Genomic DNA, 56,010 nt, shown 5'->3' with positions numbered 1-56,010 from the left:
CCGCCACGACGCCAAGGTGCTGCGCACGTCGGCCCGCTGGCTGGTCACCTCGCGGGAGCATCACAACTACACGTACGAGCTGACCAAACTGAGCCGGCACCACCTCGCCTGGTTCGTCAGCGTGGTCTGCGACGTGCCCGTCAAGCAGGTCCGCGCGTACTTCGCCGAGATCGAGTCGGACGACGTGCTGCGCCGGCACATCGAGTCCGCCACCGCCGGCGCCGCCCGCCGGGGCCTGGCCGATCGGCAGGTCCGCTACGCCCGCCGCATCGGCTGGTACGCCATCGTGCGCGCCACGAAGCCGACGCACGTGGTCGAGACCGGCGTCGACAAGGGGCTCGGCAGTTGCGTGCTCGCCGCCGCGCTGCTGCGTAACGCCGCCGACGGGCATCCCGGCCGGGTCACCTCGCTGGACATCAACCCCGAGGCCGGCTATCTCGCCCGCACCGCCCCCTGGTCCGAGGTGGTCGACCTGGTCATCGGCGACTCCATCGCCTCCATCGCCGCGCTGGACCGGCCGGTCGACCTCTTCCTGCACGACAGCGACCACAGCCGGGCCCACGAGAAGCGCGAGTTCGAGGCGGTCGAGGGCAAGCTGGCGCCAGGCGCGATTCTGCTCACCGACAACGTCACCGCCACCAACGTCCTCGCCGAGCACGCCGAGCGCACCGACCGGCGTTTCCTCGCCTACCGGGAGACCCCCGCCAACCACTGGTACCCGGGGGACGGCATCGGCGTGGCCTGGTGAGATCGCGGTCGTGCGGACCGGCTCCCGGCGGTGAGCGGGGCTTCCTACCGGGAGCGCGCCCGCGCGGGGAGCAGTCCGGGCGCGTACTCGGGGCAACGGTCGCCCGAGGGGCGTGACAGGGTGTCCGCATGCGGTTGAGCGCCATCCACACGTACCCGGTCAAGGGTTGTCACCGGCTCGACCACGACGTCGCGGGCGTCGAACCGTGGGGCCTCGCCGGCGACCGGCGCTGGATGATCGTCGATGCCGACGGCGTCGGCGTCACCCAGCGGGAGACCGCGCGCCTGGTCGGCCTGCGCGCCACGCCCCACGACGGTGGCCTGCTGCTGCGTGCCGAGGGCCACGACGACCTGGACGTGCCCGAGCCGACCGGCGGCGAGCCCGTCGCGGTGCGGACCTTCCGCAACCGCAAGCTGCCCGTCCCCGCGCTCCCCGCCGGGGCGACGGCCGACGCCTGGGTCAGCGCGTTCCTGGGCCGCGCCGTCCGGCTGGTCTGGCTCGCCCGACCGACCCGGCACATCCCGCCGGGGGACCGGGAGCACGACACCGGTGGGCAGGTCAGCTTCGCCGACGCCTACCCCCTGCTGCTGGCCACCGCCGCCTCGCTCGACGCGCTCAACGGGTGGCTCGCCGAGGCCGGCGAGGAGCCCGTGCCGATGGCGCGGTTCCGCCCCAACCTGGTGGTGGAGGGCGCTTCGGCCTGGACCGAGGACGACTGGGTCGGCCGGCCGCTGCGCATCGGCGCCGTCGGCTTCCGCGCCGCCGGGCCGTGCGTCCGCTGCGTGGTCACCACCACCGACCAGGAGACGGGGGTACGCGGGAAGGAACCGCTGCGCACCCTCGGCCGGTACCGCAACGTGGGGCAGAAGCTCCTCTTCGGACTCCACCTCGTCCCCACGGCCACGGGCAGCATCGCGCTCGGCGACGAGCTGGTGGTGGACTGAGCGGCGACCGGGCGGCCCGGCGGGGCCGCTCCGCGTGCCGGCCGGGCCGCGCTGCCCACCGGAGGGCCAGCGTCGCCGCGCGGGGCTGTGAGGGCTGAGGCCGCGCCCGGCTCAGCGCCCGGGTGCCGGCGGGGCGGTCAGGTCCAGCCACATGAGGATCTCGTCGCGGTCGTCGCCGGGGGCGACCCGCAGCGCGCCGGGCAGCCGACCGATCTCCCGGTAGCCGAGCCGCTGGTAGAACCGGTCCAGCCCCAGGCCGTCCCGGACGGTCACGTGCAGCGCCTCCCAACCCATTCCACGGCCGAGGCGCTCGGCCTCGCGCATCAGCGCGGCGCCGTACCCGTTGCCCTGGGTGTCCGGGTGGACCATCACCCGCTTCAGCACGCACCAGTGCGCCTTCAGGTCGAACCGGTTGTCGCAGAAGATCAAGGCGGCGACGGGTCGTTCGCCCGCGTACCCGACGAGGAGGCGGTCCGTGCCTTCGGCGATGCCGGCGAAGGTGGGATCCGCCGTGTGTCGGACGTCGGCGGCGGTGACCGGCGGCACGAAACCGACCGCCCCGCCGGCGTTGGTGACGTCGACCCAGAGGGTGACGATCCGGTCCCGCAACTCGGGGGTCAACTCGGGATCGAGGACGAAGCGCAGGTTCACCCGGCAATCCTGACCGCGCGGGCCCCGCGCCGACCCGCGATCGTGACGTGCGCGACAGGACGTTCGGTGCGGGAGGGGGGATTCGAACCCCCACGTCCTTTCGGACAATAGGACCTAAACCTACCGCGGCTGCCGTTACGCCACTCCCGCCGACCCGCTGAGTCTAGAGTGTCGCGCCGCGCCGGTGGTGGCCTCGGTCCCGGTGCGGCGGCGACCCTAGTCCAGCCCGAGGTCCCGGCGCAGCTTGGCGACGTGGCCGGTGGCCTTGACGTTGTAGAGCGCGCGCTCGATCCTGCCCTCGGGGTCGATCACGAAGGTCGAGCGGATGACGCCGGTCACCGTCCTGCCGTACGACTGCTTCTCGCCGTAGGCGCCGTACGCGGTCAGCACGGACTTGTCGGCGTCGGCGACCAGCGGGAAGGTGATGGCGTCGCGCTCGCGGAACTTCGCCAGCTTCTCCGGCTTGTCGGGCGAGATGCCGACGACCTCGTAGCCGGCGGCCTGGAGCGAGGCGAGCGAGTCGCGGAAGTCGCAGGCCTGCTTGGTGCAGCCGGGCGTCATGGCCGCCGGGTAGGCGTACAGCACGACCTTGCGGCCGCGCAGGTCGGTCAGCGAAAGCGTCTCGCCGGTGTCGGTGGGCAGGCTGAACTCCGGCGCGGGGTCACCGGGGGAGAGACGGTCGGGCGCGGTCATGGCCCGACCCTACCGCCGGCCCCGACCACCCCCGGGCGGCACGCCGAGCGACCGGAACGCCGCCCCGACGGGCACGCCGGATCGGCGGCGGGCGCGCAATCGGGCGTACGCCAGTTGCCAACTATTGGCAACAGCCAAGCTCGGGAAATAGGCTGCCGTCGACGGCCCGGAGGGCCGGCCGACGCGTGGGAGGTCGCGTGGAAATCCTGGCGATGCACATCTCGAACGGGATCATCGACGGTCCCGTCGCGGCGGTGTTCGCGGCGGTGGCGCTGATCGCGATGACGTTCTGCGTCCTGCGCGGCAGGCGCGACCTGGACGACCGGCTGGCCCCGATGGCCGGGCTCGTCGCGGCCTTCATCTTCGCCGTGCAGATGCTCAACTTCCCGATCTTCACCGCCGGCGTCAGCGGTCACCTGCTGGGCGGCGCGCTCGCCGCGATGCTGGTCGGCCCGTGGGTCGGCGCGCTCTGCGTGGCCGTGGTGCTGGTCGTCCAGGCGCTGGTCTTCGGTGACGGCGGCGTGGCCATGCTCGGGCTCAACATCACCAACATGGCGCTGCTCGGCACCGCCGCGGCGTACCTGCTGATCGCGCTGCTGCTGCGGGTGCTGCCGCGCAGCCCGGCCGGCCTGGGCGTGACCGCCTTCCTCTCCGCGCTGGTCAGCGTGGTGGTCGCGTCGATGGGCTTCGTGCTCCAGTACCGGCTCGGCGGCACCACCGACCTCGGCGGCAACCTGGGCGGCCTGGCCGGCACGATGGCCGGCGTGCACCTGCTGATCGGCATCGGCGAGGGCCTGATCACCGCGACCACGGTGGTCACCGTCGCGAAGGTCCGGCCCGATCTCGTCTACGCGCTGCGCGGGCTGCGTGCGGCGTCCACGCCCGCCGTCCCGGCCGTCGGAGGTGTCCGGTGAGGAAGCGTTCCTGGGGATTCGTCGTCGGCGGGCTGCTGGTGGCCCTGCTCCTCGCCGGGGTGGTGAGCAACTTCGCCTCGTCCCACCCGGACGGGCTGGACTCGTCGCTGCGCGAGGGCTGCACCTTCGACGCCGACGACAACGTCACCGGCGGCAGCTGCCCCGCCCAGCGGGAGCGGGAACACGAGGTCGGCGGGCCGCTGGCCGACTACGGGGTGGCGGGGGTCGACAACGAGTTCCTCTCCACCGGCCTGTCCGGCGTGGTCGGGGTGCTGCTCACCTTCGCCGTGGCCGGCGGGGCCTTCTGGCTGGTCCGCCGCCGCGGCCCCCGGGACGGGGACGCGGCCGACCGGGAGCGCACCCCCGCCGGCGCGGCGGGCCGGGAGTAGCGACGGGTGGGCGCCGGACACGCGCACGTGCTGTACCGGGACGTCGCGTCACCGGTGCACCGGCTCCCGCCCGAGGTCAAGATCGCGGCGATGGTGGTGTTCACCCTCGCCGTGGTCGGCACCCCGCGCGAGGCGTTCTGGGCCTTCGGCGCGTACGCCCTGCTGGTCGCGGCGGTGGCGGCGCTGGCCCGGGTGGGGCCCGGCTGGCTGCTCGGCCGGTCGCTGATCGAACTGCCGTTCGTGCTGTTCGCGGTCGCACTGCCGTTCCTCGGCGCCGGTGAGCGCGTCGACGTGCTCGGCCTGAGCCTGTCGTCCGACGGGCTCCTCGGGGCGTGGAACATCCTCGCCAAGGGCACCCTGGGCGTGCTCGCCTCGCTGCTGCTCGCCGCGACGACCACGACCCGGGACCTGATCGTGGGCCTGGACCGGCTGCGCTGCCCGCAGATCCTCACCCAGATCGCCACGTTCATGCTGCGCTACCTGGACGTGCTGGTCGGCGAGGCCCGCCGGATGCGGGTGGCGCGGGTGTCCCGGGGCGACGACCCGCGCTTCCTGTGGCAGTTGCGCGGCTTCGCGGCCGGCGTCGGCGCGCTCTTCCTGCGCGCGTTCGAACGCGGCGAGCGGGTCTACCTGGCGATGCTGTCGCGCGGTTACACCGGGCGGATGCCGGCGGTGTGGCAGGGCGCGGGCGCGGCGACCGCGGGGCAGTGGCTGGTCGCGGCCACCGTGCCGGTCCTGGCGGCCGGCATCGCCGCCACGGCCGTCGTGCTGACATGATCGGTGCCGTGCAGACCGCCCTCTCCCTGGACGTTCGTGGCGTCCGCTACGCGTACCCGGACGGGCACGTCGCCCTGCACGGGGTGGACCTGAGCGTGCCGCGCGGGGAACGGGTGGCGCTGCTCGGCCCCAACGGCGCCGGCAAGACCACGCTGGTGCTGCACCTCAACGGCATCCTCACCCCGACCGAGGGGAGCGTGAGCGTCGGCGGGCTGACGGTCAGCCAGGACCGGGCCACGCTCGCCGAGGTGCGCCGCCGGGTGGGTGTCGTCTTCCAGGACCCCGACGACCAGCTCTTCCTGCCCACGGTCGCCGAGGACGTGGCGTTCGGGCCGGCCAACCTGGGCCTGCGCGGGGCGGAGCTGGCCGCCCGGGTGGACGAAGCCCTCGCCGCCGTCGGGATGGGCGAGCACCGGGACCGCGCGCCGCACCACCTCTCCTTCGGGCAGCGGCGCCGGGTGGCGGTGGCGACCGTGCTCGCCATGCACCCGGAGATCCTCGTCCTCGACGAACCGTCGTCCAACCTCGACCCGGCGGCCCGCCGCGAGCTGGCCGGGATCCTGCGCGCCCTGCCGGTCACGCTGCTGATGGTCACCCACGACCTGCCGTACGCCCTGGAACTCTGCGACCGGTCGGTCATCCTGGACGCCGGCCGCGTCGTCGCCGACGCCCCCACGGCCGACCTCCTGGCGGACGCCGACCTGCTGGCCCGCCACCGCCTGGAACTCCCCCGGGGCTTCACCCCTCACTGACCCGCCCCCGCCCCCGGTAGGCGTCGATCATGCACTCATGGTGCCCGATCTGGCCTGTTGTGCTCGTGTTCGTCACCCACCACAACTCCATGATCGACGCGCGGAGCGGTGGGCGGGGACGGAGCGGGGGGTGGGGGAGAGGGGCGGGCGGCGTGGAGGCGGAGGGCGCCGGCCGCGGTGGCGCCGGCGCCGGCGACGAGGACCAGGGCGACCAGGATCCTCGCCGTCGTCGCCGGCCAGGGCACGGGGGCGACGGCGCGGGCGAAGACGGCGGCGTTGGCCACCCCGGCGAAGAGCGCCAGGCAGGCCCCGGCCAGCGCCAGCGCGAAGTCGGCGGCCGGCCGGCGGGCCAACGCGAAGACCCCCGCGGCGACGGCGCCGAGCCCGGTCAGCAGCGCCCAGACCTGCCCGCCGAGCAGGCCGGTCAGCACCCCGCCCACGCCCCGCGCGCCGGCGTCCACCTCGCGGCCCACGGTGAACACCACCGCGGCGACCCCGCCGAGGACCAGCAGCCCGCCGAGCCCGGCCAGCGCCCGCGCGCCCGGCCCGGAGCGGGCCGGCAACAGCCCGAGCGCCCCCACGGCCAGCAGCCCGACCGTGGCGACCACCCACCAGACGTACGCGTCCGGCGGCGGCACCCAGTCGAGGGTGCCGCGGATCTCCCCCGTCGCGGTGCCGGCGCGCAGCGGCACCGTCCAGTCCCGCACCCGGTGCTCCCGGTCGGGGGCGGCACGCACCTGCGGTGGCGGTGCCGACTCGCGCCAGAGCGCCCGCTGGTCGTGCCAGCGCACCGTGGCGGAGCCGTCGACGCGCCGCCAGTCCGGTGCGGCGGCGGGGTCCGCCTCGGCCGGCAGCCGCGTGTCCCCGGCGATGGTCCGGTTCAGGTACGTCGCGGGGGAGCGGGCGTTCTCGTACACGCCGTCGGGGCCGACCCGCAGGTAGGGCTCGCCGGAGTAGCCGAGCACCTCGACGGCGCGGTCGCCGGTGTTGGTCAGCTCCAGCCGCGCGCCCGCCTCGATCACCCGTACGCTCAGCCCGGGGCGGGCCGGGGCGACGGCGGTCACCTCGGTGCGGTAGTCGGTGCCGTCGGGGGCGTCCGCGCCGTGCGCGGCGGCCGGGGCGGCGAACGCGACCGTCGCGGCCAGCGTGCCGGCGAGCACCAGGCCGGCGCGGGTCAACAGGTCGCGGATCACCTGCCGGCCGCCTCCACCGCCGCCTTGATCCCCTCCGGGCTGCGGTCGGCGATCTCCTCGCCGTCGACCAGGATCGTCGGGGTGCCGGTGACGTTGGCCTTGCTGGCCTCCTCCGTCACGTGCTCGGTCCACGGCTTGAAGGTGCCCTCCCGCAGGCAGGAGGCGAAGCCGTCCCGGTCGAGGCCGGCCCCCGCCGCGATGTCGACCAGCTCCTCGTCGCTGAGCCCCGCGCCGCCCTCCGGCGGCTGCCGGTCGAACAGCGCCTTGGCGTACTCCCGGTACCGGCCGCCCTCCGCCGCGCAGCCGGAGGCGGCCGAGGACCGGGTCGAGTACTGGGTGCTGGAGAAGCGGTTCAGGTACGCCACCGGGTGGTAGACGACCCGGATCTTGCCTTCGCTGATCAGCTGGTCGAGGGTCGGGCCGCTGGTCTGCTCGAACTGCTTGCAGGCCGGGCAGATGAAGTCCTCGTAGACGTCCACGGTGACCGGGCCCGAGCCGGCGACGACCCCGGTGCCGGCCTCGTTCGAGCCGGTCGGCGGGGTGAAGTCGTCGGAGCGCTGGCTGGAGTAGACGCTCCAGCCGATCAGGCCGGCGACGACCAGGACGGCCACGGCGGCCACGGAGACCCAGAGCGTCCGCTTGCGTCGCCGCTCCCGGGCCAGCTGCTCGCGGACCACCCGGGCGGAGCCCTTCTGCCCCTTGCGACTACTCATCCTCGTCCTCCACGGATGTGTCCCCCGCCAGCCAGCCGTCCACGGAGACGGGGGTGCGGGGCCAGATCAGCAGGAACCCGGCCAGCGCCAGGAATCCCAGGTCCCGGAGGATCTCCGGGAGGTAGCTCGGGGTCTGGCCCTCGGCGAGTTCCCCGCCGGCGCCGAAGCAGCCGCAGTCGATGGCGAGGCCCCGGCTCCAGGCCGAGACGATGCCGACCATGAAGACCACCAGCAGCGCCGCGGAGATCCCGGCGGAGAGCCGGGTGGCCAGGCCGAGGAGCAGCAGCACGCCCAGCGCCAGCTCGACGAAGGGCAGCGCCGCGCCGATCACCGTGGCGAGGTCGTACGGCATCACCTGGTACGCGTTGACGGCGCGGCCGGAGGCGGCGAGGTCACCGACCTTGCTGCCGCCGGCGACCAGCCACACGGCGGCCAGGCCCAGCCGGACGGCGACGCCGAGCCAGGGACGGACGGCGGGCCAGCGGGCGACCCGGGTGTGCGGTGCGGTCACGATCATTGGTCGTCCCGTCCCCGGCGGAAGTTCCCGGTCATCCGGCGAGGGCGTCGCCGACCGCCTCGACGAGGTCGTTGCGGGCCCGGGCCACCCGGGAGCGGATGGTGCCCACGGGCACCCCCTCCACGGCGGCGGCCTCGGCGTACGACAGGCCGAGCAGCTGGGTGAGCACGAACGCCGCGCGTCGCTCGGCGGGCAGGCGGCGGACCAGGTCGGCGGCGCCGAGCTGACCGGCGGGGTCCGGATGCGAGCGGTCGGTCCAGGCGTCGGCGACGAGCCGCTCGCCGAGCCGGCGGCGACGCACGACGGTGCGCAGGTGGTCGGCGCAGGCCCGGCGGGCGATGCCCAGCAGCCAGGTGCGCGCGCTGGAGCGGCCCTCGAACGCCGGCAGTGCCCGGAACGCCCGCAGGTAGGTGTCCTGGGTCAGGTCGTCGGCGCTGTCCGGATCGACCAGCGCGGCGGTGAAGCGCCACACCTCGGCCTGGGTCAGCCGGACGAAGGCGGCCTGGGCGACGGGGTCCCCGTCGCGGGCGGCCAGCGCCCACTCGGTCGCCGACTCCCGCGCAGCGACGCCCGCGTCGCCTGTCGGACTGGCGGCGGAGGTCTCGCGCGGGGCGGGGATCACGACAGTCCAGGTTACGCGGCGGGGCCGGGCCGGGGAGGGTCCTTCGGCCCTTCCATGGCCTGCGCCACCCCGGGAACTAAACCGGTGCGTCGCACGACTACCCGCACATGACATGCGACGACGTACGCGCGGCGCTGTCGGCGCGGCTGGACGGCGAGGACCCGCTGGCGGCGCCGGCGGTGCTGGACGCGCACGCGGAGAGCTGCCCCGGCTGCCGGGCCTGGCTGGCCCGCGCCGAGCAGGTCACCCGGCTGGTCCGGGTGCAGGCGGTGGCGGTGCCCGACCTGACCGCGTCGGTGCTGGCGGCGGTCGCCGCCGATCCGCTGGCGGCCGGGCGCACCCGGGCGGCGGCCAGGGCGGCCCGCCGCCAGGTGCTGCGGGTGGCGGTCGCGGTGGCCGCGGTCGCCCAGCTGGCGATCGCCCTGCCGGTGCTGCTGGCCGGGCTGGGCGTGACCGTCGACCCGCACACCAGTCGCGAGATGGCCTCGTTCGACGTGGCGCTGGCCGTCGGGTTCGCGCTGGCCGCGTGGCGGCCCGAGCGTGCGCGGGCGTTCGTGCCGGTGGCGCTGGTGCTGGCGGTCTGCCTGGCCGGCACCAGCGCGGTGGACATCGCCAACTCGACGACCGCGCTGGTGCACGAGGTCGGGCACCTGGCCGCCGTGGTGCAGGCGGCGCTGCTGTGGGCGCTGGGACGGGTCAGCGACGAACCGGACCGCCGGCCGTCGACGGCACTCCTGGCCCGCCATGGCTGACCTCGCGCCGGCCGGACGGGTTCCGGCGGCGCCGGGGGGCGTGGCGGCATGCACGCGGGGTGGGCGGGTCCGGGCGACGCCGGGCATGGTCGGAGTTGCGCCGGGCATGGTCGGAGTCGCGCCGGGCGGGCCGGATTCGAGAGCATTGCCGGCATGAGTGTCGCCAACCGCCGCCGGATCGCCCGGCTGATCGCCACCGTCGGCCTGCTGGTCACCGTCGTCGCCCTGCTGATCGCCCCCGCCAGCCCCGCCAGCGCGCACGCGGTGCTGGTGAGCAGCAGCCCGATCGCTTCGGCCGTGGTGTCGAACGGGCCGGCGGAGGTCGTGCTCACGTTCAGCGAGTCCGTGCGCAAGGTGCCCGGCAAGATCCGGGTGATCGCGCCGGACGGCTCCCGCGCCGACCGCGGCGAACCGACCTTCGAGGGCACCGTGGTCACCGTCCCGGTCGACCCGGCCGGGGCGCGCGGCACCTACCTGGTCAGCTACCGGGTGATCTCCGCCGACAGCCACCCCGTCTCGGGCGCGTTCACCTACTCCGTCGGCGCGCCCTCGACGCCCCCGGTCGACAGCGGGGACGACAGCCGGGCCGACCCGTTCGTCGGCAACGCGGTCAAGGTCGCCAAGTACGCCGGCTACGCCGGCCTGCTGCTGCTCGTCGGCCCGGCGCTGGTGCTCGCCGCCCTCTGGCCCCGGCGGCTGCCCCGGCGCGGTCCGGCCCGCCTGGCCTGGACGGGACTCGGCCTGCTGGCGGTCTCCACGGTGGCGAACCTCCTGCTCCAGGTGCCCTACACCGCCGGCGGCGGCGTGTTCGACGTCACCGGCGAGGGGCTGAGCGACGTGCTGGGCAGCTCCTTCGGCGCCGCGCACCTGGTCCGGCTGGGGCTGTTGGCCGCGGCGGCGTTCCTGCTCCGGCCCCTGATGGCGGGGCCGGTCGAGCGGAGCGACCTGGTCATCCTGGGCGTGATCGGGGCGGCGGCGCTGGTGACCTGGCCGCTGGCCGGGCACCCGGCCGCCTCGCCCGCCCCGGCGGTCTCCGTGGTCGTCGACGCCGTCCACCTGGGCGGCATGGCGGTCTGGATGGGCGGGCTGGTGATGCTCGCCGCCTTCCTGCTGCCCCGGGCCGACGAGCGGGAGCTGGGCGCGATCCTGCCGATCTGGTCGCGCTGGGCGGCGCTGGCCGTCTCGGCGCTGCTGCTCGCCGGCACCGTGCAGGCGCTGATCGAGGTGGCCACCCCCCGCGCGCTCGTCGACACCTTCTACGGACGGCTGGTGCTGGGCAAGATCGGGCTCTTCGTGCTGGTGATCGCGGTGGCCGCGTACTCCCGGCACCTGGTGCGCCGGCGCACCGCGGCCGGTCGGCCGACGTCGATGCGGCGGGCGGTCTGGGCGGAGCTGGCGATCACGGCGGTGGTCCTCGGCCTGTCCGCCGTCCTGGTGCAGACCACCCCGGCCCGCACCGCCGGCGCCGACGTGGCGGGCGCGAGGGGCGGCTTCTTCTCCACGACGCTGTCCAGCCCGAACTTCTCGGTCCAGGTCGAGCTGGACCCGGCCGAGCGGGGCAACAACACCGTGCACTTCTACGCGTACACGAAGGACAACCGGCCCCAGCCGGTGGTGGAGTGGCGGGCCACGGTCGCCCTGCCGGCGGCGGGGATCGAGCCGATCCAGGTTCCGCTGCTGCCGTTGACCGACAACCACGCCACCGGCGAGATCAACTTCCCGGCGTCGGGGGAGTGGCAGTTGCGCATCACGGCCCGCACGTCGGACATCGACCAGGCCACGGTGACCGCCACCGTGCCGATCAGGTAACAGGAAGGCTCGCACCATGATCCGTCACCGGCGTACCGCAAGCGCCGCCGCAGCCCTGGCGCTCGGCGCCGTCGCCACCGCCGTCCTCGGCTTCGCGGCGCCCGCCTCGGCCCACGTCACGGTCAACCCGCAGGAGGCGACCCAGGGCGGCTACGGCCGGTTCGCCTTCCGGGTGCCGAACGAGAGCGACACGGCCTCCACCACCAAGCTGGAGGTGGTGCTGCCGGAGAACGCGCCCGTCGGCTCCGTGTCGACCATGCCGGTGCCCGGCTGGACGGTGGCGGTGGAGAAGCGCAAGGTGGACCCGCCGGTCGAGGTGCACGGCAGCCAGCTCAGCGAGGTCGTCTCCAAGCTCACCTGGACGGCCAACGGCAACGCGGGGGTCAAGCCGGGCGAGTTCCAGGAGTTTCCGGTCTCGATGGGGCCGCTGCCGCAGGTCGAGACGATGGTCTTCAAGGCCCTGCAGACCTACTCCGACGGCAATGTGCAGCGGTGGATCGAGGAACCGCTCCCCGGCGGCGAGGAGCCGGAGAGCCCCGCCCCGGTGCTCGCCCTCACGGCGGCCTCGCCGTCGAGCGCCCCCACCGGCGCCGCCGCGCCGCAGGCCGACGACGACGATGACGACGCCGAGAGCGACGGCGTGGCCACCGGGCTCGCGGTCGCCGGCCTGGTCGCCGGCGTGGGCGGCCTGGTGCTCGGCGGGCTCGCGTTCGCGCGCACGCGGCGGGCGCCGACGTCGCGGGAGTGACCCGTCGTACCCTCGCCGGCCCGTCGGACCATCCGGCGGGCCGGCTGCTTTCCGGGCCCGTGCCGTGGATATCCGCTGATGAGTCGCCCCGCGTCGGTAAGGTCGGCCGGGTATCCGGCTACGGAGGGGGACGAGACGAATGCGGTTCGTGCGGGTGCTCGCCGCCATGCTGCTGCTGACGGTCGGGATCACGGCGCTGCTCGGCGGCGGGGCGCTTGCCCTGCTCGCCCGGCAGGCCGACCCGGGTGGCGCCTTCAGCGCCCGGTTCGAGACCGTGCAGACCCCGGGTCACGCGATGGTCGTCCGGGACGTCGACGAGCTGCTGCGGGCCGAGGCGCCGTTCGCCCGCGCCGGGCAGGCCCGGCTCCGGCTGGACGCGCGGACGCCCGACGGCCCGGCCTTCGTCGGGCTGGCCCCCGCCGACGAGGTGCGGCGCTGGCTCGACCCGGTCCCGCACGCCGAGGTGCGCCGGGTGGCGCTGGCCCGGGGGCCGCTGCCGGTCCGGTTGCAGCCCGCCGGTGCCGCGCCGTCCGCCGGTGCCGCGTCGTCCGCCGGTGCCGCGCCGTCCGTCGCGCCGATCGGCCAGCCCTTCTGGGTACGCGAGGGGATCGGCGCGCTGGAGTGGACCCCGGCGGAGCTGGCCGACCGGCGGCTGAGCCTGGTGGTGATGCGTCCCGACGGGCGGGCCGACCTGAGCCTGGAACTGCGCGCGGGGCTGCGCGCCGGCTGGACCGCCCCGGCGACCGCAGGGCTGCTGGCCGGCGGGGTGCTGGCGGTGGTGCTGGCCCTGCTCCTGCTGCGCCCGGTCCGCCCCCGCGAGGTGGTCTTCGTGGTCGAGCCGGACCAGGTGCCGGTGCTCGCCGGCCGCCTCGGGGTGACCTCGCTCAGCGGCCTCGGCGCGCAGCCGACGCGGGACAGCGACCGGTTCCGCCTCGCCGGGCGTCAGCTCGCCTCGGTCGGCGCCGCTGCCACCGGTGCCCGGCCGGCGATCGGGCCGGTGCCCGCCCGCCGCCCCGCGACGCTCGCCGACCTGGCCGGAGGCGACCCGGCGCTCCGGCCGCCCGAGGTGAACCTCACGCTGGCCTGGCCGCCCGTCGCTCCCGAGGAGACGGCCGACCCGGTCGCCGCGGCGGACCGCCTCCGCCCCGCCGCTCCCGACGCCGGCCGGCAGCCGCCCGACGACTCGCGCTGACCCGCGTCCCCTCCCTGCCCCGCGCCAGCTGGCGGGCCGGGACGGCGAACGGCCCTCCGCGCTGCCGACGCGGAGGGCCGCCCTCACCGGGGGATCGGTGCTACCCGAGAGACGCCTGAGTAGTTGCGACCAGATTAGCGATGAAGGGCGCTACTTGGGAAGACTGTCCATTTGGCGCGACTTGCGGCCCTCCCGCCGCACCGGCAGGGTCACCAGCAGCAGCAGGCTCAGCAGCACGTACGTGTTGCGCACCAGGAACTCGCCCGGCGAATCCGTACGCACCGGGGCGATGCCCCAGTCGTGGAAGGTCACCACCCCGTACACGATGAGGGCGGAGGTGCCGACGGCGAGCGCCGCCAGCCGACGTCGCCGACGGGCACCCTCGCCTGTCGTGGGGTCGGCGCTCAGCGCCGTGTCCGTCAGCACCACCACCGCCGGGATGAACCAGTAGATGTGGTGGGTCCAGGTGATGGGGCTGACCAGCGAGCCGACCAGGCCGGTCAGGGCGAGGCCGGTCAGCGTGTCCCCCGCGCGGGCGGCCCGCGCGGCGCGCCACAGCCCGTACCCGGCGACGGCCGCCACCAGCAGCAGCCAGAGCAGCTGGTGGGGCTTCTCCGGCGCGGTGATGCGGCTGAGCAGGCCGAACAGCGACTGGTTGCCGGTGTAGTCGGTGCGGCCGACCCGGTCGGTCGCCCACAGCTCGTGGGTCCAGAACCGCCACGAGTCGCGGGGCGCGACCGCCGCGGCCAACAGGGTCGCGGCGGCGGCCGTCACGCTCGCCACCGCCGCCGCCCGCCACCGGCGGGTGACCAGCAGGTAGACGATGAAGATGCCCGGGAAGAGCTTGAGCGCCGTCGCCAGCCCGACGCCCACGCCGGCCCACCGGCTCGCCCGGGGTACGGCGAAGAGCAGGTCCGCCAGGATCAGCACGACCAGCAGCATGTTGATCTGACCGAAGGTGATCGTCTCGCGGGTGCTCTCGACGGCCAGCACCAGCAGGACCGCCACGGTGAGGCTGAACACACGCGGCAGCCCGTGCCGGGCGATCACCGGCGCGAGCAGCCACCGGGTGGTGACCACCACCGCAAGTCCCGTCAGGACCGTGAAGATCGCCACGGTGGCGCCCAGCGGCAGCAGCGCGAACGGGCGCAGCAGCAGCGCGCTGAACGGCGGGTAGGTGAAGTAGAGCTCGCCCTGCACCCGGTCGGGCTGCACGTAGTCGTAGAGCGGGTTCCCGGCCGCCCACCAGTCCATCGCCCGCATGTAGATCTTCAGGTCGAAGAAGTCGTGCACCAGGCCGGGCAGATAGAGCGCCGGCAGCACGGCGACCAGCGCCAGCAGGGTGACGAGCCGACGGACCGTACGGCCGCCGGGATCGTCGTCGGTGACGGCGGGCGGTGCGGCGGGTTCGGCTGGCACGGAGGAAACCCTAGCGGTCACCGCGCGCCCCGGTGCGCGGGCGCGCGGCCGGGTGGGCTGCGCGTAGGCTGTCCCGGTGGCTGATCTTCTCGTCTGGATCGACTGTGAGATGACCGGGTTGGACCTCGGCAGGGACAAGCTGATCGAGGTCGCCGCGCTCGTCACGGATCCCGACCTCAACGTGCTCGGGGACGGCGTCGACGTGGTGATCCACGCCGACGAGGCGGCGCTGGAGGCGATGCCTGAGATCGTGGCGACGATGCACGCCAAGTCGGGGCTGACCGACGAGGTCCGGCGCTCGACGGTGACCCTCGCCGAGGCCGAGGAGATGGTCCTGGACTACGTGGCCGCCCACGTGAAGGACCCGCGCACCGCCCCGCTGTGCGGCAACTCGATCGCCACCGACCGGGGCTTCATCACCCGGGACATGCCCCGCCTCGACGCGCACCTGCACTACCGGATGATCGACGTCTCGTCGATCAAGGAGTTGTGCCGCCGCTGGTACCCCCGGGTGTACTTCGGCCAGCCCCAGAAGGGGCTCGCGCACCGGGCCCTGGCCGACATCCGGGAGAGCATCCGGGAGCTGGAGTACTACCGGCGGACCGTCTTCGTGCCCCTGCCCGGGCCGGACGTGGAGACCGCCAAGGCAATCGCAGCCGGACTCTGAGCCGCCGGGCACAACCCGCTCGGCGGAACCCGCTGGACGCGGCGGGCGGGGGTGGGGCTATTATTGGTCCGCACCCCGCCCGGGGCGATCGACCGGGCGCGGATCCATCGGGTGTGAACGGCATGGTGGCTGTAGCTCAGTTGGCAGAGCACCGGGTTGTGGTCCCGGTTGTCGTGGGTTCAATTCCCATCAGTCACCCGTTGACCGAAGGCCCCCTCCTCGCGGAGGGGGCCTTCGGCGTTCCGGGCTCAGGCGGTCGGGGTGGCCGTGGGCTCGCCGCTCTCCTCCGGGGCGGCCTCGGTCGGCGGCTCGTACGGCAGGGCGCTGCCCTTGACGTACTGCTCCCAGCTCATGTTCCAGTCGGTCCAGCCGTTGCCGTTCTGGAGCTTCCGCTCCGTGCCCTTGACGGTGATCGGGTCGCCGACGCGGGTGTTGGCGAACAGCCAGGCGCCGTTGGCCATCGAGACGTTCACGCAGCCGTGCGAGACGTTCACCCGGCCCTGCTGCCCCTCCGACCAGGGCGCGGCGTGGATGAACTCGCCGCCCCAGGTCAGCCGCTGGGCATAGTCGATCTTGGTGCGGTAGCCCTCCTCGGGGCCCAGCTCCTCGAAGGTGTCGAAGACCGTCTTGCGCAGCTTCTCGATGACCACCATCGTGCCGCTGGAGGACGGGGTGCTCTTCTTGCCGAGGCTGACCGGGATGGTCTTGATCACAGAGCCGTCCTTCGTGACGGTCATCCGCTTGGTCTTGTTGTCCACCGTCATGACCACCGCCGGGCCGACCTTGATGCCGACGCTGAGGTCCGCCCGGCCGTACCAGCCGTCGCCCAGCGGCAGGCCGCCAGCCTGGACCCGGTAGGAGACCGTGCTGTTCGCCTGCCAGAACTCCTTCGGGCGGTAGCGGATCTCGGTCGGGCTGACCCAGTGCCAGATGCCTTCCTGGGCAGGTACGGAGGTGACCTTCATCCGGCTCTGCACGTCGTCGCGGTAGTCCTCCGGGACGGCCCGGCTGAACTTCACGATCAGCGGCATGCCGACGCCGACGACCTGGTCGTCACCCAGGAAGCTGCTGATCCGGACCTGCTTGCCGGGCTTCGCCATGGTGGTGAAGGTGCTGGTCGCCGTGGCCGGCCGGCCGTCGTCGCCGGTCGCGGTCACCGTCGCCGTGTACGTCTCGCCGTACTTCAGCGCGCCGGCGGGCAGCCAGCTCTTCCCGTCGGCCGCCAGCTCGCCCTCGACGGCCGCACCGGAGGAGTCCTTCAGCTCGACGCTGGTCTCCTCGGCCTCCGTCGCGGTGAAGGTGATGCCGGTGGACGCGGGCACGTCCTTCGCGTCGGCCTTGGGCTCGACGATGGTGGCCGCCGCCTTCGGCGCGGCGGGCTGGTCGTCGCCCTTCTGCCAGCCCGAGGGCTTGCCCCCGCCACCGTCGGTGCAGGCGGAGGCCAGCGCGAGCGTCACGGCGAGCACCGCCACCGCGAACCCGCGGCGTCGGCCACCCCGCCGGTCGTCCCCGCGCCGGATCAGCTGGTCCTGGACAGCTCGCATGATTCCCTCACAGTCGTGGTCCCCGGTTGCCCATCGTCCCTCACTGACGCACCGGGACAGGTACCCGTTCCGCAAGGTGAACCGAAACACGCGGCACGAGATGTCCGAATGTTGATAAGATCCGAGACTTTGCCGAGGTCCGCTCGCCTTTCCCGACCCGCCGTACGTGCCCGGCGGCGCGGGGCTCGGGCTCCCACGGCATCGTGGTCCCGGACGGCGTCGCGGCCGGGCCACGAAGACGGCGACCGGCCCGCGGGCGCGGGCCGGTCGCCGGGATCGTCGCTACGGGTGCCTCAGAATGCCGAACCCTCGCCTGCCTCGGGCACCGGCACGGCGCTGCCCTTGACGAACTCGGACCAGCTCAGGCTCCACGCCGTCCAGCCGTTGCCCGGCGCCAGCCTGCGCTCGGTGCCCTTGATGGTGATCGGGTCGCCCACCTTGGTCTTCCCGAACAGCCACCGGGCGTTCGCCATCGAGACGTTGACGCAGCCGTGCGAGACGTTCTGCCGGCCCTGCACGTGCTCCGACCAGGGCGCCGCGTGGATGTACTCGCCGCCCCAGGTGAGCCGCTGGGCGAAGTCGATCTCCGTGACGTAGCGGTTCGCCGGGTCCGGATCGTCGCGGGTGTCGAAGACCGTGGACTCCTTCTTCTCCATCACGACCATCGTGCCGCTGGAGGAGGGGGTCTTCTTCTTGCCCAGGCTCACCGGCAGGGTGCGGACCACCTGGCCGTCCTCGTACACCGTCATCTTCTTGGTGGCGTTGTCCACCTTCATCTCGAACGCCCGGCCGATCTTGGCGGTCGCCGTACGGTCGACGTTGCCGTAGCGGCCGTTGCTCAGCGGGATACCGGCCAGTGCGATCCGGACGGTGAGCGTGGTGCCGGGCTTCCAGTACTCCGGCGCGCGGTAGTAGGCCTGGGTGCCGTTCTCCACCCAGTGCCAGGCGCCCGGCTGCGGCGGGTCGGTCTGCACGAACATGCGCTTCTGCACCGCCGCCCGGTCCTTCTTCGGGATCCCCGGGTGGAACTCGGTGACCACCGGCATCGCCACGCCGTAGGTCTTGTCGTCGAAGAGGTAGAGGCCGGAGCTGATCATCGACTTGGGCTTCGCCATCGTCGTGAAGGTGCTCGTGCCCTGGCTGGTCACCCCGTCGGGGCCGGTGGCGGTGACCGTGGCCGTGTAACGGGTGCCGTACTTGAGCGGCTTCGACGGCACCCAGGACGAGCCGTCGGCGCGCAGGCGCCCCTCGACCTGACCGCCGTTGGCGGTGGTCAGCGTGACGCTGGACACCTTCCCGCCGCCGGGCACCTCGGCGCTGATCTCGGAGCTGACCGGCCGGTTCTTTCCCCCGTCGGCCGGGCTCACCGTCAGCGGCGGACCGCTCGGCGCGGCCGGGGTGCCGGGGTCGGCCGTCGTGCCCGCCGCTCCCGGTGTGGCGGACGCGGCCGGCGCGGTGCCGCCGACGAACTCCGCCTGCTTCTTCTGCTCCGCGTCGCAGCCCGTCAGAGCCAGCGACGCCATCAGGCCGAGGGCGCCCACCATCGCCCCGGCCCGCGCGAACATGCCCATCCCCACCTCTGTTCTCGCGTACCTGGCGCACATCGTGCCGCATGGTCGCCCGATGTCCGCCCCCTGTCGTCGTCCGCCTGGTGATTTTGCCCCTGAATGCCCGGTAAGCTCGGCCGAAGGGGGGAGCCGGGGATCGGATTGGAACCCCCCTCGGGGGGCGTGCTAATGTTCTCCCCGTTGCCAGCGAGCGCCGCTAGCTCAACTGGCAGAGCAGCGGACTCTTAATCCGCGGGTTCGGGGTTCGAGTCCCTGGCGGCGCACCAGCAATAAAGGCTCTGGCCTGGTGGTTTCCACCCGGCCGGAGCCTTTTTCGTGTACGTGGTTGGCGGGCGGTCGCTCGGTGGGTGCTCGGGAGCCGTTGGACCGTTTGGGCTGCCGGTAGACCTGGTGCAATGACGGCCTACCCGAACATGGTCCCGATTGGATCGGCGCTGATCATCGTTCAAATATGTCCGGTGGGAAGGTGCACGACCAGCGTCTGTGTGGAGTCGGCTTCGCCCTACTGCCTCGCTACCCCTACCCTGGCGACATGAGGGAACCCAGCGCGGACCGGGCCTACGCCACACCTGACGACCTTTCGGCGTCGGCGGTGCTGCCGGAATTGCTGCGGAGTGTGCGGGAGGGGCAGGTCGTCTACCTCAGTGAGCGGGACGAGCCGGTGGCCGCCGTCGTCCCGCTAGAGGTGGCGAGGGCGGGCCTGGCGGCCCTGGAAGGTCCGACGAGGGAACCCAGTGACCACCCGGCCTGGTAGGGGTTGATGAACCTGCATGCAGCGGCGTCGATCGAGTCGATCCCTGACGACATTCGGGCCGACGTGGAGACGCTATGGCGCTACCACGACATGCACCACGAGTTGCGCCCGTGCGACGTGGGAATCGGGCTGGGCAGCCATGACCTCGGCGTCGCGGTGATCGCCACGCGTCTGTTCCACGAGGGCCTGTTCCCGTGGATCGTGTTCACCGGCGCGAACGCGCCGACGACGGTGGAGCGGTTCCCTCGCGGCGAAGCGGTGCACTACCGCGAGTACGCGGTTGAGCAGGGAGTGCCGGCGGAGTCGATCCTCGTGGAGCCGAGCGCGACGAACACCGCCGAGAACCTGGAGTACTCGCGCGCACTCCTCGCCGAGCGGCAGATCACGGTCCGGTCGGTGCTGATCATGTCGCGGCCGTACCAGCAGCGCCGGGCGTACGCCACATGCAAGCTGATGTGGCCGGAGGTCGACGTGGTGTGCGCGTCGAATCCTTTGGAACTGGACGACTACGTGCGCAGCATCGGTGACCCGCGGCGGGTGGTGGACATGCTGGTCGGGGACACGCAGCGGATCGAGGTATACGCGGAGCGCGGGTTCGCGATCCCGCAGGAGATGCCGGACGAGGTACGGGTTGCCTTCGAGCGCCTGGTTGTAGCCGGCTACACGAGCCGGCTGATCTGACCATGGCTACCAGCGGGGTCCTCCCGACCGGACGCCCATCCGTTCGCTGAGTTCGACGGCCACCCGGGGCGGCCGGGGGCGGGTGAGAATGTCCCGGACGAGATCGCGGGAGAGCCGGTGGTAGCGCACCTGGTCCGGGCCGATCACTTCCGCGTCCAAGAGCGCGCCGAGAGCGTCGTCGATGCGGTTCCAGCGGGCCAGCGCTCGTGCGGTCTCGATGGCGTGGCGGACCTGCCGTTCGATGGGCATGGCACCGGTATGAAGGGGTGCACCAATGGCGATGGCGCGCTGCACGTCGCCGAGTTCCATCGCCACGGTCGTCTTGTGGATCGACACGTTGGTGGGTCCGAAGGCGGTCCATACGTGATTACCGTCGGCACCGAGCCGGGTCGCTGCGGCGTCGGCTTCGGCAATGTGTGTGCCTGCGGAGGCGCGGTCGTCGTCCCGGGCTGCGGCGAGCGCACAGACCAGGTGCAGGCTGCCGTAGACCGACAGTAGCTGCGGCGTGGGCCTGGTCAGCCGAGGTTCGAGGAACTGCGCCGCGGTGGCGGCGAGGCCACGGGCCTGCGCGTATTCGCCGATTGAGACCAGGGAGTGCGCGGCGGAGCGGCTGAGTGAGCCGATGACGACGTGGTCCTGGCTGGCGTTGGCGGCGGCCAGTCCTCGGCTGGCTGCGGTCCAGGCGAGGTCACCTTCGCCGAGCTTGGTGAGGAACAGCGCGGCGAGTTGGTGGGCGAAGGCGGTCATCGCGTGTGCTCGCTGGCCGTCGTCGCCGTCGTACGCCTCGGTGGCGGTGAGGCAGTCGTGGATGAGGTAGGGGAGCCGGCGGGCGAGGGTGCCGTACCGCGAGTGCTGGTAGGCGGTCCAGATCTCGGCGACGTCGCTCTCGATTTCACGTAGGGCGGGGGCCTCGACGGCGGCCGGGCTGGCCAGCGTGGGCGCGAGATGCCGGTAGTCGTGGAGCGCGGCGCGCAATGCGGGAATGGTTTCGCGACCTGAGTCGTCGGACCACTCGAACAGGCTCGGTACGCCGATCAGGTCCCCGAGGGACACGTCGAGGGCTTTGGCGATCGCGCGGATGACGGAGAGGCGATCCAGGTCGGCGCGGTTCGTCTCGACCTTGCGTAGCCACTCCTGTGTCTTTCCGACCAGGCCGGCCAGCACCTCTTGGGAGAGCCCGCGCCGGCGCCGGTAGAAGGCGACGCGCTGTCCGATCGTCATGTCGTCTGTCATCCCTCGCACACCGTCCACCTTGCCCTTCGATGACCGCCGGACCCGGTACGGATTTTCCCGGTTCCTCATCCAGGTCGCCCCTACGTTGAGTTCACCCCAGGTCACCTGCGTGTGTCGATGCTGGTGTCAGGGGTTTCTGACCGGGAGCTGTGGATGGAGGGATCGATGACCGGCGCACCGAAGCGCGGCCTGGGCGGTCGAGTCGGACCGCCCTGGACCCATCCGTCTCGGCGTCTTCCCCGCCTGCGTACCGCCATCGGGGCTGCGCGGGCGGGTGACCGGCGGCCTCCTTCCAGCCGTCGAGGTGCGGCGGTGGGCTCGTCCTTGTTTCGGCGAGCCCACCGTTCATCTGCCTGCTGGGGGAGGTCGGCATGACGATTTACGTCTCGCGTTACGCGAGGGCTGACTTGTCTTGGCGGCAGAAGCTGGTCGCGGAGGTTTCCGCGCAGCGGACGATACTGCGGCCGGCTGATCCGCCATTGCTTACGCATGCCTGGCGTCAGCTGTTCGAGCGGCAAGTCCGGACGGTGGTCGGCGATGACCGGTGATCGGGATCAGCGCCGCGTCCGAACGGATCGCGCGGCGCCGTCCGAGCAGGAACATCTGACGTTACGTCCGCTGTGGCTGTGCCGCCGGTGCGGCCAGCCGTGGCCGTGCGGCGCGGCGAAGCTCGCTCTTCTGGCGGAGTACAAGGACAGCCCGTTGAGCCTGTTTCTCTACCTGGCCAGCTGCCTGCACGACGCGATCGACGATCTGCACCAGCTCCACCCCAGCGACACCGGCAGCACAGCCGATGTCTTCGACCGCTTCCTCGGCTGGCCCGCCCGGCACACCCGCTCCTACCGGGTCACCACCAGGACTTCTTTTGATGAGGAGGAATCTTCATGAGCAGCACTGACGTCATCAAATGCGCCGCCGCAGACGGTCCGGGTCAGAATCCCGGCAGGCGCGGCAAACGCACTGTGCCATGTGAGGCCGGTCCGCAGCGGCGTGATCTCGGCCGAGGCTGAGGTGCGAGGTCGGCGGGTCAGGATCGAGACGCCGGACGACGGGCCGGTCCTCTTTCCGACCGACGTGGGGCTCACACTGTTGAGCGCGCTGAACGCCGACCCTGACCTGCCCGTGGCGGGCGCCCGCGCCCTGGACATCGGGTGCGGCTCCGGCCTTTACACGGTGGCGCTGGCCTTGGCGGGTGCGGCACACGTGACCGCACTGGACGTCAACCCGGCGTGCGCGGAGGTGACCCGCGACAACGCGGCCCGCAACGGCATCCAGCCGGCTCAGGTGGCCACGATCGTCGGGGACCTCGCCGAGTTGGCAGTCCCCGAACCGTGGGACCTGGTTGTCTGCAACCCTCCGCACTTCCCGCACGATCCTGTGTACGCCGCTGACGATGGCATCGAGACGGCCCTGGTCGGCGGCAGTGACGGGCGGGCGTTGTACGACGTCCTGCTCGCCCGCCTCGACGAGCTGCTCGCCCCGGGCGGGACGCTGCTGCTGACGCACTCATCCCTGACCGACATCCCTTGCACCCGCCAGACGCTGCAACGCAACGGATACGAGTGCCGCACCGTGCAGGTCTGCGAGCTGGACATCCCCCTGCGCCGCTACGCGACGCACCGCGACGTGCTGCTGTCGCGGCTGTACCCGCTCCGGACTGCCGAACGGGCAGCGTTCCGTGGCATCCGGTTCGAGGTGCACACCCTCGCCGCCACCCGCATCGATTCCTGGACGGATCAGGTGAGTGACATGAACCAGTTCGTAACCGACGTCGTGGTGGCCGGCTCCGGCCTGCTCGGGCTCGCCACCGCGTTCGAGTTGCTCAGCCGGGACCTGGACGTCACCGTGGTCGGCCCTCGCACCGGCGACCACGCGGGGCAGGCATCGCGGGCTGCCGGCGCGATGCTCACCGTGTTCAGCGAGGTCGAGGCGAGCCACGATCCCCAGCGGGCCAGTCTCGAAGTCGGCGAACGGTTGGCCGCCCGGAACGGATACGAGGCCTGGCTGGACCGCGTCGGCATGGCCAGCAAGCAGGCGCTACGACTCGTGCCGGGCGTGTGGGTGATCAGCAACGGATACGGGCCGGACGACGCCGCGAACCTCCGGGCCATCGCGAAGGCCGCCGAGACCCACGGGTGCCGCGCCGAGTTCGCCGCACCGACCGACATACCGGCGCTGGCACCGCAAGTGCGAACGCACGAGGCGCTATGGCTGCCGGACGAGGCCAGCGTCGACCCGGGGGCCCTGGTCGAGGCACTGGCCACGGTGCTAAGCGCCGATCCTCGCTGTCGGTGGCTCAACACCACCGTGACCACCGTCAACGAGCGCGGCGAGCACGTGGCCGTCGACACGGCTGACGGCAGTACTGTCCTGGCCGCCCACCTGGTGCTCGCTGCCGGGGCCGGAACGACGGGTCTGCTCGCCCCAGCGCTCGCCGAGCAGGTCGACGCACCTCCGCTGCGGTCCGGGCGAGGCGTGTCGCTGCTGGCCCGCGTCCCGTTCTCGTTGCCCGCTGCCGTGCGAACCCCGAACCGGGGCTTCGCCTGTGGCAGCCACATGGTCCCGCGCGGCGACGGCACCGTCTATCTGGGTGCGACGAACCGGCTCTCCACCGAACCCGACTATGGCCAGCCCGCCGCGCTGGATGAGATCGCCACCTTGATCCACGATGCGAGCGCCGAGCTCAACACTCATCTGCGCGATGCCGGGTTGATCGAGGTCCGGGTCGGGCACCGGCCGGTCACCCTCGATCACCTGCCGCTGTTCGGCCGCACCGGCCACCCGATGGTCCACCTCGCGACCGGCACCTACCGGTGCGGGGTACTGCTGGCCCCGCATGCCGCCGTCATCGTCGCCGACGGGATCACCGCCCCCAGATCGACCTCCACCCATCCCTACAGCCCCCGTCGTTCGATGCACCTACCGGCACTCGACGACCTCATCGGCGGCGCGACTCGCGGTCTGGTGGACATGCTTTGCCAACCGGGCGGCAGCCTCCCACCCGGAACGCACGAGATGCTGGAGCGGTTTCTGGAGGCGGCGTTACACGAGATCGCTGCCGGCAGCTCAGCAAGGGCAGTCGCCATGCGCCGGCTCTGGCAGCGTGCGCCGATGGCCGAATGCCTACCGCTGCTGCTCGACGCCGCCGGCCGGGTCCGATGAGCATCCAAGCCAGGGGCCGACAGACCGTGGCCCGGCAGATCCTCGCCGAGATCAGCGGCCGGGCCGCCGACACCATCATCGCCTCCACACGGCTGTCCGATCTCGGTCTGGACTCGCTCGGCCGGCTCACCCTCGCGGTGCTGCTGGAGGAACGAACCGGTCGTCCAATACCTGACGACGAACTGATCAGCGTCCGGACCCTGGACGACCTGGATCGGCTGCTGAGACTTGCGGAGCGTTCGGCATGACCAAGAAGCCAACACCGACAGCCGGGCGCACGTTGGACGCGCCCTTCATCGCCGAGTCGGCCGAGGTCGCTGACGCAGCCCACGTCGGCGCACGGACCCGGATCTGGCATCACACCCAGGTCGATGCGGACGTCCAGATCGGCGAGGACTGCGTACTCGGCAAAGGCGTTCACGTGGCCGCGGCAGCGGTCATCGGCAACCGGGTCAAGATCCAGGACGGGTGCGGGGTGTTCGGAGCCACCCTCGAAGACGGTGTGATGCTCGCCCCCGGCGTCTACCTGCTGGAGGACCCGGCACCCCGAGCCATCAACCCCGCCGGCCACCTGAAAGGCCGCAACGACTGGCGGCGGGAACCGGTGATTATTCGCTACGGCGCCACCGTTGGAGCCAACGCGGTCATCGCCCCAGGCGTCACCATCGGCCAGTACGCCATGGTCGGCATCGGCACCGTCGTAGGGCACGACGTGCCGGACCACGGACTCGTCATGGGCAACCCAGCCCGGCAACTCGGCTGGCCTGCATGTGCGGCCACCGCCTCGACGACAACCTCACCTGCCCCACCTGCGGACGGCACTACCGCCAAGGACCGAACGGCTTGTCCCTGGCTACGTGACCGCCGCACACCACCGACGACTGTCCCGCCCGTGCTTGCGCAACCACCTCAACCTCTGCTGAAGGAACGTCACATGACCGAAGTTCGCTATCGTGTCCGCCCCGCCGGCCCGCTCAACGGCACCGTCGTCGTTCAGGGCGCCAAGAACGCGGCCCTGCCCATGATCGGTGCCGCGCTGCTCGCCCGACGCGGTCAGACGGTGCTGCGCAACGTCCCCGCGATCACCGATGTCCAGCACGCCGTTGACCTCGCCCGACTGCTCGGCGCTCACGTCGAGTACCACCCGAGCGACCGACTGCTCGTCATCGACGCCACCGAGATCACCAGCTCACGGCTGCCAGCCGATCTCACCCACCTGTTTCGGGGCAGCGTGTTGTTCCTCGCCCCGGTGCTGCACCGCCGAGGCGAGGTGATCTTCGAGGGTGCCGGCGGCTGCGCCCTCGGCACCCGAGGGCTTGACTTCCACTACCGGGGCCTGGCCCGCCTCGGTGGGCACATCGAGGAACAGGGCACCACGATCAGCATCAAGGCCGGCAACCTGCGCGGCGCCGACCTTTACCTCGACACGCCCTCGCACACCGGCACCGAGAACCTCATCATGGCCGCGGTCCTGACGCCCGGCCGGACTGTCATCGAGAACGCCGCGCTGGAACCCGAAGTCCTCGACGTAGTCGCGATGCTCACGGCCATGGGAGCCCAGATCAGCGGCGCGGGAACCGGCCGCATCGTCGTCAACGGGGTCGACGAACTCAACGCGGTCGAATACACGATCATGCCGGACCGCATGGACGCCGGCGTGCTGGCCATCGCGGCTGCCATCACCGGTGGCGCGGTCAACCTCGTCGGTGGCGCTGTGCTGGATCACTTCGGAGTCGCCGCGCACAAGCTCCACCAGATGGGCATCGAACTCGGCACCGCCGGGGCGGTCACCAACGTCACCAGACCACGTCAACTGCATCCGATCAACGTCATCACCGACACCCACCCCGGGTTTGCCACCGACCTGCAGCCTCCGCTGATGGCCCTCGCCACCCAAGCGCCCGGAACAAGCTACTTCCGTGAGCGCATCCACGACGCCCGCTACGCCCTCGCTGGAGAGCTGACCAAGCTCGGCGCGGACCTCACCGTCGACGGCGAGAAGGCTGTGGTGCACGGTGGCAAGCCGCTGCGCGGTGCTGAGGTCATCGCCCGAGACCTGCGGACCGGCATCGGGCTCGTACTGGCCGGACTTGTCGCCGCTGGCGAAACCGTCATCAGCAACGGCACCATGGTCGACCGGGGCCACGCGGACCTGACCAGCCGTTTCACCGCCCTCGGCGCCGACATCACCCGCGAGGAGTTCTGACGACAGGCTTGCTGAGCGAGCACGAAGTCCTCCGCATTGCCGTCCTCGGCCGAGAGGTCGTGCGGTAGGCCGCCGCGACCATCGCTGCCGGCGAGGCCGTCCTGGCCTCGGCGGCAACCGATAGCTCCGCCACTCCTCAGCTGTACGCACATCGCGTCCACGCCCCTCAGCCCGACTACCTATTTGAGGTCGCGACTCCATCCTCGAGGTAGACACCACCACGCCCGATCGCGGCGAGCGCCGCGACAACCCGCCGAGCCAACCGAGGGATCAACACCTCGCCCAAGCGCTCCGGCTCGACGAACTCGAACCGGTCGAGCTCGTCCGGACACAGCCGCATCGTCGCAATCTGGTCCGCCGTCAGCACCCCGCCGTCGAACACGAACATGAGCCCGCCATCCCAGGGCGGGTTCGCAGGCACCCAGTCGACGCACAGCAGCGCTCCTGCGGGCACCGTCAGGCCCAGCTCTTCCCGGATCTCGCGTGTGCAGGCGTCCGCCGGAGATTCGTCCGGCTCCACCATTCCGCCGGGAACTTCCCACACGTCCTTGTAGGTCGGGTGGACCACCAGCACCCGGCCGGCCTGGTCGCGGAGGATTACGCCGGCCGCCGCGCGGACCCGCGTCACGCTGGCGATGTAGGAGATGTCAGGTTCGGTCTGCGTCTCGGCCACGCGATCGACCCTACGGGCTCGCCCTTGGCGCATAGCCCGTTACCGAAGGAAGACCGGCGGCGCCCGGTCCGTCGGCGGCCCGCCCCTGCCGGCAACCGCTACTTCGAGCACCGCACCTTCACCCCGCGCGAGACCCGCTACTGCCGCACCACCCGAGAGGCCCTCGTCCGCGCCACCGCGGACCACCTCACCCCGACTAGAGGAACAGCATGACCAACGCTCTCGCCGCACTGATCAACGCCGCGCCGCAACGCCTCGACCGTCTCGGTGTCGAGCCGTCCCGGACGCTAGCGTCGGTCGACGCCGCGAAGTTCGACAACCGGCCCACCTGGGACAACCGGGGCAGCTTCGACGGCCGCCCGGGCTGGGACAACTGGAACAAGAAGAACGGTTGACAGCGAACTCCGGACGCTCGGCGGCGCGGGGGCGTCCCGCGCCGCCCCTCGAAACAGGTAAAGGACCATATGCGGACCACGACCGTTGGCGACTTGCGGATCCTGCTCCCGGATCTCATCCCTGACGATCTCGACAGCATCGGCGACCTGACCGACGACCTCAGCGACGCCACCATCGAGAACGCCTCCTGGCGTGGCGTCACGCTGGACGATGTCACTGTCCGTGGAAGCCGGCTCATCGGTGTCGACGTGAGCGAGAGCAGCTGGGAGGTCGGGTCCCTCTTCGGTTGCGAGGTCACCCGTACCGACTTCTCCGGTGCCACCCTGTCCGGCGTCAGTATCGAGCGTTGTGTCGTCACCGGTTCCCGGTTCACCGGCACCAGGTTCACCGACATCCGGCTCAAGGACGTGCTGTTCGAGGGATGCCGCTTTGACTACGCGTCCCTCATCCGTGTCACCGCAGCCGGAGCCGTGGCCTTTGTGGACTGCGTCCTCACCGACGCCGCCTGGTCGTCCTGCCGCCTGCCCAGCACCGTCCTGCGGTCTTGCCAACTGGCCCGCCTGGAGCTCGACTCCTGCCAACTTCACGGAGCCGACCTGCGGGGTAACTCGCTGCACGACCTGAAGACCGGTCTCGGCAACCTGCACGGGGTCACCCTCGGCGAGGATCAGCTACCCGACCTCACCCGCTTGGCCGTCACCGAGCTCAACCTCACGATTCGGAAGAGCTGAGCTCCAGGCAAGCGGCATGTGGTCGCCGCTAAACGGAGGTCCCGTCGACCCCAGCAAGGCCGGCTATTTCACCAGCCACCACACCAGTGCGCCGAACACAAGACCGCCCCCGTCTGGCCGCACACAGCCAGCCGAGACACTCACTGCCTACCTAATGGGAGCATCGTGTGCTACATCGAGGTCGAGAAGAAGTACAGCCTGCCGGACGCCGAGGCCCTCAAGGCCAAGCTCGCCGAGCTCGGCGCGAAGCCCGCTGAGCCCACCCGGCAGGTCGACGCCTACTACAACGCACCGCACCGTGACTTCCTCGCTCCGGACACGATCTTGGAGGGGCTCCGCGTTCGCTGCGAGCACCACGGAGCGTCGATCAACTTCAAGCGTTGGCACCCTGTCGACGTCGAGATCGTCTTCGACCACGTGGTGGACGCTGGTGACTTCGTCGAGTTCGAGTTCAAAGGCGAGGCCGTCGATGTCCAGGCGGTATCCGCACATCCTTCCCGGCTGCGACCACTGAATCTCCGTCGATCATGACGTGCCCTGGAACGGGGCACTCGCGGGCTCTGTTGTCCCGTAACCATGAGGCGTACCGACAGGTCCGCATCTGACGCCTCTCTCTCCTGCGGCGGGGGGCTTCGAGCAGCATGCCGGCCGGAACGTGCGGTGACGAAGGTGCCCCTGCGCAGGCGGTGGCTTCGGCGGGCGGTCGTGTCCGGAACAGGAGCAGCCCGCTGATACGCCGATTCACGGCTGTCGCGTGGGGCAGCTTCCGTCGTCCTGTGCTTGAGCATGCCGTTCTCTTGCTCTGCGGGATGCCATCTAGGCGGCAGACGAATTGAACCGGGAGAGAACTTCGTGGCCTATTAACCGAGGCCTAACCACTTGCTTCGCGCAGCGCGGCTGGCGCTGCGGTCTCCGTCCGGGTCGGGGCGGCCGATGTCCCGGCAGGAGCTGGCCGACGCGGTCAACGCCTACGCCCACGCCCACACGGGATGCCGCAGCGCCGTGGACGCCCGCTACATCGGCAGGCTCGAACGTGGGGAGCATCGGTGGCCGTTCGAGCCATACCGCACGGCGTTGCGGGAGGTCCTGGGCAAGACGACCAACGCCGACCTGGGGTTCTTCATCATTCAGGGACACGCCCAAGACCCTCAAGTAAGCCCGGAGAAACCGGGACCAGAAGGTAGCTGGACATCACCCGCTCCCGGCCCCGACCCGGGCCGCCCGGTAGCGGTAGCGACGGCGGCCGGTCCGGTCATCGCAGTCGTCGAACGCGCCTTCGCCAAGCAGAAAACGGCGACCTGCGCCCTCACCGGCATCCCGCTCGTTTCACGGCAAGAGGCCCACGTCGACCACGCGCAGCCGACCTTCTTGGACCTTGCTACAGCCTTCGCCGAGCACGCTGGCGGATGGGACACGGTGCAGGTCGCCAGCGGCGACGGGGTCATCGGAACTCAGATGGCTGACGACCAGCAGCGGGAAGCATGGTGTGCTTTCCACGCCGAGCGCGCCAACCTGCGTGTGGTGTCAATCCAGGCGAATCTGTCGCTGCTGCGGCGTGGCCAAAGACGCGCCGCGGACAGCGCCGAAGATCAGGCATGATATACGCAGCGTCACGAGCGTCGGGGGCGACGTGCAGTTCAAGCGGCTAGTGTCAGTACGAGTGCCGAATTTCCGAGGAAACACCAACCCGCCCGCACCCAACCCTCATAGCCCGCCGAGCAGTGAGTGACGCGCAATGGCAGCTCCATCTACGGGCGCGCGTTGGTGCTCGACGGGTGCTCGGGCGCCGTGGACGGACCCACGGTCGGGTGGACTGACTGGGACGCTGACCCGACTGAATCAAGCCACAACCGCGAACAGATGGACTCACGCGACTTGGTTGGACGCAACGGCTCGACCAAGATCAAGCTCTTAATCCGCGGGTTCGGGGTTCGAGTCCCTGGCGGCGCACCAGCAATAAAGGCTCTGGCCTGGTGGTTTCCACCCGGCCGGAGCCTTTTCGTGTCCGTGGCGATGGCTGGGTGCTCGCCGGGTGCTCGGGAGCGGTTGGACGGTTCCGGTGAGCCACGGACGCGGTGCCGACATGGGTGACCGGGCGACCGTACGGCGGTTGTCGCCGCGGTGGTGGCGGATCCTGTCGTTCCTGGCGCAGCACGGTGCGGCGTCGACACTGGATACGGCGGCTGGTCTGCGACGTGTCGCGGCTGACGGCCCACCGCGACCTGGCCCGGCTGCCCGGTGCGGGGTTGGTACGTCGCGATTGCTCGGGGAGAACGCACCCACACTGGTGGTACGAGGAACAAGAACCGGCTCGGCTCGGAGACCGTGAACCCCGACGCACCGCCGGGGCGCTATCGAGAACCAGCGATACGGACGATGTCGACAGGCCGTGTCGACCAGCACAATCCGCGGATGGACTCCTGGTTGACGACGGTCGGGTTGCCGGTCGCGCTCGGCATCGTCATGCTCGGCCTCGGGCTGGGCCTCGCCATCGGTGACTTTCGGCGGGTGGCGGCGTACCCGAGGCTGGTGCTCGTCGCCCTCGGCTGCCAGGTGCTGCTGCTGCCGGCGCTCTGCTTCGGTCTGGTCCTACTCTTCGGGCTCAGGCCCCAGCTGGCCGTCGGCATGATGCTGCTCGCCGCCTCACCCGGCGGGACCACCGCCAACCTCTACAGCCATCTCTTCGGCGGCCACGTCGCCGTCAACGTCACGCTCACCGCAGTCAACTCGGTGCTCGCCGTGTTCACCCTGCCCGTGGTGGTGAACCTGTCGGCGGATCACTTCCTGGGCGACGCGGCGCCGATCGGGCTCCAATTCGGCAAGGTGCTCCAGGTCTTCGCGATCGTGCTGGTGCCGGTCGCCCTCGGAATGGCCCTGCGGTCGCGCTTCCCCGGGTTCGCCGACCGACTCGGCCGGCCGGTGAAGATCCTCTCGGTGGTGGTGCTGGCCGCGGTGATTCTCGGGACGGTGCTCAAGGAACGGGCCAATCTCGCCGACTACTTCATCGCGGTCGGCGCGGTGGTGCTGGCCTTCAACGTGATCAGCCTGCTGGTCGGGTACGGCGTGCCGAGGCTGGTCGGGGTTGGCCGGCGCGGGTCGATCGCGGCCGGCATGGAGGTCGGTATCCACAACAGCACGTTGGCCATCACTATCGCGATCAGCCCGGCGTTGCTGGACAGCACCGAGATCGCGGTCCCGGCCGCCGTCTACGGCATCGTCATGTTCTTCACCGCCGCCGTCTTCGGCTACCTGGTCAGCCGGGGACGTAACCCGGTTGAGGCCGGCAGGGGCCGGACCGCGTGAGCCGGACACCGGCGAGGTGGTCGTTTGGGCCGCTCAGTCGGGGCAGAACTCGTTGCGCTGACGCCTTGCCTTCGGGGACGCGCTGGAAGAACAGGCGTGAACCCGTGCCCGAAGGGTCGCCGCAGGCGAACGAGGCGCCCTGACGTTCGGCCGGGAGCACGCGCGTACTCTTCCGAACCGGGGAAGGAACCCCTTCGCGGGCGGCGGTACGACGTGCCCCAAGAACTCCACCAGAAGCGGGTGACGCGCTCCGGGTCGGCGCAGTCGAAGGCGATCTGAGACTGCTTCACCGATGTCATCTGGGTGGAGTAGCCAAAGCCGGCTACCGGTGGCGCCGATCCGGCGCACCGTTCGCCAACGCCGGTCCCGAGTGGTCAGGCAGCCCTCAAGCACGGCGACTTCGACGGCATGGAGCTCGCCCTGCCACGCCAGCTCTCAATGACAGTGAGGTCGCGCTCGGTCAGCCCGCGACGTGAGGTCAACTACAGACCCGCTATGTGCCTTGCAGGGGTTATTGCGCTCGTCTCTTCGGTTGATTGACTGAAGAGTGATCTCCAGAATCCGGCCCAAGACCACGATTAGGAGGGTGCCGGCACTCGACGGGTCCGTCGGCGCCTCATTCGGCAGTCCATCCGGCATCCGCTGTCGGTGTAGATCCTGGTGGCCGTCCGCGGAGACGGGGACCTATCACGTCGCGTGATGAGCGATCGAAATGGCTATGAGCGGTTGATGTTCGGCGGGGTCATCAGGACATGGGTGACCGTGCGGCCGTACGGCCGCTGTCGTCGCGACAAAGGCATGCGCCTCGTCGTAGCAACTGTTGTGCCCCGGGCACACGCTGGCGACTGACCGGACGATTGCCGGTGCGGTCTGGGCTCGGCTGACCCAGCTGTGCCTCCGGCTTGCGGCGGTCGATTCCAGAAGCCGCCCGGCTGTCGGATGGTGACACTCGCATTGCGACTACGCACCTGGGAGGGCTGGGCAAGGTCCGCCGCAGGGCCTGCGACCCGGAAGATCCGGTCGGCCTCTCGGATTCTTGCGTCCATCGACAATGCTAGCTTCGGACACTCGGTGGTCATCGGAGGGATCTGATCAAGTGGCGTTCTATGTTGAAGTACCCCTGCCCGACGGCTCGGTCGTGCTCGCTGAAGTGACCGAGCAGGTGGAAGGAGTTGTTTCAGCAGGTCGAGCAAGCGACGTCGTAGGTCGCGTGACCGAGTCATTCGAGGAGTCCTTCGCCCGATTCCGCACGATGGCCGCGGGGGTGGCCCGGCAGGCATGGAACCAGGCCCACCCGCCCGAGCGGGTGGCCATCGAGTTGGGTGTCAAGGTCACTGCCAAGGGCAAGCTGGTGTTGGCCGAGACCGGAGTTGAGGGACAGCTGAAGGTCCTCTTCGAGTGGCAACGTAGCGGGGTCACGCCGGGAGGATCGGCTGACGACGAGTGAGCCGGTCCCCATCAGAGCAAGATCGCCTGCCCACGCTCGACGGTGTTTCCGCGTATCCGCTGCGTGCGTCGATCGTCCGTATCCTCGACGCGGACAGGAACGGCGTAGGACTCGGTCTGCTGGTCGGTCCCCGCGAGGTGGTGACGTGCGCCCATGTCGTAGCTCGAGCATTGGGGCTGCTGGAACGGTTTCCCGAGGCGTCGACCTCGGTGCCTGACGCCCCGGTTCTCCTGGAGTTTCCGCTCCTTGCCAAGGACCGCATTCTTACCGCTCGGGTCGAGATCTGGCAGCCGATCGCCGAAGACGAATCAGGCGACGTAGCGGGACTGCGACTGTACGGCGCCCTGCCCGAGGGCGCCCATCCCACACCGTTGGCTCGCTCGGCCGGGGTCATTGGCCACGGATTCGTGGCCTACGGCAGCTCCGCGCGGGACACGGTGGGCATCGGCACCTGGGTCGTCGGCGAGATTCGGGGTGTCGTCCGGCACGGCTGGCTTCAACTCGCACCCGACGCCACCGCGGACGCGCCGCGGGTGGAGCCTGGGTTCAGCGGCACGCCGCTCTGGGACCGCCACCGTGGCCAGGTTGTGGGCCTGGTGCGCGCGGTACGGCGACACCGGGGTGTGGCGGTCGAGGGATTCGCTCTGCCTGCTGACACGGTGCTCACCGCCTGGCCACTCCTGGCTGACCGCGTCCGCGCCGCCTGTCCGTTCCGGATGCTCACACCGTTCGAAGAATCCGATGCCGGCAACTTCCACGGACGCGAACGCTTGATCGACCGGACCGTCGCGGCCATCGTGGCCGGCCGCGTCTGCATGGTGAGCGGTGCGTCCGGAGCCGGCAAGACGTCACTGCTGCACGCGGGCATCCTGCCTTCCCTGCGCAGGCGGGACGGTTACCTTCCGGTCGTGGTTCGCCCGGCGGCCCGCAGCGATCCATGGCTGGCGCTCGCGTCGGCGATGGAGCGACTGGTCGCCCCCCAGCGGGAGCCGGCGGAAGCGCTGGAGGCGGAGGGAAGAGTCGCCGCGTTACTCAGGGACGCGCCGCCCGAGGATTACGTCCACGGGCTGCTCGACCGACTCCAGTACAGCTGCCTGGTTCTCATCGTCGACCAGTTCGAGGAGTTGTCGGCGGCGGATCCGACCACCGCCCGGCGCTTCCTCGCCATGCTGGTGCGACTGGCCGAGGTCGGCGCGTCCCAGCGACCGCCGGACGTCCGCCTGGTCATCGCCTCCCGCACCGATGTGCTGGCCGAACTCGCCGGCACGTCCCCGGACGGTGGCAGTTCCGCCGCCGGGGAAGGGCTCACCCGTGTGGCGACCACTGTCATCGACGTGCCCCCCATGGACACCGAGGAACTGCACCGGGTCGTGACCGAGCCGGTGCGCGCCGCCGGGACGGTGCGATACGAGCCGGCACTGGCCGAGCGGATCATCGCCGACCTGCGCGACCAGCCATACTGTCTGCCGGTGCTCCAGGCCACCCTGACGTACCTGTGGGAACGGCAGACCGCCGACGGACTGCTCACCCACGAGGCATACCAACAGAGTCAGCAGGGCGCTGGCCCGATCGCCCAGCACCTGGACGAGGTGTGGAGCCGTGACCTCGGTCCGCAGGAGCGCGAGCAGACGAGGCGTCTCGCTCTGCACCTGGCCCTGCCGATCGAGGACGGTGGACACGCCCGCCGCATCGCCTACCGGGACGAGCTGGACGCGACCCAATGGGAGCTGGCCCAGGTGCTGGCCACCACCCGGATGCTGGTGCTACGCGTCGCGGTGGACGGCAACGAGACAGTGGAGTTCACCCACGACGCCCTGATGGCCCAGTGGCCCCGCCTGGCCGGGTGGCTGACCGAATCGCGGGAGCTGCTCCGGTGGCGCAGCGACGTGCGCCACCGGGTCCTCGCCTGGGCCGGTGGCGCCGACGACCGACCCGCGTTACTCGAAGGCAGCGAGCTACGCCGGGCCGAGGCGCTGATGAACGCGAACCACGACGACCTCAGCGTGCCGGAGCGGGAGTTCGTCTCGGCGAGCAGCCGCCTACGCCGCACCGCCCGGATGGTGACGGCCGCGGTTCTCACGGTCGTCCTGGTGCTGCTGTCCGGCGTGGTCGCCTCCACCGGCCTGTGGTGGTGGCGGGACCGGACGAGCAAGCAGCAGGCTGCCGTCGCGGCGGCCCACGGGCTTCTGGAACGTGCGTCGTACACCTGGGGCGGGCGTACCGGCGCGCTGGTGGCGGCTGACGCGTTCACCCGGGCGGACACACCCAGGACCCGGCAGGCTCTGGCGGAGGCCTACCGCAGCTACCGGCACGTACGGTCGGTGTCGCCGGCTGCGCGAAGCTGGCGTTCCGGCCACGAAATGCTCACCACCAGCGCCAACCAGGAGGCCCAGCTGGCCTATGACGGCGGCAGGGGCGGAGTCGAGGTGTGGCGGCTGGACACCCTGACCGCCGGCCACCCGCCCCGGGCCGTCGTCCTGCCCACGACGGCCAAGGCCGCTGCCATCAGCGGCGACGGACGTACCGTCGCGACCCTGACCGACAACGTCATGACCCTGTGGGACGCGACCAACGGGAAGCCGGTTGCCCGGCGTCCGCTGGCCCGGCCGGTGGCGGACCTGTTCACCGACCGACCGGTTCGGCTCGCACTCGACCACACCGGCACCAGCCTGGGATACGTCGTGGGCGACATCGCCGGAGTGATCGACACTGCCACCGGCGCCGACCGGGGCGAGCGGTCCCGCCTGCCGGTGAAGCCACAGTTCCGGCACGGTGCGTCGCTCCGCCTCGGTCCGGACGGCCGCCTCGGCGTCGTCACGTACGACGACAAGAACAGCATCCGTCACGGACTGTTCCGGCCGTCCCGAGGGCCGGTGGTCCCGATGGCAGCCGGCACCCAGGTCGTCGGCTCCCTTCCGGACCGCCCCGAGCTCGTGCTGTGTCGTCAGCGCAAGGGGCTCGGCGGCGCGGTCCAGCGGGTGGACTATCTGCTGCTGAACCTGGAGACGGGCCGTGAGCGGCCCTTGCTCGCCGACGTACCCAGATCGGCGGACCGGGGCCACTGCGCCTACGCCGCGGTGGATCTGACCCGAGGCTTCACCGCCCTTCTCGAGAACGGGCCGTTCGAGGAGGACGGCCAGCGCTTGCGCCTACTGGACGAGGCTGTCGAGATCTGGGATCACCGCGCGCGCCGTCAGGTCGCCTCGTTCCCCGCACCCTCCAGCTACTTCGACGGGCCCGACTCCCTGCTCCGGCTGCAAGCCACCCCGGATGGCAGCGGCGTGTTGACCGTGAACGGTCCCGGCGGGATCGCGGTGCTGGAGCTTCCCGCGGTCGACTCTGTCGACTTCGCGCTGGCCGCCGCCCGGGCCGCGGCGTACGACCCGACGGACAGGTTGGTCGTGGTGCAGGGGCAGGACGGGTCGCTGAGCGCGTGGGACAGAGGCACCGGCCGGCGACGGGCGGTGAGCACCGAGCGGGTGACGCCGGGCTGGACCACCGGTTGGCAGCTGCACAACTCACTCGCCTTCAACGGCGACGGCACCCTGGTGGCCACCCCAGGGACCGCACCTGGCTCGCTCGCGGTGTGGGAGACCCGGACGATGCGGCGACTGACGACGATCGCCGCGCCGCGATGCGCCGCCAAGACCGCGCTGTCCGGTCACCTACCCTCACTGAGCTGGGCGTACTCCGCGGCGACACTGGTGGTCGTCTGCAATGGAACGACCTCGGTGTGGGACGCCCGCACCGGGGCGCCACGCGGTGCGCCGTTCCGCATCGCGGACAGCCACGTCCTCACGGTGCCCCATCCGACGCGGCCGGTGTTGTTCGCCCTGACGGGACCGGACAACGCCATCGAGACCTGGAGCCTCGCCACCGGCCGCCGGGAAGGTGGCTGGCAGCCGCTCGCCGACGATCGGGGGCGGTCGGCCTACGGCCTGGCCCTGCACCCGGACGGGAGCCGCCTGGCGATCACCTACAGCGAGGGCCCGCTACTTCTGCAGAGCACGGACGGAGGCCGAGAGTCCCGACGCTTCGAGGTGAACGGGACCAACCCGCACTGGTTGGCGATGCCGGGCCGCATCGCGCTGTCCACCGGGGCGGGCCTCGTGGTGCAGCGCACCGAGCCCGCGACGTTCATGGACAGGCTACGTGGCAGGGGAGCGGCACAGGTCGTCCTGCCGGTGGCGGGTACCGCCGAGCAGCTCTCCCCGAAGGGCGGGGAGCTGCTCGTGTCCTACGAGAATGCCGGGTGGGGACGCGTCAGTACCGATCCCCTCAGTTGGCACGGACAGGTGTGCCGGGCACACGGCGGGGCGACCGAGGTCGACCGGGAGGAGCTCGACTCGGTCGGTGCCGGTTCGCCCTGTTGACCGACGGCCGGCCGGCCTGCCGCCCCCGGGGCCGGCTCTCCGCCGCACCCGTCACGAGCAGGTCGGTCATCCGGGTGGGGCGCCCACGCTGCGACGGCTCACTTCGCCTGCGGGAGGCGCGTCCGGCACCATCGGCCAGCTCCCCGCCCGCTTGACGGAACGCAGGGCGACGGCCACGTCGGCGTGCTGGAGGCCGGGGAGCTGGCCGATGGTGCCGGACAGGAACTCGTAGAGCGCGGCGTCGCTCTCCAGCGCGATCTCGCCGCACAAATTCCGGTCTCCGGTCGTCGCGGCGATCATGAGCACGGCGGGGGCGCGGCCAGCAGTTCGCCGGCCTGCCCGAGCTGCGTGGGGTTGACGCTGAGGGTGATGAAGGCGTTCACCGCGAGCCCGACGACGTTGGGCTCGACGACGGTCCGCATGCGCAGGAATCCCGCCGCGGCTCGGGCACTGACCGGCGGCGGCCCGGTCCGCGTGCGCGGAGTTGCCATAATCGAGCCGTGTCTGTCCCGAGACGGCGTCGCTCGTCGCATCCTGCGGTCGTCGGCGCGGTCATCGCCGCCGTGGCCACGGTGGTCGCGGCGGCCATTCCCGTCGCGCTGGAGCTGACCCGCGACACCGGCGGCGGCGGTGCCGCGCCGCCGGTCCAGGGTGCCCCGTCCACCGGACAGCCCCAGCCGACCACACCGGCGGCGTCCACCGGCACCGATCCCTCCCCGACACCCGCGTCGACCGCGGTCACCGCGTCGCCGTCGCCCCAGGCCGACGTGGTCCCGCTGACCGAGATGCGCGAGGTGGACGACTTCGAGGGCTGGGAGCAGGAGCCGCTGACCGTGGCCGGGAAGCCGCACCAAGCGGTGCTGACCGCGTCTCCGTGCTGGTTGAACGACCACTACATGGTCACGTTCGTGGTGAGCCGGCAGTTCCGGGTCCTCGAGGCGGCCGTGGGCATCGCCGACGAGTCCCCGAAGGCCGGGCCGCTGCGGTTCACCGTCCTCTCCGACCGCAAGGAGGTCTTCACCACCACGGTCGGCCTCGGGAGGACCCGCCCGGTCAAGGTGGACGTCAGCGACTCGACCCAGGTGTCCCTGCGGGTCAGCACGACCAGCGTCGAGCAGTGCCACGGTGACAGCCTCGGCGTCTGGATCGCGCCGCGGCTACGCCGCTGAGTGCCGGCTCGTCGACGCGGCGGCGGGGGCGGCGCGGTCGCGCGTCCCCGCAGCGTGCCGGTGTCCGACCCGGTGGTCGGCGGGCGGGCCCCCGACCGACCACCGGGCCGGGGCTCAGTGGGTCGGCCGGGGGGTGAGGAAGAAGGCCAGGACCGCGGCGGCGGCGGCGATGACGGCGCCGGTGGTAAAGCCGCGGGAGAAGCCGGCCGTGCTGGTGCCCGCGATGCTGGCCGCGGCCATGCTCGACACGACGGCGGCGCCGAGCGAGGCGCCGAACTCGTGGAAGGTGCTGACGATGCCGGACGCCAGACCGGCCTCGTGTGGCGCGACCTGGCCGAGCGCGACGGCGGACGCCACGACGAAGAGGACGCCGGTGCCGGCCGCGGCGACGGCCACCCCGACGACGAGGGCCAGGGTCCCGTCGACGAAGGCGGGAACCGCCATGCCGGCCGCCGAGACGAGCAGGCCCAGGACGCCGAGCGTGCGCGCCCCGAGCCGGCCGATGACGCGGCCGGCGGCGTTCGCGCCGAGCATGGTCGTGATCGCCACGGGCAGGAAGAGCAGCCCGGTGCGCAGGGCGCCGTAGCCCTGGTGGTCCTGGAGGTAGAACGTGCCCAGGAAGAAGACGGTGATCATCAGCGCGGTCGCGACGAGGATCAGCAGCGCCCCGGTCGCCACCGGCCGGCGGAGCAGGAGCCGTACGTCCATCAGCGGGCTCGCGGCGCGGCGCTGGCGGACGACGAACGCGGCGTAGAGGAGCACGGCGGCCACCAGCAGCAGCAGGATCGTCGGGTTGCCCCAGCCGACGTCGCCGGCGCGGATCAGCGCGTAGATCAGCGATCCGGTGGCCGCCGTCACCAGCACCGCGCCGGGCACGTCGAGCCGGGCCGTCGCGCCGGTGGGCGCCTGGGGCGGAAGCTGCATCCGCAGGGCCAGCAGCAGGATGATCCCGACCGGCACGTTGACGAAGAACACCCAGGGCCAGCCCGGCCCGGCGGTGAGCAGGCCGCCGAGGAGGACGCCCAGGGCGGCGCCACCGCCGCCGAGCGCCGACCAGATGCCGAGCGCCTTGTTGCGCTCGTCGCCGTCGAAGATCGTGACGACGAGGGACAGGGCGGCGGGGGAGAGGATCGCCGCGGCGAGGCCCTGCCCGATGCGACCGCCCAGCAGCATGGGGCCGCTGGTCGCCAGGCCCGCCGTCAGGGACGCGGCGCTGAACAGCAGGAGCCCGGCGAGGACGAGGCGTCGGGCGCCGAACAGGTCCGCGGCGCGACCGCCGAGCAGCAACAGGCCGCCGAACGTGAGGGTGTATCCACTCACCACCCACGTGAGGGCTTCCCGCTCCATGCCCAGGTCCGCCCCCATGTGCGGCAGGGCGATCGCGACGACGGTGACGTCCAGGATCAGCATCAGCTGGGCGATGCCGACGAGGCCCAGGATCCGCCAGCGCCGCGGGTGTGGACTCGCGGGTGTGGAAGTTTCGGTTGCGGTCACAGGTTCCGCCATGGCTGCCAGGCTCCTCCGCCAAGTTGAACGGTAGTGTTCAAGTTACGGAGACACGTTAACTCATGCAAGAGTGTTCGACTTAGGGGAAGTTCCATGACTCGCCCACTTGCCAAGCCGACCCGCCGGGCCGACGCCCAGCAGAACGTGGAGAGGATCCTGGAGGCGGCGGTGAGCTGCCTGAGCCGCGACCCCGACGCGAGCGTCAGCGAGATCGCACAGGCCGCGCGGGTGGGTCGGGTGACCCTCTACGGTCACTTCCCGTCCCGCGACGCCCTGGTCGAGGCCGCGCTGACCCGGGTGCTGGCCGAGGGGGAGGAACTCCTGGCGGGCCTCGACCTGACCGGCGACCCGCGCGACGCGCTGCGCGTGCTGATCCGGTCGAGCTGGCTGCTGATCGCCCAGTCGAGTGCCGTCCTGGAGGCGGCGCAGGCGTCGCTGCCGCCCGAACGCGTGCACGAGCTGCACGCCGAGCCGGCGCGGCGCGTCGACCAGTTGATCCGCCGGGGTCAGGACGAAGGGGTGTTCCGGGCCGACCTTCCGGCCAGCTGGCTGACCAGCGTCCTGCACCACATCATGAAGGGCGCCGCCGTCGACGTGGCCAGCGGGCAGGTGGACCGGGCGGACGCCCCCCGCCTCATCTCCGAGACGGTCCTCGCCGCCTACCGGGTCGACGGATAGCGGACACGTAGGCGCGACGGACGGGCGCTGGCGCCACCGGCGGCACCCGCCGTATCGTCGCGGTCCGACGGCGCGGGCCCGCCACCACCGGCCCCGGCGCGGTCGGCGCGGGGCGTCGTCCCTGGTGCTCCACCGGAACCCCACCGGATTGCGAGGACGCGGATCGATACTGCGGAGATGCGTGGGAAGGAGTGCGCGTCCGTAGCCGAGTCCGTAACGGTACTGCTCGCGGCACCGCGTGCGTTCTGCGCCGGTGTCGAGCGTGCGATCGAGATCGTCGAGCGTGCGCTCGCCAGTCGGGGAAGCCCGGTGTAAGTCCGCAAACAGATCGTCCACAACGCGCACGTCGTCGCCGACCTGGAGTCGCGCGGCGCCGTGTTCGTCGAGGAACTCGACGAGGTGCCCGCCGGCGCGACGGTGGTGTTCTCGGCGCACGGGGTGTCGCCCGTGGTGCGCGCCGAGGCCGCCCGGCTCGGCCTGGAGGTGTTCGACGCGACGTGTCCGCTGGTGGCGAAGGTGCACACGGAGGCGCGCCAGTACGCCGACCGTGGGGACACCGTCCTCCTCGTCGGGCACGCGGGGCACGAGGAGACCGAGGGCACCCTGGGCGAGGCGCCGGACCGGATGCTCCTCGTGCAGTCGCTGGAGGACGCGCGCACGGTCGAGGTGCCCGACCCGGAGCGGGTGTCGTACCTGACCCGGACCACGCTGGCCGTGGACGAGACCGCCGAGTGCTCGACGTGCTGCGCCAACGGTTCCCGGCGCAGCGAGGGCCGTCCTCGGCCGACATCTGCTACGCCTCGACCAACCGGCAGGCGGCGTTGCGTACGGTCGTCGAGGAGTCCGACCTCGTGCTCGTGGTCGGCTCGACCAACTCGGCGAACACGCAACGACTCGTCGAGCTGGCCCGCCGCGCGGGCCGACCGGCCCACCTCATCGAGGACGCGGCGGAGATCCTGCCGGAGTGGCTGGCGGGTGTCACCACGGTCGGGGTCACCGCGGTCGCGTCCGCCCCGCCGCGCCTGGTCGAGGGGATGGTCGAGGCGCTGCGGGCGCGCGGCCCGGTGACCGTGGTGGAGCGCGAGGTCGCCCGCGAGACCATCGAGTTCACCATGCCGGGCGCGGTGCGTTCCCTCTGACGCCGGAGCGCGCCGCGTCGGGTTGCCGCACCGGCGCGCCGCCGCCCCGCCGGACCGCGCGTGCGGGGCGGTCCGGCGGGGCGGCGGGGCTCGGCTACGCGGAAGCCTGGTACGTCGACTGCATCTTGTGCGAGAACCACTCCCCGACGGTCACCCGGTCGAGCCCGGCCTCGGCGCTCTCCTGGGCCAGCGGGCGCATGGGCTCGATCGTGGTGTCGTGGTTGGGCAGGTAGAAGAAGGGGATGGAGACGCGCGAGGGCGCGTCCGCCCCCTCCGGGTTGACCACCCGGTGCACGGTCGACGCCCACCGGCCGCCGGTCCAGAACGCCATCAGGTCGCCGATGTTCACGACGAAGCTGCCGGGGATGGCGGGCACGTCCAGCCAGTCGTCGTCGCCGCGCCGCACCTGGAGCCCGCCGAGCTCGTCCTCCACGTAGAGCACCGTCAGGCTGCCCCAGTCGGTGTGCATCTCCCGCCGCAGCACGCCGTCTTCGGGCGTCGGGTAGTAGTAGTTGGCGATGATCAGGGACACGTGCTCGTCGAACTTGCTGTCGAAGAAGCCCTCCGGCAGGTCGAGCGCGAGCGCGAACAGCCGCATGATGTCCGCCGACAGCTCGGTCATGGCGGCGATGTACTCGTACCAGACGGCCTTGAAGTCGTCGTCCGGCCAGATGTTCGCCGCCTTCCAGGTGGCCGGGTGCGTGCCGAGCCGCGCGCGCTCCTCCTCGCTCAGGTCGCCCGTCACGTGCGCGGCGAACGCCTCGTACGGGCCGCCCGGGCGGCGCAGCCCCGACACTCCGGAACCGCGGTTCGCGCTCCGGTCCTTCTCCTCCTCCGGTCGGGTGAAGAAGGTCTTGGTGGTGGTGTACATGCGGTTCACCAGGTCCCGGGGCACGCCGTGCCCCACGACGGTGAAGAACCCCGAACCCTCGCACGCCTTGCCGATGGCTGCCGCGATGGCCGCGCGCCCCTCGGCGGTGGTGCGGCCCGACAGGTCGATCGCCGGTACGAAATCCTGGACCACAACGGGTTCCACAACTGCCCGCCTCTCTCGCGACGTCATTACATTGATCGAAGCAATCCCGAGTCACCCGCCGGGAAGCCGCTGCGGCCCCGCTTCCCCCACGTGCGGGTAATTGCTCGGCGTACCTGGTGGTAAGGCAATGTTGAGACCGGCAGACATTCACGTGCACGATTGCGTCGTGGCGTACGAGGACGAGCAGTTGTCGCAGATGGTCGGGACGCTCGCCGACGCGGGCCGCCCGCTCTCCGGGGAGGCCGTGGGTCGGCTCGTCGCCGATCCGTCGGGTGTCGTGGCGGAGCCGGCCGTGCGCCTGCTCGTCGCCGCCGCGCAGGGGGACCCGCTGCTGCTGGCCGCCCTGCGCGAGGGGTTCCGTGTCGAGGGCGTCACCGACGGGCCCGGCCGGGCCCGGACGCCGAGGCGGGTCCAGGAGCTGGTCCGCGCCACGCTGCGCGGCGCGCCCACCGGATCCTGGCAGCTGCTGCGGGTGGCCGCCGTGCTCGGCCGCTCCTGCCAGCTGGCGGAGCTGGCGGCGATGACCGGGCGGAACACCGCCCAGATGCTGCCGGACCTGGACGCGCTGCTCGACGCCGGACTGCTCGACTGGGTGGGCGACGACCTCGCCTTCCGGCACGAACTGGTGTGGTGGGCGGTGCTCGACGCCCTGCCGCCCGCCGTGCGGCAGGCGCTTCGCGCCGACCGCGACCGCCTGCGCCTGCGCCGGGCCGTGGCCGGTGCGTCCCGCGCCGCCGACCCGTCGGCCGAGCCCGCGGCCCCCGCCGACCTGCGGCGCCGGATCGGGCTGCGCTCCGCGCCCGCCGCCCGGGAGCACCGTCCGGACGCCGGCGGCGCGTGGGAGTCGTTCAGCGGCGTCGAGCGGGCCATCGCGCGACTCGTCGCCGAGGGCATGACCAACCGGCAGATCGCGACCCGGGTGCGGCTGTCGCCGCACACGGTCAACTACCACCTGCGCGGCCTGTTCCGCCGGCTGGGCATCTCCTCGCGGGCGGAACTCGTCCGCCACGTGCCGGTCTCCTCCGCGGCGTAGGGCGGTCCGGACCTTCCGGACACCACTGCCACATTACGTTTTCCGGCGCCGTTCACGCTCAATTCGACGAAGGGCCGACCGCGTCCAAAGGACTACCCTGATGAGTAGTGTCAATTCGGGTCCCGTGCTCATTCTGGTAGTCGGGGGAACCGCCGTCAGGCAGTAGTGTCGCCCGTATCGAATTTCGTTGGGTCAGCGGCAGGTAAATCCACGGGTACGACCGTGCTCACACCCGAGGGAAAACATGAACATCCGTACGCAACCGCGTGTCCACGAACTCATCGCCGTCCGCGCGGCGTCGCAGCCCGACCGGACCGCGGTCGTGCAGGGCGACGCGCACCTCAGCTACGCGGACCTGGAGCGCCGGGCCAACGGCCTGGCCCGCCACCTCGTCGACGAGGGCGTCGGCGCGGACTCCGTGGTCATGGTCCACCTGGAACGCTCCATCGACGCCATCGTCGGCCTGCTCGCCATCTGGAAGGCGGGCGCGGCCTACCTGCCCGTGGATCCGGGGCTGCCGGACAGCCGGGTCGAGGCGTTCGTGAAGGAGACCGACTGCACCACCGTCATCACCCACGGGCGTGACGTGGCGCGGTTCGCCGACCTGCCGGTCAGGGCGCTCACCGTGAGCGCCGCGGACGGCGCCGCGACCGCCCCGGCCGTGGCGGTGGGCGGCGGGGACGCCGCCTACATCATCTACACCTCGGGCTCCACGGGTACGCCGAAGGGCGTCGTGGTCAACCACGACTCGCTGAGCTACCTGTGCGGGGAACTGACCGGCCGCTACGGCGTCACCCCCGACGACCGGGTGTTGCAGTTCGGCGCGCTCTCCTTCGACACGTCCATCGAGCAGATCACGGTCGCGCTGCTCGGCGGGGCGACGCTGGTGCTGCCCGAGCTGAGCTGGGCGCCCAGCGAGCTGCCGGAGCGGCTGCGCCACCACGGGGTCACCGTCATGGACCTGACCCCCGCGTACTGGCGCCGCTTCCTCGCCGAGGCCGGCGCGGGGGCCCGCGACCTGCCGGTCCGGATGGTCATCGTGGGCGGCGAGGCGGTCAACGCGGAGGACTGCCGCACGGCACTGGACCTGATGCCCAGGGTGCGGCTGGTCAACGCCTACGGGCTCACCGAGACCACGATCACCTCCTGCCTGATGGACCTGACCGCCGACGTGCTGCCCGCCCGCGGCGCGGCCCCGGTCGGCCGGCCGCTGCCCGGCACCGTCGTGTACGTCCTCGACGAGCACGACCGGCCGGTCGGCCCCGGCGAGCGCGGCGAGATCCACATCGGCGGTCGCGGCGTGGCGCGCGGCTACCTGACCGAGGACGACGCCGGCCGCTTCCGCGCGGACCCGTTCGCGTCCGAGCCGGGCGCGCGGATGTACCGGACCGGTGACCTGGGCGCCTGGACCGCCGAGGGCAACCTCGAGGTGATCGGGCGCATCGACCGGCAGGTCAAGATCCGTGGCTTCCGGGTGGAGCCCGGCGAGATCGAGGCGGCGCTCGCGGCGCACGACGGCATCGACACGGTCGCCGTCACCACCTACGAGCACGACGGCCAGCGGCGCCTGGTCGCGTACCACACCGGCCCGCGGCCCCTGGACGTCGCGGAGCTGCGCGAGTTCGTCGGCCGCCACCTGCCCGACTACATGGTGCCGACGACGTTCGTCGCCCTCGACGAGCTGCCGCTGAAGACCAACGGCAAGGTCGACCTGACCGCGCTGCCCGCGCCGCGGGCCACGGCGGTCGCGTCGGACAGCGGCGACGACACGCCCGTCGACCTGGTGGAGCGCGGCGTGACCCGGCTGTGGGGGCAGGTGCTCGGCGTGCCCAGGGTGCTGCCGGACGACAACTTCTTCGCGCAGGGCGGCAACTCGATCCTCGCCGCCGAGCTGCTCGCGAAGATCCGCGGCTCCTTCGGCGTGCTCATCACCCAGGTGCGTCCGCTGATCCGGCTGCTGCTGGAGGACGCGACGCCGCGCGGCCTGGCGCGGGCGGTGCGCGAGGCCCGGGAGGGCACGCTCGCCGGCGACGACACCCGCAGGCGGGTGGACTTCGCCGCCGAGACGGAGCTGGACGTGGAGATCCGGCGCGACGTGCCCGACGAGCCGCGCTGGCGGGACCCCCGCCACGTGTTCCTCACCGGCGCCACCGGCTTCCTGGGCATCTACCTGCTGCGGGAGCTGCTGACCAGCACGGACGCGGTGGTGCACTGCCTGGTGCGCGGCGACGGGCCGGAGCAGTGCCTGGCCCGCATCCAGGCCAACGCGCGGCACTACTTCGGCGAGGACCTCGCCGATCACCAGGCGGCGGGCCGGATCGTCGCCGTCCCCGGCGATCTCGCGGCACCCGGGCTCGGCCTGTCCGAGGCGGCCTTCGACGAGCTGGCGCGCACGGTCGACGTCATCCACCACCCCGGCGGGGCGGTCAACTTCATCTACCCGTACTCGCACATGCGGCCGGCGAACGTCGACGGCACCCGCGAGATCATCCGGATGGCCGCGCGGCACCGCAACGTCCCGATCCACTACACGTCGACCATGGCCGTCGTCGCGGGCTTCGGCACCGCCGGGGTCCGGCACGTCGACGAGGACACCCCCCTGGCGTACGCCGACCACCTCTCCGTCGGGTACGTGGAGAGCAAGTGGGTGGCCGAGGCGCTGCTGCACCGGGCGGCCGAGCAGGGGCTGCCGGTGGCGATCTACCGGGCCGCCGACATCTCCGGCGACCGGGTGAACGGCGCGTGGAACATCGCCACGGAGATGTGCGCGATGAAGAAGTTCGTGGTGGACACCGGCACCGCCCCGGTCGCGGAGCTGCCGCTGGACTACACGCCGGTCGACGTGTTCGCCGCCGCGGTCGCTCACATCGCCCGGTCGTCCCGGCCCGCCGGCGAGGTCTACCACCTCACCAACCCCGGGAAGGTCAACATCTCGGTGCTGGTCGAGCGCCTGCGGGCGCACGGGCACGACATCCGCGAGGTGTCCTGGGCCGAGTGGCTCGACGAGATGGTGCGGGTGGCGGTCGAACAGCCCGACCATCCGATGACCCCCTTCGCGCCGCTGTTCATCGACCGCTGCGCGACGGGCCAGATGAGCGTCGCGGAGATGTACCTGGAGACGACGTTCCCCGTCTTCTCCCGCACCAACGTGGAGCACGCGTTGCGCGGCAGCGGCATCGAGATCCCCACGGTGGACGCGGAGATGCTCGACCGCTACATCGGTTACCTGACCCGCACCGAGTTCCTGCGGGCCGCGTGATGGGCTGGGAGACGCTCGACCTCGCCCACGCCCCCACCGAGGGTCCGGTCGCGTTCGGCGACGACCTGTCCGCGACGACGCTTCTCGGCGCCTACCGGCACGGGCTGTTCCCGTTCCCGGCCGACACCGAGGAGCGGAAGATCGTCAGCGAGTTCACCTACGAGGCGGACGTCGCCGCCGGCCGGATCGCGGTGCTCGCCGGGAGCGCCGACCCGTACGCCGTCGCCTGGTGCTCGCCCGACCCGCGCCCGGTGATCCACGTCGACCGGGCCCGCATCCAGCGCAGCCTGCGGCGGCAGCTGCGCAACAAGGTCGAGTGGACGACGACGCTCGACGTCTGCTTCGACCGGGTGGTGCAGCACTGCCGCGTGGGCCGCGAGCCCCGGTGGCTGACCGACCGGCTCGTGTCGGCGCTGCGCGAGCTGCACGCGGCGGGGCACGCCCACAGCGTCGAGGTGTGGGAGGGCGACGAGCTGATCGGCGGCACGTTCGGCGTACGGGTCGGCGGCGTGTTCAGCGCCGACTCCCAGTTCGCCCTGCGCAGCGGCGCCGCGAAGGTCGCGGTCGCGTGCCTGGTGCGGCGCGTCGCGGAGAGCGGCGGCGTGGCGGTCGACGTCCAGCACGACGGCGACCACGCGAAGCTCATCGGCGCGGTCGCGGTGCCCCGCGCCGAATACCTGGCGCTGCTGCGCAGGCACGCCGACGACCACTGCGCCATGCCCGCGGACCCGCTGCCCGCGCGCAGCCTGGCCGCCTGACCGACGGAGGTGACCCCGTGCGCGTGTTGACGCTCGCCGAGCGACCGGACCTGCGGGACGCGATGCTCCACATGGAGGCGTCGTGGCCCGAGTACATCCCGCCCGAGCCCATGGTGATCGGCTGGGCCTTCGACCGGTACCCGGAGCACCAGCTCGTCGTCGTCGAATCCGACGACAGGGTGGTGGCCCGCGCGGCCGCCGTGCCGTTCGCGTGGGACGGCGACCCGGCGAGCCTGCCCGACACCGGTTGGGACGCGGTGCTGGGGATGAGCATGCTCGACACCTCCGCCGGCCGCGAGCTCACCGCGCTGTGCGCGCTGGAGATAGCCGTGGTGCCGGGGATGCAGGCCCGGAACATGTCGGGGCGCGTCCTGGCGGCGGTGAAGGACAACGCCCGCCGGCACGGCTACCGCGACGTCGTCGGGCCGGTCCGGCCCAGCGGCAAGCACGCCGAGCCGCACGAGCCGATGACCGGGTACGCCGCCCGGACCCGCGACGACGGGCTGCCGACCGACCCGTGGCTGCGCGTCCACGTCCGGGCGGGCGGTCAGGTCCTCGACGTCTGCCCGGCCTCCATGACGATCTCCGGCAGCCTCGCGCAGTGGCGCGCCTGGACCGGGCTGCCCTTCGACACCAGCGGACCGGTCGTCGTGCCGGGTGCCCTGACCCCGGTCGAGGTGAACGTCGACCACGACCACGCCGTCTACGTCGAACCCAACGTGTGGGTCCGACACTCCCTCGCGGAAAGGCATGCCTCATGACCAGCACCGTCCCGACCACCCTGGCCTCCAAGATCCGCAACCGTGCCGCGCTGATCGAGATCATCGGCGGGTACATGGCCTCGCAGTCGCTCGCGCTCGCCGCCGAGCTGAAGCTCGCCGACCACATCCACGACGGCCGCGTCACGAGCGCGCAGCTCGCCGAGGCGACGGGCACCCACGCGCCGTCGCTGCACCGGCTGCTGCGGACCCTCGTGGCCGTCGGCCTGCTGGCCGAGCCGACGCCGGGCGAGTTCCGGCTGACGGAGGTGGGTGAGCAGCTGCGCACCGACTCGCCGAACTCGCTGTGGGCGTTCACCCGGTTCTTCACCAACCCCACGCTGTTCTCGTCCTGGCAGCAGGTGCGGCACACCATCGAGACCGGTGAGTGCGCCTTCGACCACGTGCACGGCCGGAACGCGTACGAGCACCTCGCCGAGCACCCCGAGCTGTCCGCGCTGTTCAACGTGGCGATGGGGCAGGAGTCGAGGGTGTCCGCCCAGCTCGTCGCGAACGGGTACGACTTCTCCGGCGTCCGTACCGTCGTGGACGTCGGCGGCGGCGACGGCACGCTGCTCGCCGCGATCCTCGGCACCCACGAGCACCTGACCGGGGTGTGCTTCGACAGCGCCGCGGGCGTCGCCGAGGCCGCCGGCGTGCTCGCCGCGGCCGGGGTGTCCGACCGCTGCGAGATCGTGGCGGGCGACTTCTTCTCGTCGGTCCCCGGGGGCGGCGAGCTGTACATCATCAAGAGCGTCTTCCAGGACTGGAACGACGAGAACGCCCGGAAGCTGCTGAGCACGGTGCGCGCGCACATGCCCGCCGACGCGACGCTGCTGATCGTCGGCTCGGTGCTGCCGGACACCGCGAACACCGACAACCCGGTGATGTTCTACACGGACATCAACATGCTGGTGACCGCGGGCGGCCGGGAGCGCACCGAGAGCGAGTTCCGGGCCCTGCTCGCCGACACCGGCTTCACCGTCGAGTGGTGCGGGCACGGCGCCGCCGGGCCGCTCTCCCTGATCAAGGCCGTTCCGGCGAGCTGAGCACGTCGAGTACGGGCCATGTCCGCACCGCCCCGGGCGGGGTGGGCGTGGCCCGTCCGTGTCCCGATCCAGAGCACCCGGCGACCGGGGAGGCAACGATGTCCAGACCGAGTTTCGGCAGCGAACTCCTGCGCGGCAGGCTGCGGGTCGACCTGCTCGACCCACTGCCCGACGCCGGGCTCGACGCCGACGCCGAGGCGTTCCTCGCGCGGCTGCGCGCGTTCTGCACCGACAAGGTGGACGGCCGGCTCATCGAGCGCGAGGACCGGATCCCCGACGAGGTGGTCGACGGCCTGCGCGACCTCGGCGCGTTCGCCATCAAGCTCCCCCGGGAGTACGGCGGGCTCGGCCTGTCGGGGGTCTGCTACCACCGGGCGCTGATGATCGTCAGTACCGCGCACTCCTCGCTCGGTGAGCTGCTCGGCGCGCACCAGGCGATCGGCCTCATCCAGCCGCTGCGGCTGTTCGGCACCGACGCGCAGCGGCGGGAACTGCTGCCGAGGTGCGTACGCGAGATCTCCGCCTTCGCCCTCACCGAGCCGGACATCGGCAACGACCCCTTCCGGATGCGGACCACCGCCACCCCCACGGAGGACGGCGGCTACCGCCTCGACGGGGTGAAGCTGTGGACGACCAACGGCACCATCGCCCACCTGATCGTGGTGATGGCCCTGGTCCCGCCCTCGGACAGCGGCCCGGGAGGCATGTCCGCGTTCGTGGTGGAGGCCGACGCGCCCGGGGTCACCGTGGAGCACCGCAGCTCCTTCCTGGGCCTGCGCGGCCTGGAGAACGGGGTCGTCCGGCTGCACCGGGTCGTGGTGCCCGCGAGCCGCCGGATCGGGCCGGAGGGGCAGGGGCTCCAGGTGGCGCTCGCCGCGCAGGACACCGGCCGGCTGTCGATGCCCGCCGTCTGCGCCGCCGCCGCCAAGTGGAGCCTCAGGATCGCCCGCGAGTGGTCGGGCGTCCGCGTGCAGTGGGACCGGCCGATCGGTGAGCACGAGGCGGTGGCGGGCAAGATCGCCTACATCGCGGCGACCGCCTTCGCCCTGGAGGCCATGGTCGAGGTGTCCGGCCGGCACGCCGACGCCGGTGTGCTGGACACGCACACGGAGGCCGAGCTGGCGAAGCTGTTCGCGTCGGAGCAGGCGTGGCGGATCGTCGACGAGCTAATGCAGATCCGGGGCGGTCGCGGGTACGAGACCGCGGAGTCGGCCGCCGCGCGCGGTGAGCGCGGCGTCCCCGTCGAGCAGCTGTTCCGGGACCTGCGCATCGGTCGGATCTTCGACGGCTCCAGCGAGGCGCTGCGGGTGTTCGTCGCGACCGACGCGCTGGCGGACGAACAGGGCCCGGCCGACCGGTCCACGCCGTTCACGCCGCCGCCGGGCTTCGGCGACCTGGCCGGGCACCTGTCGTTCGTCGACGCGACGAGCGCCGAGCTGGCCCGGCACCTCGCCGACGGCCGGGAGCGGTGGGGCGAGGCGGTCGCCCAGCGGCAGCTCTTCCTCGGCCGCGTCGTGGACGTCGCCGCCGAGCTGTACGCGATGACCGCCGCCTGCGTGTACGCCAAGGCGCTCGGCGGCACGGCGGTCGAGCTGGCCGACGCGTTCTGCCGACAGTCCCGCCAGCGGGTGGCGGAGCTGCGCCGGCGGCTGGGGGAGAACACCGACGGCGACGACGTCGCGGTGGCCCGGCGGGTGCTGGGCGGCAGCTTCACCTGGTTGGAAGAGGGCGTGCTCGACGCGTCCATCGAGGGGCCGTGGATCGCCGAGCCCGAACCGGGACCGGCGAGCGGCCCGAACCTGCACCGCACGATTCGGAGGTGACTAGTGGACGAGCACGTGGCAGAGCTGGTGGCACAGGGCCGGCGGTCGCTGGAGCTGGCGCCCAACCGGTTCCTGGAGCAGCTGGAACGCGGTGAGGTGCCGGTCGACCGGCTGCGGGCCCTGGCCGGCGAGCTGTACCACCTGGTGTCCAGCGACCGGAGCAGCTTCGCGTTCCTGGCGGCCCGCTTCCCCGAGCCGCTGTTCCTGGCGATGGCGGGCGCCGAGGAGGAGGCGCTGGGCCTGCTGCCGGCCTTCGCCGCCGCGGTGGGCCTGGGGGAGAAGGAGCTGCGGGCGCACGAGCCGCGCCCGCTGGCCCAGGCGTACCCCTGCTTCATCGTCCGGACCGCCGTGTTCGGGCCGCGGTCGGCGATCCCGCTGGCCCTGCTGGTCAACGTCGAGGAGTCGGGTGGCTTCTACGCCCGGGTGGCCGACGCCCTCCAGGCGCGGTACGGGTTCCCCGACGAGGCGGTCGCGCACTTCCGCTACTTCGCCGAGACGCCGGACGAGGTGCTGGAGCAGGCGGCCGGGGTGGTGTCGGCCGGCCTCTCGGCGGGCGACGACCCGGTGGAGGCCCTGCGCGCGGCGCGGATGGTGCACGCCTACGAGGCGGTGTTCTGGGCGACGATGGCCGAGTGACCCCGGGACCGGGGTGGACCCGCCCCGCTCAGGGCAGGTCCACCTCGACCCGGCGGTCGATCCGGTCCTCGATCCAGGTGCTGGTGTCGACGAGCCACACGCGGTCCACCGAGATCTGGTAGATGCGGTGCTCCGCCGGCGGCAGCAGCGCCGACACGGGCAGGGTGTACTCCGCCCTGCTGGTCTCGTCCGGCAGCAGCGCGTCGTAGAACGTGCCGTGGTGTGCACGTACCTCGTCGGCGGTCAGCTCCCGGCAGGTGCCGGTGAACTGGGCGCCGTCGACCTCGGTGAGCCCGCCGTCGCCGGTGACGAAGAGCGCACCGCTCACCGTCGGGCGGGCCGCCACGTGCCGGCTGTGCCGGGACTGCGTCGCGGAGCCGAACAGGAAGCGCAGCGGGTCGGGCAGCCACGCGTACTGCAACACCGCCGTCCAGGGCCGGCGGTCGGGGGAGACGGTGGACAGGGACAGGTACTTCGCGTCGGCGAGGACGCGGTGCAGCCGGTCGGCGAGGTCCATGGTTCAGCCCACCTCCGCGAGGGACGTTCCGGCGATGTACGCGATCCTCGGCCCGGCCAGGCGTACGTAGTCGCGCGTGTCCAGGGCGATCGACACGTCGAGCCGGGCGGCGTTGAAGTAGATCTCCGGCTCGTCGAGCAGCCGGGGGTCCACCACCAGTTCCAGGTCGTCGCGGAAGCTGAACGGGACGATCGTGCCGCTGACGCAGCCGGACAGCTCCTCGGCCGTCTCCCTGGTCGCGAACGACACGTAGGTGCCGTCCCACATCCGCCGCAACGCGTCGAGCGCGACCAGTCGGTCGCCGGGCACGACGGCCAGCACGAAGCGGTTCACCTTCTTGCCGAGCTTGACCCGCGCGACGATGCACTTGGCCGCCTGGGACAGCGGGTGACCACGCAACCGGCTGGCCGGGGAGGTGACCCCCTGCGGTTCGTGCGGGATGAGGCGGAACCGCGCGCCCTGGGACTCCAACAGCCTGGTCAGCCTCTCGTACGTGCTCATCGCCCGTACTCGTAGAAGCCCCGGCCGCACTTCTTGCCGAGCATGCCGCCGGCCACCATGCGGGCGAGCAGCGGCGGCGGCGAGTAGTGCGGTTCCCGGAACTCCCGGTACAGCGACTCGCTGATCGCGGCCACGATGTCGAGCCCGATCAGGTCGACGAGGCGCAGCGGACCCATCGGGTGCGCGCAGCCGAGCGTCATCGCCTTGTCGATGTCGGCCACCGACGCCATGCCGGACTCCACCATCCGGACGGCGGAGAGCAGGTACGGGATCAGCAGCGCGTTCACCACGAATCCCGCGCGGTCCTTGGCGCGGACGACCTGCTTGCCGAGCACCTCCGTGACGAACGCGTCGACGGTCTCGACGGTCCGCACGTCCGTACGCACCGAGCCGACGACCTCCACGAGGGGGAGCACCGGCGCGGGGTTGAAGAAGTGGATGCCCACCACCTGCTCGGGCCTGGCGGTGACGCCGCCGAGCTTCACGATCGGCAGGGAGGACGTGTTCGAGCCGAGGATGGCGTCCTCGTCCTCGACGACCTTGTCGAGGGTGGCGAACACGTCGAGCTTGATCGACTCCTGCTCCGACGCGGCCTCGATGACCAGCTGCCGGTCGGCGAAGTCCGTCAGGTCGGCGGTGAAGGACACCCGGCCCAGCGTCGCGTCCCGGTCCGCCTCGCTCAGCTTGCCCCGGCCGACCGCGCGGTCCAGCGACGCGGTCAGCCGCGCCCGGCCCGGTACGAGGGAGGCCGGCCGCGACACCGCGACGAGCACGTCCAACCCGGCCCTCGCGCACGTCTCGGCGATCCCGGCGCCCATGACCCCGCACCCGACGACGCCGACCCGGCGAATCCTGTCCATGTTTCTGCCTCCGCACACGCGTTAACAAATGGGGTTGCCGCGGAATTCGGTGAGTAGGGCGGGATCGCCGCTCCCTGACACGTGTCGTGAAAGGACGATAGGTTGGTCCGCGGGCCCGACGCAATGATCTGCGCCTTTGTCCAGTCGAATTCGTGGCGGGTGCGAGAAAGCGGTTACCCGGCAGTTCCCGATCGACAGTTACCTTTCTTTGCGTTAACTCACCATCGTAGGAGGCGCACTATGGTCGACTTCAGCGCTGCCCCCACCACCCAGATCGACAGTCGCGGCGGCAAGTGCCTGTACGCGCAGATCGACGAGTTGCGCGCGGCCGGACCCGCGGTGGCCGTCGAGCTGCCGGAAGGCATGTTGGCATGGTCGATCACCCGCGGTGACGTGGTCCGGCGCCTGCTGACCCACCCCGGGGTCTCCCGCAACGTCAAGAAGAACGTGCCCAGCTACACCCCCGGCGAAATCAAGTGGCTGTCGCCGTGGGTGGACGTCGAGTCGATGTCCACGGCGGAGGGCCGCGAGCACCAGCGCCTGCGGCAGCTCGTGGCGCCGGCGCTGACCCCGAAGCGGATCGACGCGATGCGCCCGCACCTGGAACTCATCGCCGGGCGGCTGCTCGACGACCTGGCCACGCGCCCGTCGGACGAGCCGGTCGACCTGCACACCACCTACTCCCAGCAGCTGCCGACCAGGATGATCTGCGACCTCTTCGGGGTGCCGGACGACCTGCGGCCCGAGGTGCTGCGCATCCTGCGCGTGGTGCTGAACACCGACAACGTGCCGGAGGAGGAGTCGGCGGCGGTCTACGTCGACATGAACGTCGCCATGCGTACGCTGATCGACCTCAAGCGCCGCGAGCCGTCCGACGACCTGACGAGCTTCCTGATGGCGGCCCGGGTGGAGGGCGAGGAGCCGCTCAGCGAGCAGGAGCTGGTCGACATGCTGCTGCTGCTCATCGGCGGCGGCAGCCAGACGACCGTGACGCTCATCGACCACACCGTCCGCGAGCTGCTCGCCAACCCGGACCAGCTGGCGACCCTGCTGGCCGACCCGGCCCGCTGGCCGGACGCGATCGAGGAGGCGCTGCGGGCGCACTGCCCGGTGGCGGCACTGCCGATGCGCTGGGCGAAGGAGGACATCGACCTCGGCGAGGGGGTCGTCATCCGGGCGGGCGACGCCATCCTCATCAGCTACCTGGCGCACGGCCGCGACCCGGCCGTCCACGACAACCCGGGCGTGTTCGACATCGACCGGGAGAACAAGGAGCACCTCGCGTTCGGGGCGGGCCCGCACTTCTGCCCCGGCGCCCGCCTGGCACGACTGGAGGCGGCTGTCGCGGTGCCGGCGCTGTTCGCACGCTTCCCGCGCCTCGCGCTGGCCGTGCCGCCGGACGAGATCCAGCCGCTGCGCTCGTTCATGGCCAACGACGTCGCGTCGCTGCCGGTGTTGCTGAACCACCGGTAGGCGGACACCGCGCCGCCCGGCCGGTTCGGGGACCGGGCGGCGGTGCGGACCGCACCAGGCGCAGTGGCTCCCAACGGTTTCGCCGACCGTCGGGAGCCACTGCGCCTGGTCGCGTCCGGGGGCGCCGGGGCGGTGCCGGCAGGCGGTCATGGCTGGTGTGGTGGTGGGTCAGTGGGTCAGTGCGGGGATTTGGATTTTGGCGTCGTGTTCGAGGATGCGTTGTTGGAGTTCTTGGAGGCTGCGG

52 protein-coding genes, 3 tRNA genes and 4 pseudogenes (1 of these 59 only partly in view) are annotated in these 56,010 nt (G+C 71.8%); 39 read left to right on the top strand and 20 right to left on the bottom strand.

Annotated features, from left to right (window positions below):
* On the top strand, positions 1-748 hold the 3' portion of the coding sequence (locus AB0883_RS07945; protein WP_366640431.1) for a class I SAM-dependent methyltransferase. The gene continues 86 nt to the left of window position 1, outside the view; the window shows 748 of its 834 coding nt (coding positions 87-834); the start codon falls outside the window, past its left edge; its stop codon occupies positions 746-748.
* Positions 749-876: 128 nt separating this feature from the next.
* Complete coding sequence (locus AB0883_RS07940; protein ID WP_366640430.1) at positions 877-1,692, top strand: MOSC N-terminal beta barrel domain-containing protein; 816 nt, start codon at positions 877-879, stop codon at positions 1,690-1,692.
* A 111-nt stretch (positions 1,693-1,803) separates the two neighbouring features.
* Here the strand turns inward: AB0883_RS07940 and AB0883_RS07935 are convergent, their stop codons facing one another.
* The 3 genes from AB0883_RS07935 to bcp form a co-directional block, all read right to left on the bottom strand.
* Positions 1,804-2,343 (bottom strand): GNAT family N-acetyltransferase, encoded by a 540-nt coding sequence (locus AB0883_RS07935; protein WP_366640428.1) that lies wholly within the window; start codon positions 2,341-2,343, stop codon positions 1,804-1,806.
* 67 nt (positions 2,344-2,410) lie between these two features.
* Positions 2,411-2,493: transfer RNA gene (locus AB0883_RS07930), tRNA-Leu, on the bottom strand.
* Between the two features lie 66 nt (positions 2,494-2,559).
* Entirely contained in the window at positions 2,560-3,036 is a 477-nt protein-coding gene (gene bcp / locus AB0883_RS07925) for a thioredoxin-dependent thiol peroxidase (RefSeq protein ID WP_366640426.1), read from the bottom strand.
* Between the two features lie 197 nt (positions 3,037-3,233).
* On the opposite strand from bcp, the gene AB0883_RS07920 reads away from it, so the two are divergent.
* From AB0883_RS07920 to AB0883_RS07905, 4 genes are read left to right on the top strand one after another with little or no spacing between them, the layout of a single operon-like run.
* Positions 3,234-3,950, top strand: coding sequence for an energy-coupling factor ABC transporter permease (locus AB0883_RS07920; protein WP_366640425.1), 717 nt, complete (start codon positions 3,234-3,236; stop codon positions 3,948-3,950).
* Complete coding sequence (locus AB0883_RS07915; RefSeq protein WP_366640423.1) at positions 3,947-4,339, top strand: PDGLE domain-containing protein; 393 nt, start codon at positions 3,947-3,949, stop codon at positions 4,337-4,339. Before AB0883_RS07920 ends, AB0883_RS07915 begins: the two co-directional genes overlap by 4 nt.
* 6 nt (positions 4,340-4,345) lie before the next feature.
* Positions 4,346-5,116 (top strand): cobalt ECF transporter T component CbiQ, encoded by a 771-nt coding sequence (gene cbiQ / locus AB0883_RS07910; protein ID WP_366640421.1) that lies wholly within the window; start codon positions 4,346-4,348, stop codon positions 5,114-5,116.
* Positions 5,113-5,868 carry an ABC transporter ATP-binding protein gene (locus AB0883_RS07905; RefSeq protein WP_366640419.1) on the top strand — a complete coding sequence of 252 codons (756 nt, stop codon included), beginning with the start codon at positions 5,113-5,115 and terminating at the stop codon, positions 5,866-5,868. The genes cbiQ and AB0883_RS07905 overlap by 4 nt, the downstream gene beginning before the upstream one ends.
* A gap of 35 nt (positions 5,869-5,903) precedes the next feature.
* Here the strand turns inward: AB0883_RS07905 and AB0883_RS07900 are convergent, their stop codons facing one another.
* Genes AB0883_RS07900 through AB0883_RS07885 form a run of 4 tightly spaced genes read right to left on the bottom strand, consistent with a single transcriptional unit; the run spans position 5,904 to position 8,913 of the window.
* Positions 5,904-7,061: a hypothetical protein gene (locus AB0883_RS07900; RefSeq protein WP_366640417.1), complete on the bottom strand. Its 1,158-nt coding sequence runs from the start codon at positions 7,059-7,061 to the stop codon at positions 5,904-5,906.
* Positions 7,058-7,774 (bottom strand): thioredoxin domain-containing protein, encoded by a 717-nt coding sequence (locus tag AB0883_RS07895; protein WP_366640415.1) that lies wholly within the window; start codon positions 7,772-7,774, stop codon positions 7,058-7,060. The genes AB0883_RS07900 and AB0883_RS07895 overlap by 4 nt, the downstream gene beginning before the upstream one ends.
* Positions 7,767-8,291 (bottom strand): MauE/DoxX family redox-associated membrane protein, encoded by a 525-nt coding sequence (locus AB0883_RS07890; protein WP_366640413.1) that lies wholly within the window; start codon positions 8,289-8,291, stop codon positions 7,767-7,769. Before AB0883_RS07890 ends, AB0883_RS07895 begins: the two co-directional genes overlap by 8 nt.
* Before the next feature lie 31 nt (positions 8,292-8,322).
* A complete protein-coding gene (locus AB0883_RS07885; protein ID WP_366640412.1) occupies positions 8,323-8,913 on the bottom strand; it encodes a sigma-70 family RNA polymerase sigma factor in 591 nt (196 codons plus the stop codon).
* A 107-nt stretch (positions 8,914-9,020) separates the two neighbouring features.
* Between AB0883_RS07885 and AB0883_RS07880 the strand changes: the two genes are divergently transcribed.
* The 4 genes and pseudogenes from AB0883_RS07880 to AB0883_RS07865 all read left to right on the top strand — a co-directional run.
* Positions 9,021-9,665: a zf-HC2 domain-containing protein gene (locus AB0883_RS07880; protein ID WP_366640411.1), complete on the top strand. Its 645-nt coding sequence runs from the start codon at positions 9,021-9,023 to the stop codon at positions 9,663-9,665.
* 144 nt (positions 9,666-9,809) lie between these two features.
* A complete protein-coding gene (locus AB0883_RS07875) occupies positions 9,810-11,474 on the top strand; it encodes a copper resistance protein CopC (protein ID WP_366641677.1) in 1,665 nt (554 codons plus the stop codon).
* 16 nt (positions 11,475-11,490) lie between these two features.
* The gene (locus AB0883_RS07870) at positions 11,491-12,222 is read left to right on the top strand and encodes a YcnI family protein (RefSeq protein WP_366640409.1); all 732 of its coding nucleotides are present in this window, start codon (positions 11,491-11,493) and stop codon (positions 12,220-12,222) included.
* Between the two features lie 685 nt (positions 12,223-12,907).
* A pseudogene (locus tag AB0883_RS07865) lies at positions 12,908-13,414 on the top strand (hypothetical protein); the annotation flags it as partial.
* Between the two features lie 150 nt (positions 13,415-13,564).
* Here AB0883_RS07865 and AB0883_RS07860 read toward each other — a convergent pair.
* Positions 13,565-14,833, bottom strand: a complete 1,269-nt coding sequence (locus AB0883_RS07860) for a glycosyltransferase family 87 protein (RefSeq protein ID WP_366640407.1) — start codon at positions 14,831-14,833, stop codon at positions 13,565-13,567.
* Positions 14,834-14,909: 76 nt separating this feature from the next.
* Between AB0883_RS07860 and orn the strand changes: the two genes are divergently transcribed.
* Positions 14,910-15,500, top strand: a complete 591-nt coding sequence (orn, locus tag AB0883_RS07855; protein WP_366640405.1) for an oligoribonuclease — start codon at positions 14,910-14,912, stop codon at positions 15,498-15,500.
* 125 nt (positions 15,501-15,625) lie between these two features.
* Positions 15,626-15,698, top strand: a tRNA-His gene (locus AB0883_RS07850).
* A gap of 50 nt (positions 15,699-15,748) precedes the next feature.
* On the opposite strand, the gene AB0883_RS07845 is transcribed toward AB0883_RS07850, so the two are convergent.
* Positions 15,749-17,044, bottom strand: a complete 1,296-nt coding sequence (locus AB0883_RS07845) for an Ig-like domain-containing protein (protein WP_366640403.1) — start codon at positions 17,042-17,044, stop codon at positions 15,749-15,751.
* Between the two features lie 293 nt (positions 17,045-17,337).
* Positions 17,338-18,615 carry an Ig-like domain-containing protein gene (locus tag AB0883_RS07840; RefSeq protein WP_366640401.1) on the bottom strand — a complete coding sequence of 426 codons (1,278 nt, stop codon included), beginning with the start codon at positions 18,613-18,615 and terminating at the stop codon, positions 17,338-17,340.
* Between the two features lie 187 nt (positions 18,616-18,802).
* On the opposite strand from AB0883_RS07840, the gene AB0883_RS07835 reads away from it, so the two are divergent.
* The 3 genes from AB0883_RS07835 (at position 18,803) to AB0883_RS07825 (ending at position 20,047) form a co-directional block, all read left to right on the top strand.
* Positions 18,803-18,878, top strand: a tRNA-Lys gene (locus tag AB0883_RS07835).
* 266 nt (positions 18,879-19,144) lie between these two features.
* Positions 19,145-19,366, top strand: coding sequence for a hypothetical protein (locus AB0883_RS07830; RefSeq protein ID WP_366640399.1), 222 nt, complete (start codon positions 19,145-19,147; stop codon positions 19,364-19,366).
* Between the two features lie 6 nt (positions 19,367-19,372).
* On the top strand, positions 19,373-20,047 hold the full coding sequence (locus AB0883_RS07825) for a YdcF family protein (RefSeq protein WP_366641675.1): 675 nt from the start codon (positions 19,373-19,375) through the stop codon (positions 20,045-20,047).
* Positions 20,048-20,053: 6 nt separating this feature from the next.
* On the opposite strand, the gene AB0883_RS07820 is transcribed toward AB0883_RS07825, so the two are convergent.
* On the bottom strand, positions 20,054-21,280 hold the full coding sequence (locus AB0883_RS07820; RefSeq protein ID WP_366640397.1) for a helix-turn-helix transcriptional regulator: 1,227 nt from the start codon (positions 21,278-21,280) through the stop codon (positions 20,054-20,056).
* Positions 21,281-21,651: 371 nt separating this feature from the next.
* Here AB0883_RS07820 and amcA (AB0883_RS07815) point away from each other — a divergent pair, with 371 nt between their 5' ends.
* The 5 genes from amcA (AB0883_RS07815) to murA all read left to right on the top strand — a co-directional run bounded on the left by amcA (AB0883_RS07815) (position 21,652) and on the right by murA (position 26,648).
* On the top strand, positions 21,652-21,828 hold the full coding sequence (amcA, locus tag AB0883_RS07815) for a multiple cyclophane-containing RiPP AmcA (RefSeq protein WP_366640396.1): 177 nt from the start codon (positions 21,652-21,654) through the stop codon (positions 21,826-21,828).
* Positions 21,818-22,168, top strand: coding sequence for a hypothetical protein (locus tag AB0883_RS07810; protein ID WP_366640394.1), 351 nt, complete (start codon positions 21,818-21,820; stop codon positions 22,166-22,168). Before amcA (AB0883_RS07815) ends, AB0883_RS07810 begins: the two co-directional genes overlap by 11 nt.
* Positions 22,169-22,270: 102 nt before the next feature.
* The gene (locus AB0883_RS07805) at positions 22,271-24,442 is read left to right on the top strand and encodes an FAD-dependent oxidoreductase (protein ID WP_366640392.1); all 2,172 of its coding nucleotides are present in this window, start codon (positions 22,271-22,273) and stop codon (positions 24,440-24,442) included.
* The gene (locus AB0883_RS07800; RefSeq protein WP_366640390.1) at positions 24,439-24,690 is read left to right on the top strand and encodes an acyl carrier protein; all 252 of its coding nucleotides are present in this window, start codon (positions 24,439-24,441) and stop codon (positions 24,688-24,690) included. The genes AB0883_RS07805 and AB0883_RS07800 overlap by 4 nt, the downstream gene beginning before the upstream one ends.
* Positions 24,687-26,648 carry a UDP-N-acetylglucosamine 1-carboxyvinyltransferase gene (gene murA / locus AB0883_RS07795; protein ID WP_366640388.1) on the top strand — a complete coding sequence of 654 codons (1,962 nt, stop codon included), beginning with the start codon at positions 24,687-24,689 and terminating at the stop codon, positions 26,646-26,648. Before AB0883_RS07800 ends, murA begins: the two co-directional genes overlap by 4 nt.
* A 175-nt stretch (positions 26,649-26,823) precedes the next feature.
* Here murA and AB0883_RS07790 read toward each other — a convergent pair whose 3' ends face one another.
* Positions 26,824-27,321 (bottom strand): NUDIX hydrolase, encoded by a 498-nt coding sequence (locus AB0883_RS07790; RefSeq protein ID WP_366640386.1) that lies wholly within the window; start codon positions 27,319-27,321, stop codon positions 26,824-26,826.
* A 75-nt stretch (positions 27,322-27,396) separates the two neighbouring features.
* On the opposite strand from AB0883_RS07790, the pseudogene AB0883_RS07785 reads away from it, so the two are divergent.
* The 6 genes and pseudogenes from AB0883_RS07785 to AB0883_RS07760 all read left to right on the top strand — a co-directional run.
* Positions 27,397-27,534, top strand: a pseudogene (locus AB0883_RS07785) (radical SAM protein); the annotation flags it as partial.
* Positions 27,531-27,716 carry a multiple cyclophane-containing RiPP AmcA gene (amcA, locus tag AB0883_RS07780; protein WP_366640384.1) on the top strand — a complete coding sequence of 62 codons (186 nt, stop codon included), beginning with the start codon at positions 27,531-27,533 and terminating at the stop codon, positions 27,714-27,716. The pseudogene AB0883_RS07785 and the gene amcA (AB0883_RS07780), both read left to right, overlap by 4 nt.
* Positions 27,717-27,785: 69 nt before the next feature.
* Complete coding sequence (locus tag AB0883_RS07775) at positions 27,786-28,448, top strand: pentapeptide repeat-containing protein (RefSeq protein ID WP_366640382.1); 663 nt, start codon at positions 27,786-27,788, stop codon at positions 28,446-28,448.
* A 165-nt stretch (positions 28,449-28,613) separates the two neighbouring features.
* A complete protein-coding gene (locus tag AB0883_RS07770) occupies positions 28,614-28,979 on the top strand; it encodes a CYTH domain-containing protein (RefSeq protein WP_366640380.1) in 366 nt (121 codons plus the stop codon).
* Positions 28,980-29,381: 402 nt separating this feature from the next.
* A complete protein-coding gene (locus AB0883_RS07765; RefSeq protein ID WP_366640378.1) occupies positions 29,382-30,047 on the top strand; it encodes a hypothetical protein in 666 nt (221 codons plus the stop codon).
* An 813-nt stretch (positions 30,048-30,860) separates the two neighbouring features.
* Entirely contained in the window at positions 30,861-31,751 is an 891-nt protein-coding gene (locus AB0883_RS07760; RefSeq protein ID WP_366640376.1) for a bile acid:sodium symporter family protein, read from the top strand.
* Positions 31,752-31,812: 61 nt separating this feature from the next.
* Here AB0883_RS07760 and AB0883_RS07755 read toward each other — a convergent pair.
* Positions 31,813-32,050: pseudogene (locus AB0883_RS07755) on the bottom strand (VOC family protein); the annotation flags it as partial.
* A 797-nt stretch (positions 32,051-32,847) separates the two neighbouring features.
* Between AB0883_RS07755 and AB0883_RS07750 the strand changes: the two are divergent.
* Entirely contained in the window at positions 32,848-33,198 is a 351-nt protein-coding gene (locus AB0883_RS07750) for a CU044_2847 family protein (RefSeq protein WP_366640375.1), read from the top strand.
* Positions 33,195-37,571 carry a trypsin-like peptidase domain-containing protein gene (locus AB0883_RS07745; protein WP_366640373.1) on the top strand — a complete coding sequence of 1,459 codons (4,377 nt, stop codon included), beginning with the start codon at positions 33,195-33,197 and terminating at the stop codon, positions 37,569-37,571. The genes AB0883_RS07750 and AB0883_RS07745 overlap by 4 nt, the downstream gene beginning before the upstream one ends.
* A 66-nt stretch (positions 37,572-37,637) precedes the next feature.
* On the opposite strand, the gene AB0883_RS07740 is transcribed toward AB0883_RS07745, so the two are convergent.
* Both AB0883_RS07740 and AB0883_RS07735 read right to left on the bottom strand, forming a co-directional pair.
* Entirely contained in the window at positions 37,638-37,871 is a 234-nt protein-coding gene (locus AB0883_RS07740; protein ID WP_366640371.1) for a hypothetical protein, read from the bottom strand.
* Complete coding sequence (locus AB0883_RS07735; protein ID WP_366640370.1) at positions 37,868-37,993, bottom strand: hypothetical protein; 126 nt, start codon at positions 37,991-37,993, stop codon at positions 37,868-37,870. Before AB0883_RS07735 ends, AB0883_RS07740 begins: the two co-directional genes overlap by 4 nt.
* Before the next feature lie 78 nt (positions 37,994-38,071).
* On the opposite strand from AB0883_RS07735, the gene AB0883_RS07730 reads away from it, so the two are divergent.
* The gene (locus tag AB0883_RS07730; protein WP_366640368.1) at positions 38,072-38,740 is read left to right on the top strand and encodes an NPCBM/NEW2 domain-containing protein; all 669 of its coding nucleotides are present in this window, start codon (positions 38,072-38,074) and stop codon (positions 38,738-38,740) included.
* A 114-nt stretch (positions 38,741-38,854) separates the two neighbouring features.
* Here AB0883_RS07730 and AB0883_RS07725 read toward each other — a convergent pair whose 3' ends face one another.
* Positions 38,855-40,246, bottom strand: a complete 1,392-nt coding sequence (locus tag AB0883_RS07725; protein WP_366640366.1) for an MFS transporter — start codon at positions 40,244-40,246, stop codon at positions 38,855-38,857.
* 93 nt (positions 40,247-40,339) lie between these two features.
* Here AB0883_RS07725 and AB0883_RS07720 point away from each other — a divergent pair, with 93 nt between their 5' ends.
* A complete protein-coding gene (locus tag AB0883_RS07720; RefSeq protein ID WP_366640364.1) occupies positions 40,340-40,924 on the top strand; it encodes a TetR/AcrR family transcriptional regulator in 585 nt (194 codons plus the stop codon).
* A gap of 375 nt (positions 40,925-41,299) precedes the next feature.
* Positions 41,300-42,063: pseudogene (gene ispH / locus AB0883_RS07715) on the top strand (4-hydroxy-3-methylbut-2-enyl diphosphate reductase).
* A 94-nt stretch (positions 42,064-42,157) separates the two neighbouring features.
* Here ispH and AB0883_RS07710 read toward each other — a convergent pair.
* Entirely contained in the window at positions 42,158-43,087 is a 930-nt protein-coding gene (locus AB0883_RS07710; RefSeq protein ID WP_366640362.1) for a 2OG-Fe(II) oxygenase family protein, read from the bottom strand.
* Positions 43,088-43,265: 178 nt separating this feature from the next.
* Between AB0883_RS07710 and AB0883_RS07705 the strand changes: the two genes are divergently transcribed.
* From AB0883_RS07705 to AB0883_RS07675, 7 genes are all read left to right on the top strand, one after another.
* The gene (locus AB0883_RS07705) at positions 43,266-44,132 is read left to right on the top strand and encodes a helix-turn-helix transcriptional regulator (protein ID WP_366640360.1); all 867 of its coding nucleotides are present in this window, start codon (positions 43,266-43,268) and stop codon (positions 44,130-44,132) included.
* 244 nt (positions 44,133-44,376) lie between these two features.
* Positions 44,377-47,391, top strand: a complete 3,015-nt coding sequence (locus tag AB0883_RS07700) for an amino acid adenylation domain-containing protein (RefSeq protein ID WP_366640358.1) — start codon at positions 44,377-44,379, stop codon at positions 47,389-47,391.
* On the top strand, positions 47,391-48,149 hold the full coding sequence (locus AB0883_RS07695) for a hypothetical protein (RefSeq protein ID WP_366640356.1): 759 nt from the start codon (positions 47,391-47,393) through the stop codon (positions 48,147-48,149). The genes AB0883_RS07700 and AB0883_RS07695 overlap by 1 nt, the downstream gene beginning before the upstream one ends.
* Before the next feature lie 17 nt (positions 48,150-48,166).
* A complete protein-coding gene (locus AB0883_RS07690) occupies positions 48,167-48,910 on the top strand; it encodes an N-acetyltransferase (protein ID WP_366640354.1) in 744 nt (247 codons plus the stop codon).
* A complete protein-coding gene (locus AB0883_RS07685) occupies positions 48,907-49,956 on the top strand; it encodes a methyltransferase (RefSeq protein ID WP_121396279.1) in 1,050 nt (349 codons plus the stop codon). Before AB0883_RS07690 ends, AB0883_RS07685 begins: the two co-directional genes overlap by 4 nt.
* 98 nt (positions 49,957-50,054) lie before the next feature.
* On the top strand, positions 50,055-51,779 hold the full coding sequence (locus AB0883_RS07680; protein WP_366640352.1) for an acyl-CoA dehydrogenase family protein: 1,725 nt from the start codon (positions 50,055-50,057) through the stop codon (positions 51,777-51,779).
* A gap of 3 nt (positions 51,780-51,782) precedes the next feature.
* Complete coding sequence (locus tag AB0883_RS07675; RefSeq protein WP_366640351.1) at positions 51,783-52,415, top strand: hypothetical protein; 633 nt, start codon at positions 51,783-51,785, stop codon at positions 52,413-52,415.
* 28 nt (positions 52,416-52,443) lie between these two features.
* On the opposite strand, the gene AB0883_RS07670 is transcribed toward AB0883_RS07675, so the two are convergent.
* Genes AB0883_RS07670 through AB0883_RS07660 form a run of 3 tightly spaced genes read right to left on the bottom strand, consistent with a single transcriptional unit; the run spans position 52,444 to position 54,293 of the window.
* On the bottom strand, positions 52,444-52,932 hold the full coding sequence (locus tag AB0883_RS07670) for a pyridoxamine 5'-phosphate oxidase family protein (RefSeq protein ID WP_366640350.1): 489 nt from the start codon (positions 52,930-52,932) through the stop codon (positions 52,444-52,446).
* A 3-nt stretch (positions 52,933-52,935) separates the two neighbouring features.
* The gene (locus AB0883_RS07665) at positions 52,936-53,433 is read right to left on the bottom strand and encodes a YbaK/EbsC family protein (protein WP_366640348.1); all 498 of its coding nucleotides are present in this window, start codon (positions 53,431-53,433) and stop codon (positions 52,936-52,938) included.
* On the bottom strand, positions 53,430-54,293 hold the full coding sequence (locus AB0883_RS07660) for a 3-hydroxybutyryl-CoA dehydrogenase (RefSeq protein ID WP_366640346.1): 864 nt from the start codon (positions 54,291-54,293) through the stop codon (positions 53,430-53,432). The genes AB0883_RS07665 and AB0883_RS07660 overlap by 4 nt, the downstream gene beginning before the upstream one ends.
* Positions 54,294-54,533: 240 nt before the next feature.
* Here AB0883_RS07660 and AB0883_RS07655 point away from each other — a divergent pair, with 240 nt between their 5' ends.
* Positions 54,534-55,766 carry a cytochrome P450 gene (locus AB0883_RS07655; protein WP_121396273.1) on the top strand — a complete coding sequence of 411 codons (1,233 nt, stop codon included), beginning with the start codon at positions 54,534-54,536 and terminating at the stop codon, positions 55,764-55,766.
* Positions 55,767-56,010: the final 244 nt, after the last annotated feature.

Source organism: Micromonospora sp. NPDC047812 (assembly GCF_040704175.1).
GTDB lineage: Bacteria > Actinomycetota > Actinomycetes > Mycobacteriales > Micromonosporaceae > Micromonospora.
This window is presented reverse-complemented; position numbering and strand designations above follow the sequence as displayed.

Coding starts and splice junctions, on each gene's coding strand:
- AB0883_RS07665 (WP_366640348.1), bottom strand. CDS start 53,433: ATGAGCACGTACGAGAGGCTGACCAGGCTGTTGGAGTCCCAGGGCGCG.
- AB0883_RS07880 (WP_366640411.1), top strand. CDS start 9,021: ATGACATGCGACGACGTACGCGCGGCGCTGTCGGCGCGGCTGGACGGC.
- murA (WP_366640388.1), top strand. CDS start 24,687: ATGACCAAGAAGCCAACACCGACAGCCGGGCGCACGTTGGACGCGCCC.
- AB0883_RS07725 (WP_366640366.1), bottom strand. CDS start 40,246: ATGGCGGAACCTGTGACCGCAACCGAAACTTCCACACCCGCGAGTCCA.
- AB0883_RS07655 (WP_121396273.1), top strand. CDS start 54,534: ATGGTCGACTTCAGCGCTGCCCCCACCACCCAGATCGACAGTCGCGGC.
- AB0883_RS07735 (WP_366640370.1), bottom strand. CDS start 37,993: ATGCGGACCGTCGTCGAGCCCAACGTCGTCGGGCTCGCGGTGAACGCC.
- AB0883_RS07775 (WP_366640382.1), top strand. CDS start 27,786: ATGCGGACCACGACCGTTGGCGACTTGCGGATCCTGCTCCCGGATCTC.
- AB0883_RS07830 (WP_366640399.1), top strand. CDS start 19,145: ATGAGGGAACCCAGCGCGGACCGGGCCTACGCCACACCTGACGACCTT.
- AB0883_RS07765 (WP_366640378.1), top strand. CDS start 29,382: ATGTCCCGGCAGGAGCTGGCCGACGCGGTCAACGCCTACGCCCACGCC.
- AB0883_RS07760 (WP_366640376.1), top strand. CDS start 30,861: ATGGACTCCTGGTTGACGACGGTCGGGTTGCCGGTCGCGCTCGGCATC.
- AB0883_RS07660 (WP_366640346.1), bottom strand. CDS start 54,293: ATGGACAGGATTCGCCGGGTCGGCGTCGTCGGGTGCGGGGTCATGGGC.
- AB0883_RS07670 (WP_366640350.1), bottom strand. CDS start 52,932: ATGGACCTCGCCGACCGGCTGCACCGCGTCCTCGCCGACGCGAAGTAC.
- AB0883_RS07825 (WP_366641675.1), top strand. CDS start 19,373: ATGAACCTGCATGCAGCGGCGTCGATCGAGTCGATCCCTGACGACATT.
- AB0883_RS07720 (WP_366640364.1), top strand. CDS start 40,340: ATGACTCGCCCACTTGCCAAGCCGACCCGCCGGGCCGACGCCCAGCAG.
- AB0883_RS07800 (WP_366640390.1), top strand. CDS start 24,439: ATGAGCATCCAAGCCAGGGGCCGACAGACCGTGGCCCGGCAGATCCTC.
- AB0883_RS07810 (WP_366640394.1), top strand. CDS start 21,818: ATGACCGGTGATCGGGATCAGCGCCGCGTCCGAACGGATCGCGCGGCG.
- AB0883_RS07820 (WP_366640397.1), bottom strand. CDS start 21,280: ATGACAGACGACATGACGATCGGACAGCGCGTCGCCTTCTACCGGCGC.
- bcp (WP_366640426.1), bottom strand. CDS start 3,036: ATGACCGCGCCCGACCGTCTCTCCCCCGGTGACCCCGCGCCGGAGTTC.
- AB0883_RS07890 (WP_366640413.1), bottom strand. CDS start 8,291: ATGATCGTGACCGCACCGCACACCCGGGTCGCCCGCTGGCCCGCCGTC.
- AB0883_RS07695 (WP_366640356.1), top strand. CDS start 47,391: ATGGGCTGGGAGACGCTCGACCTCGCCCACGCCCCCACCGAGGGTCCG.
- amcA (WP_366640384.1), top strand. CDS start 27,531: ATGACCAACGCTCTCGCCGCACTGATCAACGCCGCGCCGCAACGCCTC.
- AB0883_RS07940 (WP_366640430.1), top strand. CDS start 877: ATGCGGTTGAGCGCCATCCACACGTACCCGGTCAAGGGTTGTCACCGG.
- AB0883_RS07700 (WP_366640358.1), top strand. CDS start 44,377: ATGAACATCCGTACGCAACCGCGTGTCCACGAACTCATCGCCGTCCGC.
- AB0883_RS07845 (WP_366640403.1), bottom strand. CDS start 17,044: ATGCGAGCTGTCCAGGACCAGCTGATCCGGCGCGGGGACGACCGGCGG.
- AB0883_RS07870 (WP_366640409.1), top strand. CDS start 11,491: ATGATCCGTCACCGGCGTACCGCAAGCGCCGCCGCAGCCCTGGCGCTC.
- AB0883_RS07740 (WP_366640371.1), bottom strand. CDS start 37,871: ATGATCGCCGCGACGACCGGAGACCGGAATTTGTGCGGCGAGATCGCG.
- AB0883_RS07840 (WP_366640401.1), bottom strand. CDS start 18,615: ATGGGCATGTTCGCGCGGGCCGGGGCGATGGTGGGCGCCCTCGGCCTG.
- AB0883_RS07680 (WP_366640352.1), top strand. CDS start 50,055: ATGTCCAGACCGAGTTTCGGCAGCGAACTCCTGCGCGGCAGGCTGCGG.
- AB0883_RS07905 (WP_366640419.1), top strand. CDS start 5,113: ATGATCGGTGCCGTGCAGACCGCCCTCTCCCTGGACGTTCGTGGCGTC.
- AB0883_RS07685 (WP_121396279.1), top strand. CDS start 48,907: ATGACCAGCACCGTCCCGACCACCCTGGCCTCCAAGATCCGCAACCGT.
- AB0883_RS07895 (WP_366640415.1), bottom strand. CDS start 7,774: ATGAGTAGTCGCAAGGGGCAGAAGGGCTCCGCCCGGGTGGTCCGCGAG.
- amcA (WP_366640396.1), top strand. CDS start 21,652: ATGACGATTTACGTCTCGCGTTACGCGAGGGCTGACTTGTCTTGGCGG.